The following is a 55,961-nucleotide window of genomic DNA, read 5'->3' as shown; positions in this document are numbered from 1 at the left end:
TGCGCACAAACTGCAGATCCGCGACGTGCCCGATGCCTTCGTGCTGCAAGCCGACGGCATGCTCAATGCCCTGGCCACCAAATTCCTCGGCCGCCGCTACATCGTGCTGTTTTCATCGGTCCTCGATGCGCTCGAAGACCATCCCGAAGCCATCGACTTCTACATCGGTCACGAGCTCGGCCACCTGCGCCGCAACCACCTGAACTGGTCACCGTTCCTGATGATCGTCGGCTGGATTCCCTTCCTCGGCGCCGCTTACCGTCGCGCGCAGGAGTACACCTGCGATCGTCACGGTCTGGCCTGCTGCGACAATCCGCTCGATGCCCAGCGCGCGATCGCCACGCTGGCCGCCGGCGGCAGCTATCGCCAGGTCGATGTCCGGCGTTACAGCGGCCAGATCGACTGGTCACGCGGCTTCTGGATGTCGTTCCACGAACTGGTATCGAGCTATCCGTGGCTGACCAAGCGCATGTACGCCGTGCAGGAACTGTCGGCCGGGCGCGAACCGGTCATGCCGGGCCGCAATCCCATGGCCTTCGTGCTGGCGCTGTTCGTACCGAACGCCGGCACCGGCGCCGCCGGCTCGCTGATCCTGGTTGCGATGATCGGCATCATGGCCGCCGTCGCGCTGCCGGCCTACCACCAGTACCAGCAGCGCGCGGCCGAGCGCTCGCTCGGGCTGTCGCACGAGGAGCTCGGCGTCGACGACGCGGCGGCCGAGCATCTGGTCACCACGGTGGAAAACGACGCGGCAAGCGATCTGGCCCACGCCGAAAAGCAGGCCGACGAAGCCCGTGCGGCACTCGAGGCGATCCAGAAGGAAATCGCCACCCGCCAGCCTTCGGCGAAGGAATAGCCCCGACAGGCGCCGGACAAGCAAAACGGCCACCCGAAGGTGGCCGTTCTGTCGTGGACGCAAGGCCGCTCAGGCAGCGCGCTTCTTGAACTCGTAGGTGCGGGTGTCGATTTCGATGCGGTCACCGATTTCGATGAAGGCCGCCACCGGCAGCTCGTAGCCCGAGCCCTTGAGCTTGCCCGGCTTCATCACCTTGCCCGAGGTATCGCCGCGGACGGCCGGCTCGGTGTACTCGATTTCGCGGACGATGGTCGTCGGCAGTTCGACCGAGATGGCCTTGCCTTCGTAGAAGGTCACTTCACACACGTCGTCCATGCCGTCGACGATGAAGTTGACGGCTTCGCCGACGTTCTCGGCTTCGACTTCGTACTGGTTGTATTCGGTGTCCATGAACACGTACATCGGATCGGCGAAGTAGGAGTAGGTGCACTCCTTCTTGTCGAGCACGACCACGTCGAACTTGTCGTCGGCCTTGTAAACCGCTTCCGACGGCGCGTCGGACAGCAGGTTCTTCATCTTCATTTTCACGACGGCCGAGTTGCGGCCCGACTTGTTGTATTCGGCTTTCTGAACGACGAGCGGCTGGCCGTCGACCATGATCACATTACCCGGGCGGACTTCTTGTGCGGTTTTCATGCAGGATTCCTGAACAGCAAAAATGGCGGTTGGAGTTTGAAATAACTCGCTATTTTAACTTGGCCTGCGTGAAGTTGACCAGATTGTCGGCCAAATTGCCGTTGGCGAGCAGACGCTCGGCCCAGGGACCGGCGTGCATGCGCAGTTGCGGCAGCGCAGCGGCGAAGCGTGGCCAGGCCGCGCCGGCATCCAGGCCGCGGTTCCAGGCATGGATGAAGTCGGTCGTGGCCTGCCGCACCGGCTGCGGCAAACCGGCCAGCCAGAGCGCCAGCCACGCGTCGAGCTTGATCAGGTGGGCCTCCTCATCCTGACGGTAGATGTGCCAGACCAGCGGCGTCCTCGCCCATTGCGCACGAACGAAACTGTCCTCGCCGCGCACGAAGTTGAGGTCGCAACTCCACAGCAGCCGGTCGTAATCGCTCTGGCGCACGAAAGGCAGCACGCTGACCGTCAACGCGCCGCGCGCCACGGTCTCGCCGACCGCAAGCGGTTCACCCAGCCAGGCCAGCAGTTGCGGCAGGATGCGCCCTTCCGGTACCAGACAGTGGATCGGTGCGTCGCCGCCCGCCCAGGCGTCGAGCAGGCCGGCAAGCGCGTCGTTCTCGTAGGCAAACAGCGACACCAGCAAGGCGCCGTCCCGTGGTTTTACCTTGAGCGCTCCCAGCAGATGCGCACGTGCATGCGCCCCCCAGCCGGCCCGGGCCGCCAGCGTTTCGCGCTCGGCGATCAGCCCACCGGTGTCGGCGGTGAAACCGGGAAAGAAGAAGAACTTCTGCAATCCGTGGCCCTGCGGGCTGGCCAGGCGGTGACACCCGCCGACCCAGTCCTCGGCCGACAGGTATTCCAGATTCAGCCAGACCGGCGGCGGCGCCAGCGTCCGCATCAGCGCGATCGCCGATGCCGGTACGGTACAGGCGAAAGCCTCGACGACGACTTCGCCGAGCTCGTCGACCACGGTGGCATCGTCCCAGCGCTCGACGGTCACGCCGTCCAGCCACTGGGTACGCGCGTGCGCCGACGCATCCGGACACAGCCTGGCAAGGCTCGCCGGGTCATCCAGCCACAGCACGACGTGGATGCCGTGTTCGTCGTGCAGCTGCCGCGCCAGACGCCAGCACACGCCGATGTCGCCGAAATTGTCGACCACCTTGCAGAACACGTCCCAGCGGCGGGCGGTCACGCTGCGGCCCGGTGAGGAGAGGTTGGGTACGGTCTGGCGATCCATGGCAGGCGGCCGGAAATGTGCAAATACATTGGGGTAGACGTGCAGGTCGTCGATCGGTTCTTGCCGTTCGGCGGCCGGCGCTTGAATTGGTGTTGCGGCGGATTTTACCGCATCCCCCGCCGCCCCGGCCGCAGCGGCGGCCCGTGCGGATTGCAAACTGGTCTCTTCCTGGCGCCGCTACTGATACCAATTGGATAACCGGCTATTTCTGCGTGACATTCGGGGTGTGCACGCCATTGAGGCAAAGCCGATAGACAGAAAAAATGAAGGTTCATTTCGCAAGACTGAATTGCGCAATGAAGACATTCATAGACAACAAGTAGGACGGAGAACGATGAACAAAAAACAACATGCCAGCGCCACCCGGCTCTGTGCAGCCCTGCTGATGGCCGCCGGCGTCATGATCGCCCACGCCGCCCCGGCCTGGCAGGAAGGCAGTACCTATACCGCGGGTACCACGGTCAGCTACAACGGCCACGATTATCAGGCACTGGTCACCCATACCGCCTATGCCGGCGCCGGCTGGAATCCGGCATCGACGCCGACATTGTGGAAGGACCTCGGCGTCACCGGCGGCACGCCGACGCCGACGCCCGCTCCGACACCGGCTCCGACACCTGCGCCGACACCGGCTCCGACACCGGCTCCGACGCCCGCTCCGACGCCCGCTCCGACGCCCGCTCCGACGCCCGCTCCGACGCCCGCTCCGACGCCCGCTCCGACGCCCGCTCCGACACCGGCGCCGACACCCGTTCCGACCCCGGCACCGTCGAGCTGCCCGGTCTGGGCACCGGGCCTGGCCGTCACCGCCGGCAAATCGGTGCTGTACAACGGCAACAGCTACAAGGCACTGGTAACCCATACCGCGCAAACCGGCTGGGAGCCGGCCAGCGTGCCGTCGCTGTGGCAGCCGGATACCGCGTGCGGCGGCAGCACGCCGACGCCGACCCCGGGCGGCCCCAGCCCGACCCCGGCCCCGACCGCGCCGTTCTGCGCACCGGACTGGGTCGCCACCAAGATCTATCCGAAGGGCAAGGTCGTCGGCTACAAGGGCGCCGCTTACCAGGCGCTGGTCGATACCTATGCGATTCCGCCGGACAGCACCGTCTACACCAACCAGTGGCAGATCGTCGGCGTGCCGAAGGCCGACCTGTGCCCGGTCAGCGTGCCGAACAACATCGACTACGGCACCGCCAAGCCGGTCACCGGCAACCCGAATACGGCCACCGTCAAACCGGCCGGAGCCATCGGCGCAGCCCGTATCGCCAACTCCGCCTCAACGGCCCCGGCCGGCACGCGCGGCGGCATCAATCCGGCCACCGATCCGGGCGGCAACCATCCGGGCTTCGATTCGGACACCGGTGCGCGCGTCGCCAAGCTGGCGCCGGGCAGCCTGCCACTGCAGCACAACGTCTACAGCAACCAGGCCGGCCAGGAACGTGTGGCCTACCTCGGTGACTGGGCGATCTACGGCCGCCGCTTCGACTTCTCGAAGCTGCCGGTGCAGAACCTCGACCGCCTGGTCTACGGTTTCGCCGGCATCTGCTTCCCGGCCGCCAAGAACACCCAGGACCCGGGCTTCCCGACCACCGCACCGGCGGCGGTCAACCGCACCTGCGGCCTTGGCACGACCAAGCTGCCGGACGGCGCGATGGCGATGGCCGACTACGAAGCCGCGTTCCTGCGCAACCAGCCGGGTGGCCAGGTCGCGAAGATCTCCGGCACCGAAGGCATGTACGAGATCGGCAAGGACGATGTCGGTGGCGTGTTCGGCGTGCTGTACAACCTGCGCAAGGCCAATCCGAACCTGCATCTGGACCTCTCGGTCGGCGGCTGGACGCTGTCGGAAGGCTTCGGCTGGATGGCATCCGATCCGACCCGCCGCAAGGTATTCGTCGACTCGATCGTCGCCTTCCTCGAGCGCTATGACTTCGACGGCATCGACATCGACTGGGAATACCCGGCGACCGATGGCGCCGTCGTCGGCATGTCGCGTCCGGAAGATCCGCAGAACTATCTGCAGCTCTTGAAAGACCTGCGCGCAGCGATGGACTGGCTGACGGTGAAGACCGGCAAGAAGTACCGTCTGTCTTCGGCGATCCCGGCGACCAAGGGCCCGCTGGACAAGCTGGACTGGGCCAACATCAATCTCTACCTCGACCGGCTGTACGTGATGACGTATGACCTGACCGGGGCATGGGAGCGCAACATCAGCCACCACACGCCGCTGAACGTCAATCCGAACGCCAATGGTTCGTCCACCGGCACCTCGGCCAGCTCGACCATCGAGTACCTGCACAATCAGTACAACGTGCCGTTCAACAAGATGATGATCGGCGTGGCCAACTACCACCGCTCGAAAGCCATCCTGCCGGGCGACATCACCGAGTACACCAACGGCCTGAAGGGCGATTCAAGCTTTGGTGATCCGAAGTGGACCGGTGCGGCCTTCATCACCGGCATCGCCGGCGTCGGCAGCTGGGAAGCCGGCGTGGTCGAGGGCTATGACCTGTACCAGAACTATCTGGACAAGGACATCAAGCCGCGCAACGGCTACCACCTGTACACCGACAAGCTCACCAACGCGGACTTCATGGTGAACCCGATCGGCGCCTCGGGCTGGTCGTTCATCACCACGGAAACCCCGCGCACCGCCGGCCTGAAGGCGCAATACGCGAAGGACAAGGGCCTGGGCGGGGTGTTCTTCTGGCAGATCGAGCAGGACAACGGCTACAACCTCAACGCGGTCAACCACGTGCTCGGCAACAAGCTCGTGACCGACACCGCCGACGGCAAGCCGCAGGACCAGATCGCCACATGCGGCGAGAACGTCAGCGCCGCCGAGTGCCAGGACCTGATCAAGTCCATCAAGTAAACCGCTTCAACCCGCTGCACCCCGGTTCACGCCGGGGTGCTTTTGTTCGTTCAAACACAGGAAGACCTCCATGCAATCGAAACTCCTGACCCGCCTGCTTGCAGGCGTCGTCTTCGCCGCCGGCGTCATGGCCGCCCACGCGGCACCGGCCTGGCAGGAAGGCAGCACCTACACCGCCGGCACGACCGTCAGCTACGCCGGTCACGACTACCAGGCCCTGGTGACGCATACCGCCTACACCGGCGCCGGCTGGACGCCGTCATCGACACCGACGCTGTGGAAGGACCTTGGCGTCAGCGCCACGCCGACACCGGCACCGACGTGTGCGCCGGCCTATGATTCGCTGGTTTCGTACAACCCGGCGACCCAGTGCTTTGCCAAGACCGGTACATTCACCGTCCCCGCCGGGACGGTAATGCCGTCGCCGTGCCCGGTGCCACCGCTGTTCATGACCGATTCGTACTGGAAGCAGACCGATGCCGCGAGCTGCAGCTACCAGCTGACCAGCACCTTGACCCCGACGCCGACACCGACGCCATCGGCGGTGCCGACCCCCACCCCGACGCCGGTTCCTACCCCGACCCCCACACCGGTCCCGACACCAGCCCCGGCAAGCTGCACCGCTGCCGCCTGGAACAGCGGCACCGCCTACAACGGCGGCGCGACGGTCAGCTACAACGGCCGCACCTATTCGGCCAAGTGGTGGACGCAGGGCGACATCCCGTCGAGCAACGTCGGCGACGGCAAACCGTGGAACGACCTCGGCGCCTGCGGCCCGGTCAGCCCGACCCCGACCCCGACCCCGACTCCGACACCGACGCCGACTCCGACTCTGACTCCGACACCGACACCGACGCCGACTCCGACACCGACACCGACGGCGACACCGACGCCGACACCCACGCCGATCCCGGGCACCGACGGTCTGCCGAAGCACGTGCTGGTCGGCTATCTGCACGCCAGCTTCGCCAACGGTTCTGGCTACATCCGCATGAACGATGTGTCGGACAACTGGGACGTGATCAACCTGTCGTTCGCCGAGCCGACCTCGTCGACCAGCGGCCAGGTTGCGTTCAAGCAGTGCTCGGTCGCCGAATGCCCGAACGTCGAGTCCGAAGCCGAATTCATCGCCGCGATCAAGGCCAAGCAGGCCAAGGGCAAGAAGGTGCAGATCTCGATCGGCGGCGCCAATGGCCAGGTCCGGCTGGAAACCGCAGCGGCACGCGACGCCTTTGTCGCCTCGGTCTCGGCCATCATCGACAAGTACGGTCTGGACGGTCTGGACGTCGACTTCGAAGGCCATTCGCTGCAGCTGAACGCCGGCGACAACGACGTAGCCAATCCGACCACGCCGGTCATCGTCAACCTGATCGGCGCGCTCAAGCAGCTCAAGGCCAAGTACGGTGACAAGTTCACGCTGACGATGGCGCCGGAGACCTTCTTCGTCCAGCTCGGCTATGCGTTCTACGGCGGCAACTGCTCGGGTTGCGACACCCGCGCCGGCGCCTACCTGCCGGTGATTTACGCCATGCGCAACGACCTGACGCTGCTGCACGTGCAGGACTACAACTCGGGCCCGATCACCGGCCTCGACAACCAGTACCACACGATGGGCAACGCCGATTTCCATGTGGCGATGACCGATATGCTGCTGAAGGGCTTCAAGGTCGCAGGGACGAACTTCCAGTTCCCGGCACTGCGGCCGGAGCAGCTGGCGATCGGCCTGCCGGCCAACGGCAATGCCGGCGGCGGCTTCACCAGCGTGGCCGACGTGCAGAGTGCACTGAACTGCCTGATGAAGGCGGCCGGTTGCGGCAACTACAAGCCGTCGGCGGCCTACCCGGGGTTGCGCGGGCTGATGACGTGGTCGGTCAACTGGGACAAGTTCAACAACTTTGAATTCTCGACCCAGCACCGTGCCTACTTCAACGCGTTTCCGCAGTAAGCACTGAACGCCGCTACCGCGGCGCGTTCGGGGCCGGCCTTCCGCCGGCCCTTTTCATTGGACTCAGTTGACGTAACCGGCCAGGTACCAGAATGCCTCGCGGCCGGCGACATCGGGAAAGCGCTCGTTGCGCTGGACCACGATCATCTGCGGCTTGGTCGTCAGGCACTTCCACAGCCCGCCCTGAGGGCAGATGTCGCCGGTCTTGCACACGCAGCCGAGCGGACGGATATGCGGTTTCGAATCGGTCGGGTTCATGCAGTCGGTCAGGCCTGTCGTCGTCAAAGTTGCCAATAGCAACATATTTGACGCAGGACAGACTATAGGTAGGAACCCCAACCCCGCCCGGAAACCGGCCGATAGTCAGGCATCCGGTGCAGCCTGCAGCTGTGCGTACAGCACCGGATCGCATGATGCGAGGTCGTCGTCCCCGATCATGTCCCGAAGCTCCTGCAGGTAAGGTCCGGCCAATGCGACGTCGCCGAGCGCCAGCCACGAGCGCGCCAGCGACAGAGTCGGCAACATGGCCGGTCGTGGCAGCGACAGACAGAACGGCCGGGCGCGTTCGGCCGCAACGATGCTCTCGCGATAGCGGCCGACCTCGCACAAGGCCGCCGCCAGCCCGCTGTCGGTCCAGAAGCGGATCGGCTGTTCGGGCAGCGACCGTGCAGCGATCTCGGCCGCCAGCGCCCATTGCTCGACGCTTTCCGCGTGACGGCCCTCGGCGCCGAGGCGGATGCCCCGATTTGCCAGCGCGAACGCCTCGCGCTCGTCCGGGCTCATCTGCGCCAGACGCTCGGCCTTGCGGATGGACTTGCCCACCGCAGCCCCCTGACAGGACTCAGTTCGAGAACTCCACCCGGGCAGCGTGCTGTGCCTCTTCGGTCGAATACTTGATGCGAATCTTCTTCGCAGGGACACCCTGCTTCACCAGCGCGTTCTTGACGGCATTGGCACGGGCAATCGCAGCGGCCTTGGCATTGCCGATGTCCTTGCGGTCGCAGTAGCCGGTGACGACGATGCGCTTGGCCGCAGCCGCCTGATCCTGCAACAACGGCAACTGGGCCTGAGCCTGCTCGTCGAGCTTGACACTCTGGGTATCGAACTTGATCAGCGACGGATCGACACGGACCGCTGCGGCGCCGGGAGCGGTGCCGGTCTTCGCCGCCTCGGCCGGCGCGGCTTTTGCAGCCGGCTTGCCCTGAACGCCATCGGCGTTGGACGGCGGATTCTGCGCACATGCAGACAACAGGACGGCGGCGATCACGACAGCCAGGCGGGACATAAAACCTCCAGTTCAGCAAACACGATGGAAACAACCCCGCCCAGGCGGAGTCGGCATCCGGTGAACAGAAAGGCATTGCCCTGAACAACAACAGACAAACCGGTCAATTTCTGTCACCAGATCAACAAATCTCTGTCACTGAAAGCCATGAAAAGTTCACGTCGCCGATGACACTCCTGCCAAATCCGCCCACGTCGCCGGATATCCGCAACGGGAATCCGGCGTCCTTCCCCCCGGCTCGGCTCATCGTCGTGTCGCAAGCAGTCGTATTTACACGCGGCCGGTGATACCCGTTTGTGGTAGCGGGGCGCTGCCCGGCAACGGCACGGCGTGGCGCCGACATCGTCACGACACTCGGCTGCGAAAATGAAAAAGGCGTTACGCAGTGCGTAACGCCTTTTTCATTCATGGTGGGCCCTGTGGGGCTCGAACCCACGACCAAAGGATTATGAGTCCTCTGCTCTAACCGACTGAGCTAAAGGCCCGTGAACTGCGAAAGGGGCCTATCTTATTGCTCGTTGCCCAGACTTTCAAGGAAGCTCTTCAAGCGCTCCGAACGCGTCGGGTGACGCAGCTTGCGCAGCGCCTTGGCTTCGATCTGACGGATCCGCTCACGGGTGACGTCGAACTGCTTGCCGACTTCTTCCAGCGTGTGGTCGGTGTTCATGTCGATACCGAAACGCATCCGCAGCACCTTGGCTTCGCGCGGGGTCAGCGTATCGAGGATTTCCTTGGTCGCTTCGCGCAGACCGGCGTACACCGCTGCTTCGGCCGGCGCTACGGTCACCGAGTCCTCGATGAAGTCGCCCAGATGCGAATCGTCGTCGTCACCGATCGGCGTTTCCATCGAGATCGGTTCCTTGGCGATCTTGAGGATCTTGCGGATCTTGTCCTCCGGCATCTCCATCTTTTCCGACAGCTCTTCCGGCGTCGGTTCGATGCCGGTTTCCTGCAGGATCTGCCGCTGGATCCGGTTCATCTTGTTGATCGTTTCGATCATGTGAACCGGAATCCGGATCGTCCGCGCCTGGTCGGCGATCGAACGCGTGATCGCCTGACGGATCCACCACGTCGCATAGGTCGAGAACTTGTAACCGCGACGGTATTCGAACTTGTCCACCGCCTTCATCAGGCCGATATTGCCTTCCTGGATCAGGTCGAGGAACTGCAAGCCGCGGTTGGTGTACTTCTTCGCGATCGAGATCACCAGACGCAGGTTGGCCTCGATCATTTCGCGCTTGGCGCGGCGGGCCTTGGCCTCACCCGTCGACATCTGACGGTTGATCTCCTTCAGCTCCTTGATCGGCAGCATGGCACGGGTCTGCATTTCACCGAGCTTTTCCTGCTTTTCCATGATCGCGTGCTGGTAGCGCGCCAAGATTTCGCCGTACGGCTTGTTGGCAGCCAGCTCTTCGAGCACCCACGACGGGTCGGTTTCGCGGCCCGGGAAGGTCTTGATGAAGTAGTCGCGCGGCATGCGGACGCGCTGGATGCACAGGTCCATGATCTCGCGCTCGTGGCTGCGGATCTCGTCGACCATGGTGCGGACCTGATCACACAGCGCCTCGACCTGACGGGCCGAAAAACGGATGATCTGGAACGCTTCGGCAATCTGCTGCTGCTGTTCGAGGTAGGCCTTGCCGTGCGGGCCGTCCTTGGCCAGCGCCTTGAGCATTTTCTCGTAGTGGCCGCGGATCAGGTCGAAATGTTCGCGTGCCTGCGTCTTCAGCAGCTCGAGGTTGGCCGCCGCGGCGCTGGCGCCGCCGTCATCCTCTTCCTCGTCGCCTTCTTCGTCGTCCTCGCTGTCTTCTTCGCTGACCGGCGGTTCAGGCTGCGCCTCTTCCTCGACCGCGTTCGGGTCGATGAAGCCGTCGATCACGTCGTCGATGCGGATTTCGTCGTTCAGGCCCTTTTCGACCAGTTCGAGAATCGTCTCGATCGTGGTCGGGCAGGCCGAAATCGCCGTGATCATGTGCTTGAGACCTTCCTCGATCCGCTTGGCGATTTCGATTTCGCCTTCGCGGGTCAGGAGTTCGACCGTGCCCATTTCACGCATGTACATCCGCACCGGATCGGTGGTGCGGCCGAACTCGGCATCAACCGACGACAGGGCCGCTTCGGCCTCTTCGGCTGCGTCATCATCGGCGACGGCCGCCGGCGCGTCCGACATCAGCAGGTCTTCGGCATCGGGCGCCTCGTCGTAGACCTGGATGCCCATATTGGTGATCATGCTGATCACGCCTTCGATCTGCTCGGCGTCGAGCATGTCTTCAGGCAGGTGGTCGTTGATCTCGGCGTACGTGAGGTAGCCGCGCTCCTTGCCCTGAACGATCAGCGACTTGAACTTCGCCTTGCGAACTTCGGGGTCGAGCATATCGGAAGCGTCATCGTTCGCACCGCCGGATTGCTTGCGTTCGAGGTCTTCTTTGTCAAATTCTTGATCAGCCGCCATGACTCGTTGGACTCGGAAAGATTCGGAAAAACCGAGGATTATATCAGATAAAACAGCACCGTAGCCGCACAGGGACCGGTATTGCTAGCGCGCAGCCAGCAAGGCCAGGTATTCCTGCTTCTCGAGTTCGGTCAGCCCGCCATGGGCCGCGCGATACTCGAGTTCGGACCGTCGATCCAGTGTAGCCGGCCGTGCCAGCGCCTGTGCCGCCATCGCCATTACTGCCGAAAACTCCACCGCACGCTCGTCGGGCGCCATGCGCTCGAACTCGGCGGCGCCCTGCGTCATTGCCCGCGCCAGTTCGGTGTAGCCGGATTCGTCCCGCCACAACTCGAGCAGTTGCGAGCCCCGTTCAAACTGCGGATGCGCCCGAGCCGCATCCAGTACCCCGATCGCCAGCGCCGCGCGCCCTTCCCGCGGCCAGACCTGCCATACCGGCTCGGCCGTCACGGCCAGTGCGGGTTCGGTCAGCACCAGCTGCAGCAATTGCGTCAGCGGATCGCGCTGCGACCTAGGCCGCGGCAACGGCGCCAAGGGTCGGTCACGTCGGTCGCGCCAGTCACCATTGCGCCCCTTGCCACGCCCTTTCCAGCGCTCGCCGCCCCCTTCACGCCGCCACCCTCCGTCAAAATGCGAGCGGGCCGTTTCAGGCGCATGATCCGGCTCCGGCATGACATTCGGCACCACGCCTTCACCACCCAAGATGAGGTCGAGTTCGCTCATTTCCAGTCGGCACAATTCCGCCAGTCGCTTTTTCAGCATCAGTGCATATGCGGGCGCACGCACCCTGACGAGATGCGGCTTGGCCAGATGGATCAACCGCGCCCGCCCTTCCTCGCTCTCCAACTCGACCTGCGATGACAACTCGCGCAGCAGGAACTGGGCCAGCGGTACCGCATCCTGAAGCACCCGTGCTTCGAATGCCTCCCGTCCGAATTCGCGCACGAAGGAATCCGGGTCGTGTTCGGCCGGCAGGAACAGGAAGGTCAGCTTCTTGCCGTCGGCGATCAGCTCGAGGCTGTTCTCGAGCGCACGCCACGCTGCCTTGCGCCCCGCCCGGTCGCCGTCGAAGCAGAACACCACATCATCGGCGAGCTTGAGCAGTTTCCTGACGTGCTCGGGCGTGCACGCGGTACCCAGCGTCGCGACCGCATACTCGACGCCGTGCTGCGCGAGCATCACGACGTCCATATAGCCCTCGACCACCAGCACCCGGTTGGTATCGCGGATCGCGCCGCGCGCTTGCGACAGGCCGTAAAGCTCGCGCCCCTTCTCGAATACCGGTGTTTCGGGCGAGTTGAGGTACTTGGGCTCGCCCTGCCCCATGACCCGGCCGCCGAAACCGATCACCGAACCGCGCTGGTTCTGGATCGGAAACATCACCCGGTCACGGAACCGGTCATAGCGGCGCTTGCTGTCTTCCTTGTCGATCACGAGTCCGGCTTCGGCGATCAGCTTGTTCCAGTCGTAATCGGCAAACACCTGTTTCAGCGCCTGCCAGTCGTCACCGCCGGGCGAATAGCCGAGGCCGTAACGCGCCGCGGTCTTGCCGTCGAGTCCGCGCCCCTTGAGGTAAGCGATCGCCGCCGGCGCGGTCTTGAGCTGCTGCCGGTAGAAATCGCATGCCGCCTTGAGCACGTCGAACACGCCCGGCTCGGCACGCGGCGCTTCGGCAAAACCGCCCGCTTCCTGCGGCACCGTCAGCCCCACCGACTCGGCGAGCTTCTTCACCGCATCGGGGAACGGCAGTGCCTCGTATTCCATGACGAAGCTGATCGCCGAGCCGTGCACGCCGCAACCGAAGCAGTGGTAGAACTGCTTGCTCTGGCTGACGGTGAACGACGGCGTCTTCTCTTTGTGGAACGGGCAGCAGGCGTGATAGTTCTGCCCGGCCTTTTTCAACGGCAGGTAACGCTCGACCACGTCGACGATGTCGACGCGGTTGAGCAGGTCCTGAATGAAGGACTCCGGAATACGGGCCATCGAAACGCCGGATCAGGCCAGACGCGCCTTGACCAGCTTGTTGACCTCGGCCATGTCGGCAACACCGGCCAGCCTGGCCTTGAGCTCGCCCATGATCTTGCCCATCGCCGCCGGCGTCGTGCCGTGCGCGGCAATCGCGGCGTCAACCGCAGCGGCGATCTCGTCGCTGGAGAGTTGCTGCGGCATGTAGTCCTTCAGCACCTCGACTTCGGCGCGCTCGACGTCGGCCAGATCCTCACGGGCGGCGGCAACATACTGCTCGATGCTGTCGCGGCGCTGCTTGAGCATTTTCTCGATCACCGCGGTGATTGCCGCGTCGTCGAGTTCGATGCGCTCGTCGACTTCGCGCTGCTTGATCGCCGCGAGCAGCAGGCGGATGGTACCGAGCTTGGTCGCCTGCTTTTCCTTCATCGCGGTCTTCATGTCTTGCTGGATCTGGGCTTTGAGGCTCATCGACGGATATCCTGAATATTTGCGCGAACACGCGGTAAAAACACCAAAAGGCCGCTCACTGGCGGCCTTTTGCTCGGACACACAATCCGATTAGTACAGCTTCGGCGGCAGCGTTTGGCTGCGCAGGCGCTTGTAGTGGCGCTTCACGGCAGCAGCGAGCTTGCGCTTGCGCTCAGCGGTCGGCTTTTCGTAGAACTCGCGCGAGCGCAGTTCGGTCAGCAGGCCGGTCTTTTCAACTGCGCGCTTGAAGCGGCGCATTGCTACTTCAAACGGCTCGTTCTCTTTAACACGTACGGAAGGCATCGAGCGATATCCTGTTAATCTGTGTGGGACACTTGGATGAAAGTTTCGCATTATTCCAGATTGCAAGGCCGATGTCAAAACCGCCTGCTTTGCTGTGGCGAATCAAGCCGGTAGGATACGCCCATCCATTCAAGCAAGCACCCCTACCATGCTCGTCCTCGGGATCGAATCGTCGTGCGACGAAACCGGCATTGCCCTCTATGACACCGATACCGGCCTGCTGGCGCACCGGCTGCACTCTCAGATCGCCATGCACACCGAATACGGCGGCGTCGTCCCCGAGCTGGCATCGCGCGACCACATCCGCCGCGTCCTGCCACTGACCGAGACCTGCCTCGCCGAGGCCGGCAAGGCCATTGCCGACGTCGATGCGATCGCCTACACCGAGGGCCCCGGTCTGGCCGGCGCCCTGCTGGTCGGCGCGTCGGTCGCCAATGCACTCGGTTTTGCGCTGCAAAAACCGGTGGTCGGCGTGCATCACCTCGAAGGGCACTTGCTATCGCCGCTGCTCGCCGAGCCGGCGCCACAGTTTCCGTTCATCGCCCTGCTGGTTTCCGGCGGCCACACCCAGCTGATGGCAGTACGCGGTATCGGCCAGTACGAACTCCTGGGCGAAACGGTCGACGACGCCGCCGGCGAAGCGTTCGACAAGTCGGCCAAACTGCTCGGTCTCAGCTACCCCGGCGGTCCGCAAGTCTCGAAGCTGGCCGATACCGGTGATGCCACCCGCTTCAAGCTGCCGCGACCGATGCTGCACTCGGGCGATCTGGACTTCAGCTTTTCCGGACTGAAAACCGCGGTACTGAATCTGGTCAAGAAGGAACAGCAGGAAGACGGCACGCTCGACGATGCAACACGCGCCGATGTCTGCGCAGCCTTTCAGGAGGCCATCGTCGACGTCCTGACGAGAAAATGTCTGGCCGCCCTGAAGCAGACCGGCATGAAACGGCTGGTCATTGCCGGTGGCGTTGGCGCCAACCGGCAACTGCGCGCCGGCCTCGACGACGCAGCAAAGCGCCGGCGCTTCGAGGTGTTCTACCCGCCGCTGGCACTGTGCACCGACAACGGCGCAATGATTGCCTTTGCCGGCGCCATGCGCCTCAAGTACGCCGCGGCGGACTACCAGTTCGGCGTCAAACCGCGCTGGGACCTTGCAAGCCTGCCGGCGGCCTAGCCCAGACCGCCCGGCCGATCACACAACGTCAAATCGGGAGTCGATCAGGTCGCCGAGCACCAGACGCAAGCGCTCGCCGGCACGGATCGGCCCGACCCCTTCCGGCGTTCCGGTATAAATCAGATCACCCGGATGCAGCGTGAACCGGGTCGAGATCCACGCAATCAGCGTTGCCACATCGAATGCCATGTCGCGCGTTTCGGCGTGCTGCCGACGTTCATCATCGATGTAAAAGTCGAAGCTGATTGCCTCCGGCTGCGGCACCGCAGCAGCGGAAACAAAACGGCTCAGCACCGCCGCGCCATCGAAGCCCTTGGCCAGGGTCCACGGCATTCCCGCCTTCTTGGCTTCTGCCTGAACATCACGCGCGGTCAGATCCAGACCGAGTGCATAACCGGCAACGTGCTGGAGCGCATCGGCCACCTGAATGTTCTTGCCACCGGCGCCAACCAGCACGACCAGCTCGGCTTCGTGATGCACGTCATTCGACCAGGATGGCAGATGAATCACCTGGCCCTCCTGCAACACGGCCGATGTCGGCTTCAGGAAAACCACGGGTTCGGCCAGAATCCGGCTACCCATTTCCTTCGCATGCGCAACGTAATTGCGTGCAACGCAGAAGATATTGCCGATCAGATAGGTTTGATCATCGAGATTGATCGTCGCCATTGCATTCTCCCTCAAGAAGAGGATGACGATACGCGAACGGCGGGCATGAAAAAAGCGGGCCGAAGCCCGCTTTTTTCTCAGAAAGCGAATCCCGATTACTTCGGGCCGGCTTCCTTGCGCTCTTTGGCATTGCTCTTGGTTTCAGCAGCGCCCGAAGCAGCAGCCGAAGCCTTTTTCTTCTTGGTCTTTTTGACGTGAGTGGTCGCCGGAGCCTTGCCCGACTCAACAGCTTGCTCTTGGCCAGCTTGGCCTTCAGCACCAGCGAAAGCGCCGACCGAAGCGAAAGCGAACAGAGCGGTCAGGAGGGTAGCGAGGGTCTTTTTCATAGTAATCTCCAACGAGAAAGGTGTGAGAGCGAGCGATCCACAAGCACGAAAACCATACCTGAAGACCGACTTAAACTTTGTTCAAAGCTTGTAGGGCCAAGGTTATGTCAGCGCTGGTCAAAAATAAAGTCGGAAACCACCCGTTGTATCAATTTGAACTCATTCAAACACGCGCATGTTTCGTGACAGGGATTACGCCACCCACATCGCGATCGTGAGGCCCAGCACGAGGACCAGCCACAACAGAATGGAGCGCCATATCAGACCGACGGCACTGGCAAGGTAGTCCGGACTCACGGGATCACCCAGACCGAGTTCCGGCCGGAACTTGACCGTATGGTCCATGTGCAGCGCATCGCCGAGGCGGATTCCGATCGCACCCGCACCGGAAGCCAGCAGGATGCCCTGGGCCTGATCCACCCAAGCACGCGCCTGCGAGCGCCAGCAATACACCGCATCCTCGAAATCGCCCATAACCGCAAAACCGGCAGCGGTGACGCGCACCGGCAGGTAGTCGAGCCAAGCGAGCAGCGTTTCCGCACAGCGCCCGAATGGATCGTCCCGCCCTCCCCACTTGGACGCCAACAGGCTGGCAGCCCGGTACAGCAGCGCCCCGGCGGGGCCGACCGCCCAGGCAAGCACCGCAAACCAGAACACCGGAGCGAACACGTAGCGGTACGAATCGATCAGACCCTGCTCGATCGCCAGACGCGAAATTTCGTTCGGGGTCATTTCCGACGTGTGCTGGCCGGTCCAGTCCGCCAGCATCGTTCTGGCTGTCGGCAGGTCATCGGCCTGCAAGGCCTTGGACACGGCAGTAAACGCATGACTGAACTGGCGGAAGCCCATGGTCAGGTACAGCACCAGCACGGTAAACACCAGACCGAACAAGGGATTCGCGCGTGCCAGCAGGCAGTAGGCCGTAACAACGACGGCCAGCACCGGCAGCGCGGCAAGCATCCACGCGTAAACGCCGTTGCGAACCTCGCCGGCATTCAGGCTGCGCTCAAGCCGGTTGGCAAAGCGGATAAAGGCCAGATAAAGCGGATTGCGGCTGCTGATCGGGCGCAGTTGCTCCAGCGCAAGGGCGAGAATCAGGGATAAAATGGTCATGGCTCTAGCTTAGGTCGTGACGGGCTGCAATACACCCGGCGCAAGATACCACAGGCCTTGCGCCCGCCCAAGGCAGGTACTGGGCTTGAAAAATCCGCCGCCGCCGCCATCTCGACCCAGCCCCCACCCACTTGGAGAGAAAAGCATGGAACACAAACTGCCGGAACTGCCTTACGCTCAGGACGCACTTGCACCGTACATGTCGGCTGAAACGCTGTCGTACCACTACGGCAAGCATCATCAGACCTACATCACCAACCTGAACAACCTGATCAAGGGCACCGACAACGAGAACAAGTCGCTCGAAGAGATCGTGAAAACGGCGCCGGCAGGTGGTCTGTACAACAACGCCGCCCAGATCTGGAACCACACCTTCTTCTGGTTCGGCTTCAAGCCCAACGCAGGGGGCACCGATCGCGCCCCGGCCGGCGCACTTGCCGACGCCATCAACGCCAAGTGGGGTTCGTTCGACGAATTCAAGAAAGCGTTCAACACCTCGGCCGCCGGCAACTTCGGTTCGGGCTGGACCTGGCTGGTGAAAAAGGCTGACGGCAGCGTCGACATCGTCAACACCGGCGCCGCCGGCACGCCGCTGACCACCGCCGACACCGCGCTGCTGACCTGTGACGTCTGGGAACACGCCTACTACATCGATTACCGCAACAGCCGCCCGAACTACCTCGAGGCGTTCTGGAAGCTGGTCGATTGGGATGTAATCGCACAACGTTTTGCTGCGTAAGTTTCTACCGACCAGCAGCTTACCAACGGTACTTTTCGGTACCGAGGCATGAAAGGAGGGCAGCCATCGCTGCCCTCCTTTTTTCTTGCCCGCACACGAGTTCCACCGTTCAGCTGCCGGAATCCGCCCTTCATACGCTCCATCACTGGTATTCCCGCCCCCCGGACTCCGACAGGGGGGAGTTACCGCAAAACCGGCACACCACAAAATATTACACCCAACGTAATACTGCGAATCAACCGGTATTTCTCCATTAATTTCAGTACGTTGACATCCGAAAACCGTCGGTCATAATCGCCCGGCGCTGCCAGTCAACTTTCGGCAGACGCGTCTGTCGTGCCATCGACATTGCACGGCATTACCTGCCCAAGTGGTATCAAACCACCGGGCGGAATCGACGAATCAAATAGGATGGAGAGACTCCCGAATGTCGCAACACAATCGTTTTGCCCTGGCCGTGCTGCCGGCTGCGCTGTTTGCTGCGCACGCCTACGCGGCCTACCCGGCCTGGCAGGAAGGCCAGACCTACACCGCCGGCACCTATGTGTCGTACAGCGGCAATGACTACCAGGCGCTGGTAACCCATACCGCCTACGTCGGCGCCAACTGGAATCCGGCTTCGAGCCCGACGCTGTGGAAGCTGGCCGGTGCCAGCACCGGCACGCCGACCCCGGCGCCGACGCCCGCTCCGACCCCGGCTCCCACGCCGACGCCGACCGCAACGCCGACCCCGGCACCGACGGCCACCCCGACGCCTGCACCGACCCCGAGCGGCTGCACCGCATGGTCGAACACCGCGGTCTACACCGCCGGCCAGTGCGTGAGTTACAACGGCGCGACCTACAAGGCCAAGTGGTGGACGCAGAACAACGTGCCGGGCGCCGAACAGTACGGTCCGTGGGAACTGCAAGGCACCGTGACGCCGACCCCGACTCCGACTCCGACTCCGACTCCGACTCCGACTCCGACGCCGACGCCGACGCCGACGCCGACCCCGACCCCGACCCCGACCCCGACCCCGACTCCGACTCCGACTCCGACTCCGACCCCGACCCCGACTCCGACCCCGACTCCGACCCCGACTCCGACCCCGACGGGTACGCCGACGGTTCAGGCCGGTTCGTACTTCGCACAGTGGGGCATCTACGGTCGCAACTATCAGGTCACCGACATCGGCAACAGCGGTGCCGCAGCCAAACTGACCTTCATCAACTACGCCTTCGGCAACCTGTACCAGAAGAACGGCGGTTACGAGTGCGGCATCATCAACAAGCTCGAACCGGGTGCAACCGATCCGAACGCACCGGATGCCGGCACCGGCGGCGACGCCTGGGCCGACTACCAGAAGGGCTTCGCGGGCGACGCCTGGGGCTGGCCGGCATGGGATGATCCGCGCAACGGCAAGTCGGGTCCGCTCAAGGGCAACTTCAACCAGCTCAAGCAGCTGAAGGCCAAGTACCCGAACCTGAAGGTCTTCATCTCGCTGGGCGGCTGGACGTGGTCGAAGTGGTTCTCGGCTGCAGCCAGCACCGACGCACTGCGCAAGCAGCTGGTCAGCTCGTGCATCGACGTGTACATCAAGGGCAACCTGCCGTTCGACGCCGGCTCGAACGCCGGTGGTCCGGGTGTCGGCGCAGGCGTGTTCGACGGCATCGACATCGACTGGGAATTCCCGGGCGTGCTCGGCCAGCCGTACAACACCGTCAGCGCAGCCGACAAGCAGAACTTCACCTTGCTGCTCAAGGAGTTCCGCACCCAGCTCGACGCAATCGGCGCGACCGATAACAAGCGTTACGGCCTGACCGTCGCCATCGGCGCCGGCAAGGACAAGATCGAGCAGACCGATCCGGCCGAGTACACCAAGTACCTCGACTGGGTGAACGTCATGAACTACGACTACAACGGCGGCTGGGCAGCCCAAGGCCCGACCGACTTCCAGGCGCATCTGTACAAGGACGTCAACAATCCGAACTACATCGACTCGAAGACCGGTCAGCGCAGCCTGGTGTCGTACTACAACACCGACGAAGCCATCCAGCTGCTGATCGCCAAGGGTGCTCCGCGCAGCAAGCTGCTGGTCGGCGTGCCGTACTACGGTCGTGGCTGGACCGGCGTGAAGGCCGGCCCGAACGGTGACGGTCTGTACCAGGCAGCAACCGGTGCGGCCAAGGGTACGTACGAAGCCGGCATCGAGGACTACAAGGTCCTGAAGAACGCCGCCGGTACGCTGCGTTACCACCCGGTGACCAAGCAGTCGTACAAGTACGACGGCAGCACCTGGTGGAGCTACGACACCCCGACCGACATCCAGACCAAGGTCGACTACATCAAGTCGAACCAACTGGGTGGTGCATTCAGCTGGTCGCTTGACGGCGACACCGCAGATGCCGAGCTGACCAAGGCCATGGCCAAGGTCCGCGAGTAAGCATCCGGCAGTCAACAACTCGGCAATTTTGAGCCTCTTGCCCCCGGGAAACCGGGGGCTTTTTCTTGCCGCACTGCAAGAGACAAACCGACCTGAGGTCGGTTTTTCCTGCCATGCGGAATATGCTGCAAAGCCGCATGGTCACTGGATTGGCGCAATTGTGGAAGTGCGATCCGAAAGGCTTGCCGCGCCGGACCCGGGCCGGTTAGGATGGCACGCAAGGAAGGAAGACAACTATTCACGCCCAAAAATACGACGGGGTCTCGCACCACTGTCCGCGTGAATACCGATACCAATTAGAAAAGATCGAGACGCTCCATGACGCAGTACGGCCGCACCTCCCGCCCATGGTCCCGACAGCCAGGCCAGCAGGGCTTCACCCTGCTTGAATTGCTGGTCGTCATCCTGATCATCGCCCTGCTCGCCGGCTACGTCGGCCCCAAGCTGTTCGGCAAGGTCGGTGAAGCCAAGGCCAAGACCGCGGCCGGGCAGATGAAATCGCTGTCGGATGCGCTCAACAACTACCGTCTCGACATGGGCAACTACCCGACGACCGAGCAAGGCCTGTCGGTGCTCAACGCCAAGCCGGCCGACGCCGGCAACCGCTGGCAGGGCCCTTACCTGATGAAGGACGTCCCGAACGACCCGTGGGACCGGCCTTATGTCTATCGCCGCCCCGGCGAGAACGGCAAGGACTTCGATCTGCTGACCTTCGGTGCCGACGGCAAGCCGGGCGGCAGCGGCGAAGACACCGACATCAGTTACTGATCCCCCCGGTCCGGTAGTTCAGCATGCGCTACAAGGTCAAGGCGCTGGCGGCCGGTCGCCTCTCCGAACTCGAGCTCGACGCGGCCAACGAAGCCGAGCTGCGCAGTCGGCTGGCGGCCCAGGGCGCGCAGCTTGTCAGCTTCGAGGCTCAGCAACGGCTGTCGTTCCGCAAGAGCGAGTTCGGCCTGTCACTGTTCACGCAGGAACTGATCGCACTGCTCGAAGCCGGGCTGACCCTCGTCGAAGCCGTCGAAACGCTGAAGGAAAAAAGCGCGCAGGACGGCAGCCGCGTGGTGCTGACCCGCATGGTCGAGACCCTCTACCAGGGCCTGCCGTTCTCGAAAGTGCTGTTGCAGATGCCCGAACACTTTCCGCCGCTGTATGTCGCCACCGTCGGCTCGGCCGAGAAGACCGGCCACCTTGCCGACGCGCTCAAGCGCTACCACCACTACGACACCCGGCTGGCCGGCGTGAAGAAGAAGGTCGTCGCCGCGCTGATCTATCCGCTGGTGATCCTGACGATCGGCGGCAGCATCATGCTGTTCCTGCTGTTTTACGTGATTCCGAAGTTCAGCCAGATCTATGCCTCGATGCGCAACATCCCGTTCGCCGCGCAGATCATGCTGTGGTGGGGTGACCTCGTGCACCAGCACGGCCAGTGGTTGTTCGCCGGCATCGCCGCGACCATTGCCGGCATCGTGGTGCTGCTGCGCACGCCGTCGGTCCAGGGGGCGCTGATGGAAATCGTCTGGCGGATTCCCCGGCTCGACAGCTATCGCCGGCTGTTCGCGCTGACCCGCTTCTACCGCACCGTCGGCCTGCTGCTTGCCGGCGGCCTGTCGGTTGTGGCGGCCATGGAGCTCGCAGCGCAGCTGCTGCCGACGCCGATGCGGCTGGCGCTCGGTCGCGCCATTGTCGACATTCGCGCCGGTCAGGGCCTGTCGGCCACCTTGCCGCGCTACCAGCTGACGACACCGGTGTCCGAGCGGCTGCTGCGCGTCGGCGAACAGAGCGGCGAGCTGGCGACGATGTGCGAGCGCTCGGCGCAGTTCTGCGACGAGGAACTCGATCGGGGCATCGAGATGTTCACCAAACTCTTCGAACCGATCCTGATGCTGTTCATCGGCGTGATGATCGGCACCATCGTCTTCCTGCTCTACATGCCGATTTTCGAACTTGCAGGGAGTGTGCACTGATGTCCGCGCTGACGCTCGACCTGATCCAGCACCTGCGCGCCAACCGCGGCGACACCCCGCTGCCGCTGCTGCTGCAGCAGACGCTCGGTGCCTCCGACGACGACTACCGTTTCGACGTCAGCACCTTCCTCGGCCTGCCGGCGCTGACACGGTCCGATCTCGACGCACTGTTTCCGCGCTACGACCTGCTGCCCTACGCCGATGCCGTCGCGCACCAGTGCGTGCTGGTCGAGGACACCGACGGCAGCCTGTCGCTGGTCTACGGCGACCCGTTCGATGCGGCCACGCGCAACTGGGCGCTGCAGCGTCTGTCGGTCCCGTTCCGCAATGCGCTGGGCCATTACGACGACATCGCGTCCTATCTGGAAAAGTACGAGACCAGCCACCGGGCGATGGACCAGCTCGCCGGTGGTGGCGACGGCGAAGCCAGCAACGACGGCGTGCCGGAAATCTCGCTGTCGACGATTGCCGCCGACAGCAATCCGGTGGTCAAGCTGGTCAACTCGACGCTGTACGACGCCCTCAAGTCCAAGGCGTCGGACATCCACCTCGAGAGCACCCCGGCCGGCCTGTCGATCAAGTACCGGATCGACGGCGTACTGCTGCACATCGGCGGCGCCAACGGCATCGAAACCGCCGAACAGACCGTGTCGCGGATCAAGGTGCTCGCCGACCTCGACATCGCCGAACGGCGGATCCCGCAGGACGGCCGTTTCAAGGTCATCATGAACGGCCGCGACATCGACTTCCGCGTCTCGATCATGCCGTCGATCTACGGCGAGGATGCGGTACTGCGGGTGCTCGACAAGCAGGGCGGCGGCGATTCGTTCAAGCAGCTGCGGCTCGACATCCTCGGTCACGAGGACGTGACGATGGCGGCGATCCGCTCGCTCGCCAACGAACCGTACGGCCTCTTGCTGGTGACCGGGCCGACCGGCTCGGGCAAATCGACGACGCTGTATGCGACGCTGTCGGAAATCAACACCGGCGAAGAAAAGATCATCACCATCGAGGACCCGGTCGAGTACCAGTTGCCCGGCGTGCTGCAGATCCCGGTCAACGACAAGAAGGGTTTGAGCTTCGCCCGCGGCCTGCGCTCGATCCTGCGGCACGACCCGGACAAGATCCTCGTCGGTGAAATCCGCGACGGCGAAACCGCCAACATTGCCGTGCAGGCGGCGCTGACCGGTCACCTGGTCCTGACGTCGGTGCACGCCAACAACGCGTTCTCGGTGCTCGACCGCTTCATGCACATGGGCGTCGAATCGCACAGCTTCGTCGATGCGCTGATCGGCGTCGTCGCGCAGCGGCTGATCCGCAAGATCTGCCCGCACTGCATCACCGACGACAATCCGGACGACGAGCTGCTCGAAGCCTCCGGCCTCACCCGCGACCAGGTCGCCGCCTGGCGCTTCCGCAAGGGCACCGGCTGCAAGGCCTGCCGCGATACCGGGTATCTGGGGCGCAAGGCGATTGCCGAAGTGCTGCGGCTCAACGACGACCTCAAGGTCGCCATCGTCAACCGCGCGCCGCCCGGAGAAATGAAAACGCTCGCCAGCCTGACCGGCTTCGCATCGATGCGGCAGATGGCCATGCTGGCCGTGTCGCGCGGTGAAACCACCCTGCAGGAAATCAATCGTGTCACCTTTGTCGATTGACCATCACGGCTGGCTCATGCGCAGCCAGGTCCTGCTCGCCAGCCGGCCCCGATGGCCGCGCGGCCCGGTCGTGCGCCGTGCCGAATCGATCGACGGCACCGCCGATACGGCGGTACTGCGGCTGCAACAGCTGCTGGGCGATGCGCCGGCCGGCCGCCTCGACACGCTGACGCTGCATCTGGGTGCACCGTGGGTGCGCTACAGCGTGCTGCCGTGGCAGGACAACCTCAAGCGCGAGGCCGACTGGCAGGGCTACGCCCGGGTGCTCATGGCCTCGCAGTTCAACGTCGCCACCGACACCTGGCGCGTCGCGATCGAGGACGGCCGCTACGGTGCGCCGCGCCTCGCCGCCGCCGTCGACCAGGGCCTTTACCAGACCCTGCTGGAGCTGGCCCGCACGCGCAAATGCAAGCTGCAGGCGGTGGCGCCCTTGCTGACCGACGTGGCCAACCGTTATCACGGCGAACTCAAATCCCGCGAGTTTGCCCTGCTTCTCGCCGAATCCGAACACGTCAGCTGCCTGTTCCGCAAACAGCGCAGCTGGCGCGGCGTCGTGACCCTGCCGATGCCGGCCGGCGGCCTCAACGGGGCCTCGCTGACGGCGCTGGTCCGTGACGCAGCGATGCTCGCCAGCGATTTCGTGCCGCGCGAGCTCTACCTCGCCTCGACGCAGCAACCGGCCGACCACGACGACGACGCGTTCGAACTCGAATGGCTCGGCGGTCTGCATCCGTTGCTCGACGCCGCCCGCGAATGGGCCCGGCCGGAGGTCGCCGCATGAGGACGATCCAGCTCGATTTCCATCGCAAGCCGTCCGCGACGCCGTGGCTCGGCCTCGCCCTGATCGCCGCCGGTGTCGTCGTACTGCTGTGGGTACTCTCGCGGCAGGACGTGGCCGAGGAACGCCGCAAGCTCGTCGACACCCAGGAGGCCGAACTGTCGTGGCAGATCAAGAAGCGCGAAGCCTCCCGGCTCGAAGCCCAGAAGGAAGCACCACTGAACGACAAGGTCGCCGCCATCGAACACGCGCAGTCCCTCTCGCCCGAAACCGGACTGGCTGCACTTGAAGCCGCCTGGCTCCCGACGATCGCCTACACCAAGATCGATGTCAGCACGACCGAACGCAACCTCAAGCTCGAACTCGAAGCCAAGACGCAGAAAGACCTGCTGGCGTGGATCGACGCACTGGCCCAGCAACCCGATGTCGCGCAGGTGATGCTGGCGCGGCAGTCGCTCAAGCCGACCGATCCCTTCAAGCCGACCGGCGCTGCGGTCGAAGTGCGCTGGCGCGCGGCGGAGGCACCATGAAGCCGCAGCAACTGATCTGGCATCTGCGCAAATGGCCCCGCTACGCCGGTACGCTCGGCTGGGTCGGCCTCGCGCTGATCGGCATGGCCGTCGTGCTGCTGAAACAGCAGGTCGAACCGGTCGAGCAGGACCTCGACAAGCGCGAGCTGGCCGTCGCGACGAAGCGGGAAGAACTCCGTCGCGTCGTCCGTGCCAGCGACGTGGCCAGCGAGGCCGCCTATGTCCGGCTGCGCCGCGACACGAGCTTTACGGCTTTCCTGGGCGAGCTGTCCGAACTGGCGGCCAAAAACGGGATCGGCGTGGTGCAGAGCGACTACAAGAGCGTGACCGAAGGCGATGGTCACCTGATGCGCTTCGGCCTGCAGTTTCCGGCCGGCGGCACCTATCCGTCGCTGCGTGCCTTCATGCGCGAGTTGTCGGCGATTCCGGGGGTGCGGATCGAATCGGTCAGCATGAGCCGCCAGCAGATCGGCGAGGAAATGCTCGCCATCCAGCTCCAGCTCTCCTACCTGACCGAAGTGGGACAACCGCAAGCCGTGGGAGCCCGCTGATGCTGTCTCGCCCCTTGCAAATCGTCCTGGCCGTCACGGTACTGCTGACCGGTTACACCATCTGGAAGGACGGCAGCGATACGCCCGCTGCCGGCAGCGATGTCGCGGCACGCAAACCGCGCAACATGCCGGTCCGCGAGCTCGCCTCCGAAGCGAGTTCGGTCGCCCGCGTCGCCACCGTCCGTGCCTCGGCGGCGTCGAACGCCAGCGCCGTCAACCTGTTCCCCAAGCAGACGTGGGCGCCACCGCCGCCACCGCCGCCACCGCCGGCCAAACCGACCCCGACCCCGGTGCCGGTTGCGCCGCCGCTGCCGTTCCAGGTCGTCTCGACCTGGCACGAACGCGGTACCGACTATGTCGTGCTGCAGGCCGGCAGCGACCAGTATGTCGTCTGCAACCGCTGCGATGCGCTCGGCCGCATCCAGCAGGGTGAAACCCTGCTCGGCACCTGGCGCGTCGACAAGGTCGGCCGCGACGTCGTCGCCTTTACTTTCATGCCATTGAATCAGCAGCAGGTGCTGCCGATAGGAGGAACGCCGTGAAACGCGCGTTGACCGTGACCATTCTGGCCGCAATGCTCGCCGGCTGTGCCGCCGACACTGCCCGCCAACAGGGCGAAGCGCTGATCCAGCAGGGCGATACGCAGGAAGGGCTGAAAGCACTGCAGACCGCGGTGAAGCAGTACCCCGACGACATCAAGCTGCGTACCGCCTACCGCCGCCAGCTCGACCAGCTGCTTGGCCAGTTGCTCCAGGACGCCGAAACCGCCCGTGCCCGCGGCGACATGCCCGGTGCACTCGCGCGTTACCAGCAGATGCTGTCGTGGGACCCGGGCAATGTGCGCGCGCAGGAAGGCATGCGCCAGCTCGAACGCGCCAGCCGCGCCGAATCGATGCTCAAGTTCGCCGGCGAGATCAAGGACCAGCGTCCGGACGAGGCACTGGAGATCGTCCGCCAGCTGCTGGCCGAGAATCCGCGCAATCCGCAGGCGGTCAAGCTCAAGGACGACATCGAGAACCGCAAGGCGCGTGAAGCCAACCTGCGCCCGGCACTGGCACAGGCACTCAAGAGCCCGATCTCGCTGCAGTTCCGCGATCAGCCGGTCACCAGCGTGTTCGACATCGTCGCGCGCATCGGCAAGGTCAACTTCATTTTCGACCGCGACGTGCCGCCGAACCTGCGCACGACGATCTTCGCCCGCGATACCACGGTCGAGGACGTGATCAACCTGATCCTCGCGACCAACCAGCTCGACAAGAAGGTCCTCAACGACAACACCATCCTGATTTACCCGAAGCGCCCGGACAAGGACCGCGACTACAAGGATCTGGTGATGCGGACCTTCTACCTGAGCAACGCCGACCCCAAGCAGGTGCTGGCGATGCTCAAGCAGATGATCAAGACCCGCGACGTCTACATCGACGAACGCCTGAACATGCTGGTGATGCGCGACACGCCCGAGGCGATCGCCGTCGCCGAACGGCTGATCGCGGCACAGGACCTGCCGCAATCCGAAGTCGTGTTCGACGTCGAGGTGCTCGAAGTCAACAGCACCGATACGCTCAACCTTGGCATCCGTTATCCGGACAGCGTCAGCGCAACCCTTGGCGGTTTCACCGGGGCCACCGACACCAGCAGGGGGACGTTCACGCCGGGGCTGATCGGCCTGGACCAGCTCACCAACATCAACAAGGGCAATGTCCTCGTCAACGTCGGCAACCCGACGATCACTGCCAACATCTCGCACGCCAAGGGCGCCGGCACGGTGCTCGCGAACCCGAAGATCCGCGTCAAGAACCGCGACAAGGCCAAGATCCTCATCGGCGACCGGCTGCCGGTGGTCACCACGGTCAACTCGAACGGCGTGGTCAGCGAAACCGTTAGTTACCAGGACGTCGGCCTGACGCTGAATGTCGAGCCGACGCTCGGCACCGACGGCGACGTCGGCGTCAAGGTCCAGCTCGAAGTGTCGAACGTCACCGGCACCATCAAGACCCAGACCGGGCTGATCGCTTACCAGATCGGCACGCGCCGCGCCGAAACCAATATGAGCGGCCGCGACGGCGAAACGCAGATCCTCGCCGGCCTGCTGAGCCGCAACAGCCAGAGCACCGGCAACGCGATTCCGGGCCTCGGCGAGCTGCCGGTCCTCGACCGCATTTTCGGTTCCAAGGAAGACAAGTCGACCAAGACCGAATTGGTGCTGTCGATCACGCCGCGCATCGTCCGCAACCTGCCGATCCCGGGCGGCTACATCACCCAGTTCGACAGCGGCACCGATGCGTTGATCTCGACCGACCCGCTGCGGCTGCGCAATGCCTCGAGCGTGAATTTCTCGACGCAAGGCGGCGCGGTTTCCGCACCGCCGCCGGCGCCGGTTCCGGTGCCGCCTCCCGCCCCCGCACCGGTGGCCGCGCCTGCGGCGGCGCCCGCTTCGTCGGCGAGTGCCAGCCCGACACCGCCGCCGCGCAGCGGCCTGGGACGGCGCTGAGCGATCATGGTCCGGACCCGCGGTTTCACGCTGATCGAGCTGATGGTCACGCTGACCATCCTTGCCGTGCTCGCGACGGTGGCCCTGCCGCTGTCGCAGGTCGCGGCGACGCGCAACCGCGAATCCGAACTGCGGCAGGCCCTGTGGCAGATCCGCTCCGCCATCGACGCCTACAAGCAGGCGGTCGACGACGGACGCGTCAGCAAATCGCTCGACGATACCGGCTACCCGCCGGAGCTGAACCTGCTGGCCGACGGCGTCAAGGATGCCAAGGACCCGACCGGCAAGAAGATCTATTTCCTGCGCCGCATTCCGCGCGACCCGTTCTGCGACTGCCCGAGCATGAGCAACGTGCAGACCTGGGGGCTGCGCAGCTACGCCAGTCCGCCGGACTCGCCGCAGGAAGGCCGCGACGTCTACGATGTGTACACGCGCTCCAACGGCGTCGGCCTCAATGGCACGCCCTACCGTGACTGGTGATCCCGAGATGTCCTGTTCCCGCCGCCGCCGCGGCTTTACCCTGATCGAACTGCTCGTCGTACTTGCCATCATGGCCAGCCTGCTGACGCTGGTCGTGCCGCGCTATTTCCAGCAGACCGACCGCGCCGCCGAGACCGTGCTCAAGCACAACCTCGTCGCCATGCGCGACGCGATCGACAAGTTCTATGCCGACACCGGCCGCTATCCGGCCACGCTGGACGAACTGGTCCAGCGGCACTACCTGCGCGAAATGCCGCTCGACCCGGTGTCCAACCGCCGCGACGGCTGGCGCACGATCACGCCGGAAGGCGGCAGCGGCGTGTACGACGTCAAGAGCGGCGCCGATGGCAGCGACAGCGATGGCAAACCGTTCCGCGACCTCTAGCCGCCAGGCCGGCTTCGCCTACATCTGGGTGCTGATGATGGTGCTGGTGATGGGCATCTATCTCGGCCTCGTCGGTGACGCGTGGCAAACCAAGCTGCAGCGCGAGCGGGAGCAGGAACTGCTGCGCGTCGGTGACGAAATCCGGCTGGCACTGAAAAACTACACCGCCATTCAGGGCGTCGAAGGCACGCAGTATCCGAAGCGGCTTCAGGATCTGGTGCAGGACCCGCGGGTGCCGTTTGCACGCCGTTTCCTGCGCCGTGCCTACAAGGACCCGATGACCGGCGAAGACTGGGGTTACATCGGCGCCCCGGGAGGTGGATTCATGGGGGTATACAGCAAATCGACCAAAACGCCGCTGAAACAGGCCAACTTTCCGCCCCAGTTCGGCGGTTTTGCCGACAAAAAGACCTTCGCGGAATGGCAGTTTGCCTGGTGGCCCAACAGCGGCGGCAACCGGACACGCTGATCTGTACATCCTTGCCTTGTCCACAACAACAGCGGCCGTTATGCTGAATACGGTTTAGCAAGTCATCCAAAGACCGTGTCCACCTTTGCCCGCCTGACCATCGACGATATTGCCCGCCTTGCCGGCGTGTCGCGCACCACTGCCAGCCTGGTCCTCAATGGCCGTGCCGAGGCCTACCGGATCTCCGAGGCAACCTGCCAGCGGGTCCTAGCGATTGCTGCCGAACACCAGTTCCAGCCATCGCAGTCGGCGCGCGCCCTGCGTTCGCGTGCCAGCCACACCTTGGGCCTCGTCGTACCGCAGCTGACCAACTTCGCCCACGCCAGCCTCGCCGAGGCACTCGAGCCGCTGGCGCGCGAAGCCGGTTACCAGCTGATGACCGTCAGCAGTGGCGACGATCCCGGGCAGGAAGCCGCCGGCATCGGCCAGTTGGTCGCGCGCCAGGTCGACGGCCTGATCGTCGTGCCGTGCAACCCCGAGCCGGCGGCCTACGCCGGTTGGGCCAAGCGGCTGCCGCTGGTGTTCGCCGACCGCCGCGTACCGGGCTCACCGGTCCCGTTTGTCGTCACCGCCGCCGCCGCCGCCGCCGAGGTGCTGGTTGGCGAGGTCATCGCCAAGGGCGCGCGCGAAATTCTCTATATTGGCGGCGGCGCCAGCCTGTCGACCAGTGCCGACCGGCTCGCCGGCTACCGTGCGGCCCTCGAGGACGCCGGCATCACGCCAGGGGAAGACTGGATCAGCGAGCGCGATTACCTGCGTGCCTCGGGTCAGGCGCGTCTGGCCGACTGGGTCGACCGGCACGGCCGCTATCCGCAGGCGGTATTCACCGGCGGGATCACACTGCTCGAGGGCGTCCTTGCCTTCGTCAACGCCCACGGTGGCGCCGGCCCGGACTTCCTGCTGACCTTCGACGACCATCCCCTGCTCGACTGCCTGCCGCAGGCGGTGCAATCGGTGGCGCAGGACAGCCATGCACTTGCGGCGGGCAGCCTGGCTGCGGTGCTTGCAATGCTCGCTGGCCAGCCCCCGGCCACCGAATGCTGGATCGACGCCACCCAGCGCCGCCGGCAACACTAACTTCCCCTTTCGCCGACTTGCGCCCGTCGCGCCCTGCGACGACATCCGCCATCCCAGTTGCATGAAAACACCCTGCGTGCCGGTTCATCCGGCGCGTAAGGGGATTCCTGTAGTTTTTTAAAAAACACTACAAAAAGTTGATCCATGTCTACTTTTTTTGCTTAACACGGTTTAGCATCAGCACATCGCTCGAAAACAGAGTTCGAATCCGTGGTAGCGGTCTAGCCTGTACTACGGATGCATAAGGAGTTGCTATGACCAAGGTGCTGGTAGTCGGCAGTATCAATATGGATCTCGTCGTCGGCACGACGCGCTTTCCCCGCCTGGGCGAAACGCTGTTCGGCGAACGCTTTGCGACGCATCCCGGCGGCAAGGGCGCCAACCAGGCGGTCGCTGCAGCGCGCCTTGGCGCACAGGTGACGATGATCGGCCGGGTCGGCGACGACGCGTTCGGCCAGCAAATGCTGGCGACACTGAAAACCGAAGGCGTCGACACCCGCTGGATCGGGGTTTCGGCAACTGCCGCCACCGGCATCGCTGCCATTACAGTCTGTGACGGCGACAACGCCATCCTCGTGGTCCCCGGTGCCAATGGCGAACTCTCGCCCGACCACATTGCGGCATCGGAACAGGCCTTCGCCGAGACCGACGTCGTGCTGGCCCAGCTCGAAGTGCCGATGGCCACGGTCGAGGCCGCTGCTGCGCTGGCACAAAAACACGGCAAGCCCTTCATCCTCAATCCGGCCCCGGCGGCCCGCCTGCCGATCGAGCTGGTCGGCAAGGTTGCCCTGTTCACGCCGAACGAATACGAACTCGCCGTCGCGCTCGACGGCAAACCGGAAAACTGGAAAGCCCTGCTGGCGATGCTGCCGGGCAAGGTCGTAATGACCAAGGGCCGCGACGGTGCGTACTTCACCGACGCCGCCGGCGCGCTGCAGCACCAGACCTCGTTCCCGGTCGAGGCGGTCGATTCGACCGGCGCCGGCGACACCTTCAACGGCGCCATCGCCGCGTTCTGGGACCTCGGCCTTGCCGCTGCATCGCGCTATGCCTGCGCCGCCGGCGCCCTGTCGGTCACCCGCGCCGGCGCACAGGGCGGCATGCCGACCCGCGCCGAAGTCGACACCTTCCTGGACAACGCAGCATGAAAAAGCACGGCATCCTCAACAGCGACATCGCCCGCGTGCTCGCCACGCTGGGTCACACCGACTGCATCGTCATCGGCGACTGCGGCCTGCCGATTCCCGACCATGTCGAACGGATCGATCTGGCGCTGCGCATCGGCACACCGAGCTTCTTCGACGTACTGGACGAAGTCCTCAAGGACATGCAGGTCGAACGCGCGGTGTTCGCCACCGAAGTGCTCGACCGCAACGAGGCGGTGATGACCCGGGCCACGGCGATGGCCGGCGGCGGCATCGGCATCGATTACGTCCCGCACGACGAACTCAAGCGTCTGTCGCATGACGCCAGGGTCGTCATCCGCACCGGCGAAGCCACGCCCTACGCCAACGTCGTGCTATACGCCGGCGTGATCTTCTGAGGAGGCGATCATGGTCGTGAAGATGAAGGACATCAGCAAGGCCTTCGGCCCGGTCAAGGTACTCGAAGGCGTCGAGTTCGAACTCGAACCCGGCGAGATCCACGCACTGATGGGAGAAAACGGTGCCGGCAAGTCGACGCTGATGAAGATCCTCTGCGGCGTCTACCAGGCCGACTACGGCACGATCGAAATCAGCGGCCGGCCGGTCGAGATCCGCAACACCAAGGACGCCGAGCGTCACGGCATTGCGATCATCCACCAGGAACTGAACCTGATTCCGCAGCTGTCGGTGATCGACAACCTGTTCCTCGGCCGCGAAAAGCACAAGGGCGGCGTGCTCGATTCGCGCAAGATGCGCGAGCTGGCGCTCGAATACCTGGCCCACCTCGGGGTGAAGAACATCGACCCCGACATGGAAGCCGGCAAGCTGTCGATCGGCCAGCAGCAGATGGTCGAAATCGCCAAGGCGCTGAGCCTGAACGCGCAGGTGCTGATCATGGACGAACCGACCGCGGCACTGACCGACCGCGAGATCGAGGTGCTGTTCGGACTGATGCGCGACCTGAAATCGCGCGGCGTCGGCATCGTCTACGTCTCGCACCGGATGGAAGAAATCTTCGAGATCTGTGACCGGATCTCGGTGCTGCGCGACGGCCAGTTCGTCGGCCAGCGCGTGATCAAGGACACCGGCTTCGACGAGATCGTCAAACTGATGGTCGGCCGCGAGATCGGCGACCGCTTTCCGAAGCGCAATGTCGCGATCGGCAAGCCGCGCCTCAAGGTCGGCAACCTCGACGACGGCCACGCGATTTCCGACATCAGTTTCGAGGTGCATGCCGGCGAGGTGCTCGGTGTCGCGGGGCTGATGGGCTCAGGCCGCAGCGAGATCGTCCGCGCGCTGTTCGGCGCCAGCCGCCGCAAGAGCGGCGACGTCTGGCTCGACGGCGAAGCCATCCACATCAACGACCCGATCGCCGCCATCGACCACGGCATCGGTTTTGTCACCGAAGACCGCAAGACCCAGGGCCTCGTGCTCGGGATGTCGGTGCGCGAGAACATCACTCTCACCCACCTGGCCAAGCTCGCCCGCGGTGGCGTCGTCAACGGCGGCGATGAAAACGGCGAAGTCGCCGGGCTGATCGAGCGGCTGAAGATCCGCACCCGCGACGCGGAACTCGACGTCAAGTCGCTGTCGGGCGGCAACCAGCAGAAGGTGGTGTTCGCCAAATGGCTGGGGATCGCCCCCAAGGTGCTGTTCCTCGACGAACCGACCCGTGGCGTCGACGTCGGCGGCAAGGCCGAGATTTACCAGATCATCAACGAACTCGCCGCCAGCGGTGTCGCCATCGTCATGGTGTCGTCCGAGCTGCCCGAAGTGTTGTCGATGAGCGACCGCATCCTCGTGATGCACCAGGGCCGGCAGGCCGGCATCTTCGATGCCAAAACCGCGACCCAGGAAACCATCATGCACGCGGCAACCGGAGGACAGTAACGATGAGCCCGCAAACCAAAGCTACCCTGCAAAAACTCGGCCCGCTGATCGCGCTGGTGATCATGTCGGTCGTCCTCGCCGCGATGAGTCCGGACTTCCTCACGGTCGGCAACCTGCTGAACGTGCTGCGCCAGGTCTCGATCAACGCACTGATCGCCTTCGGCATGACCTTCGTGATCCTGCTTGCCGGCATCGACCTCTCGGTCGGCTCGGTGCTCGCGCTGTCGGCGGCGCTGATGGCCGGCCTGATGGGCGGCGGCATGAACCCGGTCGCCGCGACCATGGTCGGCCTGATCGCCGGCGCCGCCATGGGCCTGCTCAACGGCCTGATCGTCACCAAGGGCAAGGTCGCACCGTTCATTGCCACGCTGGGCACGATGACGCTGTACCGCGGCTGGACCATGGTCTACACCAACGGCAGCCCGATGACCGGCTTCAACAGCGACTTCATCTACATGCTCGGCAGCGGCTATGTGTTCGGCATCGTGCCGATTCCGGTCGTGATCACGCTGGTCGTGTTCGGCGCGCTGTGGTTCGTGCTGAAGAAGACCGTGTTCGGCCGTCACGTCTACGCCGTCGGCGGCAATCCGGAAGCGTCCAAGCTCTCCGGCGTCAAGGTCGACCGCGTCCAGCTGTGGGTCTACTCGCTGTCAGGCCTGATGGCCGCGCTGGCCGGCGCCATCCTCACCTCGCGACTGAATTCGGCCCAGCCGACTGCCGGTGCCGGTTACGAGCTGGATGCGATCGCGGCGGTCGTCATTGGCGGCACCAGCCTGGCCGGCGGCCGCGGCTGGATCGTCGGCACGCTGATCGGCGCGGTGCTGCTCGGCGTGCTCAACAACGGCCTCAACCTGCTCGGCGTCTCGTCGTTCTACCAGCAGGTCATCAAGGGCATCATCATTCTGCTTGCGGTGCTGATCGACCGCGCAGGGAAGAAGTAAACGGAAGAAGTACGTGGGTCCAACACCCGCCATAACGCAGTCACATAGGAGAAGTCGCATGAAACCGTGGATCAAACCCCTGCTGATCGGCGCCATCGCCCTCGGTCTCGCCGCGTGCTCGAAGCAGGGCCCGGACAGCAACGCAGCCTCGTCGGCCGCCAGCGCCGGTGGCGAGCCGACGATCGGCCTCGCCGTCTCGACCCAGAACAACCCGTTCTTCGTCACGCTGCGCCAGGCCGCCGAGGCCGAAGCCAAGGCGCAGGGCATCAAGCTGATCGCCGTCGACGCGCAGGACGACGCCGCCAAACAGATCGCCAGCATCGAAGACCTGATCCAGAAGAAGGTCAGCGTCATCCTGATCAACCCGACCGATTCGGACGCGATCGCCAACGCCGTGCGTGAAGCCAACAATGCCAAGATTCCGGTCATCACCATCGACCGCGCGGTCAATGGCGGCGAAGTCGTTGCCCACATCGCTTCGGACAACATCGAAGGCGGCCGCATGGCGGCGAAGTTCCTGATGGACCAGATCAAGCATCAGGGCAAGGTGATCGAACTCGAAGGCATTCCGGGTTCGTCGGCCGCGCGTGAACGTGGTCAGGGCTTCGGCGAGGGCATCAAGGATGCCAAGGACGTGCAGGTCGTCGCCAAGCAGCCGGCCGACTTCGACCGCGCCAAGGGCCTGACCGTGACCGAGAACATCCTCCAAGGCAACAAGGACGTGAAGGGCCTGTTCGCGCAGAACGACGAAATGGCGCTGGGTGCACTGCAGGCCATCCAGGCCGCCGGCCTGAAGGACGTCGTCGTCGTCGGCTTCGATGCCACCACCGACGCGATCGCCGCAGTCAAAGCCGGCACCCTCGCCGCCACGGTACAGCAGAAGCCGGACCTGATGGGCAAGATGGCCGTCGACACCGCCAAGCAGCTCATCGACGGCAAGCAGGTACCGAAGTCGATTCCGGTGCCGCTGAACCTCGTCACCAAGGACAACGCGCAGTAAAACGGCGAAACGAGTACACCGCAGAGACTTTCACGGCCCCTTCCGGGGCCGTTTTTTTTTGCATCGCACCGAGGTCAGATCTGGCCGAGGAACCAGTTCACGATGTAGAAGTGGTCCTCGAACAACTCGGTTTCCATCCGGTTGAATTCGAACAGCGGCACCCATTGCGCCCGGTCGGCGTCGTCGCCACCGCGCACCTTCGGCAGGCCCTCGCCGGTCGGTGTCAGTTCGATCAGGAAGCCGTGGGTGATCGTCCGGCCGCGCAGCGAGCGTTGCGGGTGGTCGAACACCCGGCTGGCGCGGATCGAGCCGGCCAGCACCGGCACCGGCACCTTGAGCCGGGTTTCCTCCTTCAGCTCGCGGATCACCGCGTCGCGGATCGGTTCGTCCTGCTCGATGAAGCCGCCGGGCAGCGCCCACAAGCCCTTGCCGGGCATGCCGCGCCGCCGCACCAGCAGGATGTGGCCCGAGTGGATCACCACCGCGTCAACGGTCACAAAGGTCGGCGGATACGGCGCCACCGCCCACGAACGGCGGAAATCCTGCAGATAGCGGTACTCGGCAGCGAGCCGCGCATGCACTTCGCCACGGCGGAAGGCCTGCAGCCAGTCGAACACCGCCGGCGGCAGCTTGGCTACGCAACTGTCGAAGCGCGATCCGCCGGCATCGAACAGCGCGTCGCGTACGCACTGCGCATCGATGCCGGGTTCGTCGTCGACCTCGAGCCGCTGCCATTGCGGGAACAGCTCCAGATACCATGCGTTGCGGCTGCCGCGGCTGCCGACGATGCCGATGCTGAACTCCGCCGCCCGATGGCCGAGGCTGGCGGTGTCGACGGCGATGACCTTGTCGACCTGGCTCTGGATTTCGGTCACCCATTGCTGGTCGTTGTACATCCGGTCCGAGCAGCCGAGCATGAACACCCGGTGCTGCAACTCGGCCGGCAAGGCCGCGCGCAACATGGACTCGCGCTCGGCCAGCGTGAATGGATTGCGCGGGCTGACCGCCTGCCGTGCCGATCCGCAGATCACGATCAGCTTGTCGGCGTGCTCCAGTGCGGCGTGGATCAGTTTCAGGTGACCGTTGTGCACCGGCTGAAACCGGCCGATGAACACCAGATAGTCGAAACGTTTCGTCATCGGTTCTCCCGGATGAAAAAGGGCGGTCTCGACCGCCCTTTGCACTTATGCGTAATAACGCTTGGAGAACTCGAGCATGCGCTCGATCGGCAACCGCGCGGCGTCCATCGCCTCGGGGCTCAGGTAATCGATACGCGTACCGACACCGGCCTGCGCCCGCTTCACCGCCTCGATGGTGTTCATCTTCATGTACGGGCACGAATTGCACTGGCAACCGGCATAGATCGGCGCCTGGCGGATGTCCAGATCCGGCCGCGCCAGCCCCATGTTGTAGAGGATGCCGTCTTCGGTCGCGACGAAAATCACCGCATCGGCTTCCTTGTCGAACGATTTCACCCAGTTGAGCATGCCCGAGGTGGAACCGACGTAATCGGCCTGCTGCAACACCGGCAGCGGCGACTCGGGGTGGGCGATCAGGTATTTGGCACCGGCAACGCTGGCAAACGCCTCGTCGAGCGCGCTCTGGTTGAACTTGTCGTGCACTTCGCACACGGCCGACCACAGCGGCATGCCGTAGTCGTACTGGAAGTTCAGGTAGGCACCCATATTGCGGTCCGGCGAGAAGATCACCTTCTTGCCGTCGGCGTACAGGCTGGCGATGATGTCGTCGACGTTGCGGCTGGTGACGATCCAGTCGCTCAGCGCCTTGTGCTCGGCCGAGCTGTTGATGTAGCTGACGTGCACGTGATCGGGATGCGCCTCGCGCCACGCCTTCAGCGCGCCGACGTCGGTCTGGGTGACGAGGCTACAGGTCGAACCGGCGTCGGGCAGGATCACCTCGGCATCCGGGTTCAGGATCTTGGCGGTCTCTGCCATGAAGCGCACACCGGCAAACACGATGGTGTCCGCGCCGCACTCCTTGGCATAGAGGGACAGTTCCAGACTGTCGCCGACCTTGTCGGCCATCTGCTGGATTTCGGGCTGGCAGTAGTAATGCGCCAGCGTGACGACTTTCTTGCTCATGGTCTTCCCCCATGCAAAACGCGCGGGCTCGCCCCGCGACGGATCGATCAGTACAGCAACCCGCTGATGTGGAACGGATTTCCTCCGGCACGGCGTTTCCCGCCGCGCAACATCAGCACGCCCATCTTACACCTGCAGGCCCCGGCATCATCATCCGTCGCGATCTTTTTGCAAAAAGGTGTTGACACTGCCATGGCTGCAAACCATAATGCGCTCCTCGGTTGCAGAACAGCGCAGCGAAAACGGCGAAGCGGGATTAGCTCAGTTGGTAGAGCGATACCTTGCCAAGGTATAGGTCGAGAGTTCGAGCCTCTTATCCCGCTCCATTCACCGTTATTTGCTGGATTGTTGTGCCGCTGAAATGCGGGATTAGCTCAGTTGGTAGAGCGATACCTTGCCAAGGTATAGGTCGAGAGTTCGAGCCTCTTATCCCGCTCCATATTTCAGAAAAAGGGAAAGTTAGCTACTTTCCCTTTTTTGTCGCAGTTGCGGCGGGGTAGCAAAATGGTTATGCAGCGGATTGCAAATCCGTCTATGCCGGTTCGATTCCGACCCCCGCCTCCAGTACAAAAGCCCTGATTATTCAGGGCTTTTTGCTTTTCCGGTGACTGGTGAGCCTGCTGCGGCATGCTACAATCGGCGCCCTGCCCCGATGGTGAAATTGGTAGACACAAGGGACTTAAAATCCCTCGGCGTAAGCTGTGCCGGTTCGACCCCGGCTCGGGGCACCACTTATAAAACAAAGGGTTACGTGAAAACGTAGCCCTTTTGTTTTTTCGGGTGTCAACCAAGTGTCAACGCGGCAAGAGGGTTCAGCAATCGAGCCTCTTGCAGATGATCCGGCGCGAAGTGCGCGTAGCGCATGGTCATCGCCAAAGTCGAATGTCCCAAAATGCGCTGCAGCACCAAGATGTTGCCGCCATTCATCATGAAGTGGCTTGCGAACGTATGGCGCAATACGTGAGTGAGCTGTCCGTCCGGCAACTTCAGTTCTGCTTTGATCACCGCATCCCTGAAGTCGTTGTAACACCCCTTGAACAACCGATCGCTACCTGGGACAACTTGCGCAAGCAGTTCCGCTTCAAGGCCCGCGCTAATTGGTATCGAACGGTTCTTCCCACTCTTGGTCCCGCTGAGGTGTATCGCCCCGTGCCGCACCTGCGTTCGGCCCAGACCTTCAGCCTCGCTCCACCGAGCCCCGGTCGCCAAACAAACTTTGGAAACTAGCAGTGCGTCTCGATGACCTGATCGCTCAAAAGTCCCCAGCAACAACCTGATGTCGTCTCCGGTGAGAAACCCAAGTTCGACCTCAACGACGCGAAGTTGACGCACCTCACGGAGTGGATTTTCTCGATCCCACTTTTTCAGCCTTCGAAGCTCGTTGAACATGGAGCGGCAGTAGGCATGGACACGATTGACCGTGTTCGGACTAATGCCTTGTTCAAGCCGAGATTTCCGATAGGCCGAGAAGTCCTCAGCATCGAAGCGATCGGCAACGGGATTCCCAATTGCAAGAGCGAAGTTCAACAGCGTCGCCCGCTGTTTTGCACCGTTACGCAACCCCTGCCCAGCATGCTCCCACCAAGTCTCGACCAGCTCCGAGAGATGGCGGATATCTCGCCTCGCCGGCTGCCACTCAGGCTCTTGGGCGACCTGTGACTTAATCCAAGTTTCCCAGCGAAGAGCTTCGGCCTTCGTCGGCAGCGTCTTGCGGAATCGTTTTCCGCCACGTCCGGCCGGCTGAACATCAACCAGCCAGCCGTTTGCGCTTTTCTTGATGGTCATTTTGTTGGGATGAAGTTAGGTAGATCCGCGACCCACTCATCCCCTCCATCCCTCTCAGTATCACCCGACCTTTCGTGATGCTCCCAGTTAGCGCGCGGGTCATCGATAAATGCCTTGATCTCTACAACCCGCAGCTCGCGACTCTTCGTAACGTCGTCAATCACGGCCTGAGGAACACCCCCACCTGTTCGGTCCGCAGAGACTTCATCACCACCACCTTGAGCAACCGTCATCCGCTTGAGAGCAATTCGAGCTCGGAAGTACTTGGCCGACCATGGTTTAGCTACGGCGTTCACCCTAAACCGATCCGAAAACGGGATCACATGGCCCGCCAAAGGATCGGCGATTCCGGTGACAAGCCAAAACGCATACTCCGGCCATGTTTGACATACCCACTCGATCATCTCCGAGTTTGCTCTTTGCTTTCCGTACCAAAAAGACTTCCAGTTCCCCGCCTTGATCCCGCTCTTTTCTTCCAGCGTGCGAAACCGACCCCGCTCTGGGGTCTGACTTCTGAGCACCTCTTGCATGCGTGCGCTGATATCAAGCATTTCTCGCCCTCCACACCAAATGGAAACAATTTACTCCCATATGGTTCTTTTTTCTTGACACCCCAAAGAAAGACCCATACCGTTGCTTAACGGTAGTTTATTACTACCATTTAGACCTATGGAGGGTCCATGGAACAGAGCCATCTTCTTCTACAGCCACTCGGAGCTTCAGTCCTGGTAACCCGCGAACGCTGGGCAGAGCTGACAGGTTTACCGCTTGGGGTCATTGAGGCGCAGTGCGACAAGGGCTACTGGCCCACCGTACGCAAGGGCAAGTACAGCCTGATTAACGTCGCACAGATTCAGCAGGAGTCCCTGCTACAGGGGCGATAACCATATCGCGCAAAAGCAGCTTTCAGCTGCTCAGCCAAGCGTGCTGACCGCCCGCAGCGCGAGCGAGGACGTACAGCACGCTTGGCTGAGCATGGCTTCTCGATGCTCGTTTCCCACGTACCCCAAAGGTGACTGCAATGACCCCTCAAGAATCGAAAAATACTGCCCTCAAACCCAACCAAGCACTGCTCGCAGGTCGCGTGAACGCTGTCCGCAAAGCGGACGAATACGTCTACACGGAAATCACTCTGCCTGCGCCTGACGAGTACACCAGCCCGCAAAGCGTGGAGGTCCGCAGTCGGAAGCGCCTCGGCCAAGTCGGTGAAACCATCGAAACGCGCGTCCTTTGTGGCGGATATCGCGGCAAGCCCTTTCAGTTCACAGACAAGGAGACTGGCGAGCGGCACCAGCGTCGCCCTGTGCTCAACGTCTATTCGGCGCTTGAGGACTGAACATGAGCGCGATTGCCGTCCCACGGCTGATGGAAGCACTCGACGTAGCCGCTTCGGCCTACGTCGAGTTTTCCAGCGCTCAGCACGCCTCATCGCGCCTGCTCGCCGACCGCGCGTTCGTTTCGACCTTCGTGGGTTTCCTCGCTCCCGATGTGCTCGACATGGATGAGCAGGAGCAACGCGATTTCAAAATCGTTGCCAAAGTACTTGGCCTTCCCGATCCGCTCGTCCCCTTCGGGAAACGTCACTGATGATGCAACTCCGTACCTCCGTGCAATGGCGGAAGCGTTACTACCGCGAAGATCGATCCTTCGTAGATCGCTGCCTAGCAAGAGTGCCTGAGCAATTTGCGACCGCCATTCGCCGGAAGTACAACCAAGTTTTCTTTGATCCGACAACGCCGCGCGATGGCGACGCACGCCGTGCAGCCAATGCACTAGTGCGGACCTATCGAGACCGGATAAAGACAACGGCAGGCAAGCTCAATCTTGCCGCAAGTGACGATGAGCTTTGTACCCAAGCCAAGGAAACCGCCAAGCAAATACAGCATTTCCTTAGCCTGTATCCACCATCCACAACGCCATCGAAGCGTCTTACCCGACTAGAGCCTCTTCTCAATACCTTTGGCGTTTACGCAAACGACACCGAAGAACTCCCGTCCGATGCATATTGCTTGCCACGAATCGGCAAGCGCGGTGTCACCGTTGAATCCATCCTGCTGCGGTGCACCTACCCTTCTTTCTGGCGTCGCGTATTTCGCTGCAAAGCAAGGCGCAAGGTAGAGGCGGAAGCCATCCACCTCGGCCTTGTGAACATCAAACAAGGCGCCTACGCGAGCAACGAGACCGTGGCCCGCTGCCGGGCGCAGCGCCGCCGCAATCGTGAACTACTCGAAGCCCTCACTGCAATCAACGAGCTTGGTGAGTGCGTCACACTGCAAAAGGCGGCCGACGCCAGCGTATCCAACCCGCAGGTAAGCCGTGCCGAGCTAATGACACGAATCGCTGGTCAAGAACGTATTGCTCGCGACCTCGGCCACGAACCGCTATTCCTGACAGTAACGTGCCCCAGCCGCTTCCACTCGTGCCGCAAAGTAGGTGAGCGCGATGTCGTGAGCAACCCCAAGTTCTGCGGTGCTTCGCCCCGCGACGCGCAGCGCTACTTGTCCTCCGTCTACGCCCGTGTTCGGGCAGCTCTGCACCGTCGCGGCATCCAACCCTACGGATTCCGGATTGCTGAGCCGCACCACGACGGCTGCCCGCATTGGCACTTGCTGCTGTTCGTAGAGCCAGGCCATGCCGACACCTTGCTCGATATCTTTGCAGATCACTTCACTCGTGAAGACAGCGACGAGTTGCGCGCAGGTATCAGCCCCCGCTTCAAGTGCGTTCGTATCGACTGGAGCCGCGGCAGCGCTGCCGGCTACGTCGCGAAGTATGTAGCCAAGAACATCGATGGCGTCCGCAATGACGGCCAGTCCATCGGCAGCACCTTCGACGGCTTCGATGCCATCACGGCAGCAGAACGGGTACGGGCTTGGGCGAGCGTCTGGGGTATTCGCCAGTTCCAGCAGATCGGCGTTGCGCCCGTCACACTTTGGCGCGAGCTACGCCGCATTGCTGCTAACCAAGAGTTGCTGGAGTCGGAACTGATAGCGCGCGCAGCCGCAGCTGCAGATATTGGCGACTGGGCCGAGTACATCCGGGTCATAGGCGGTACAGGGTTAAAGCTGACCGACTTGCCGTTAGGCGTGCATCGCGCTACCGATCTACCCAACCGTTATGGCGAACTCACAGGCCAACGCATCACTGGCGTCGTAGACCGACTACAGGGTGACTACGTGAAGTCGCGCATTCATGAGTGGGTCATCGAGTTTTCGCCATCTCGCGAGCGCAGCGAGCCTTGGACTCGTGTCAATTACTGTACGCCGGCCCAGTGCGCCGGAACGGCGCACATGCAGCGACCGTCCTTTTTTGATTCAGCTTTTGATCTGTCGCCGCCATCTCAATCAGTCAGCACGGCCCCGCCAAACCTAAGCACTCAACACATATCGCATTCAGCTTGTCGCACACCGACTGGAGTCGCCTATGCCTAGCGGCTCCGTGCAGACCGTGCTCGTTTGTGCTCCCTCGGCATTCGCGCAAGCACCGTGCCCAGCCGGACAGGCTGTCACGGTCCAACAAGTCTATTTGCTCGATCCAAGCCAGAAAGCAGCTTTCGAAGCTGCGACGGCTGACTTCGATTACGGCTACGCAGCAGGCGTGTGGTCCCTCGCATTCTGCACGGTCGTCGGGCTCTACCTAGCCACCCATGGAATTGGTCTGGTCCTCGGCTTTATTCGCCGGGGCTGAGCAATATGTACCGGGCATTTCCCGGTTTTTAAAAAGGAGTTCTTCAATGTTCAAGAAAGTCGCCGCACTCGCCGTTTCCCTCGTCGCTACCGCACCGGTCTTCGCCGCCGGTACCGGGCCCGACCTGACCCCGCTGACCTCCAACATCGACTTCAGCACCGTGATCACGGCACTGCTCGCGATCGCCGGTTTGCTGGCAAGCGTCTACGTCGCAATCCGTGGCAGCAAGATCGTGCTCGGCATGATTCGCGGTGCCTAAGTCGCCAAGCTGAACAAACCGGAGAGGCCATGGCTTCTCCGGTTTTCGAGCAATGAAATGACAGTCAACGAACTTTGGTATTTGTTCATTTTCGCTTGGGGCATCGTGTCCGGCTGGGCAGTGGTGCAAGGCTTGAGGGGTTAATCATCATGACGACTGTATTCATGTGTCTCTTGATCGGCCTATTGGCGTACTTCACCGTCATGATCATTGGAATGCTTGAATTCCCCATTGAGTATCACGACGAAAACAAACCGTACCGGGAAAAACTGTTCAAAGCCCTATTGTTCCTTTGCTTTTACGCGACCTGCATCGTGCGTTGCATTGGATTTTTCTTGATGGCAGTGGTGGTTTTACTAATCTCACCGATCCTTGTATTGGCTGATTCGATTTGGTTGTATTGGGATGAGCATAAATAAAGTGAAGCCATGGCGACAGTGCGTGATCGTTTGGGCGTTGGTTTCAGTGCTCTTCGCTCAGCAACAAGCTTATGCAAATCCGGTGCTTGCATTGGCTCCTGTATTCGAAGGAGTGATCAACCGCGTGGTGGGCAAGGCTATCGTGATGAACCTGTCCGAGCGTGGAGTGATCTACGCCGCGAATGACGCAGCTTTCGCACGAACGATGACTTTGGTCGGCCAGGCCGCAAATGATGCAACGTGGGCGAGTGCCGCCGTGACGACCGTCGCCGCAGTCGCAGGCGCACCAGTCTGGCTCTCGACTGCACTCGGCGTGGGTGCTATTGCAGCAGTAGGAGCGATCGCTTGGGGAGCCTATCAGTTGACCCAGAACAGCGACGTTTCAACGCTACCTAACGGCTCGCCGTCACCCAAGTCGTTGACACTCACCCCCACAACCTCAACTCCGCCCCCCCAGCCGATCGGCAACGGCTCATGGTCAAGCTACACAAGCCCGCTATGTAACCCCGCGATCACGACGACTTGCGGAATGAACGCACAACTTCCGAACAGTCTGCCCTACTACACGCAGGGGTATCCGAATTCGGGAACTGTGATCGGTTGCGTTAGTGCGCTGGACTGCGTCACCCAACGGGCTGCGGCCGAAGCCCACTTTCAGAGCAGCGCCGTCATCAATCTGAATTACGCGATCGCTCCAAACCCTGTTTCTCCTTGCCTTGCCGAACCGTGTTCGTATCGCATCACCGTGACATGGGACCCGCTTCCCGGTTCAACCGTCTCGGGTGAAGTGATTGATGTCTATCCCACAACAAACTCTTCCTACGTGCCTTCGCCCACCACTAGAACGGGCACGCTGAACGACATTGCCGGTGCGATCACCCCGGACATGTTGAACCAGCCCCTGCCAGATGCATTGCTTGCTCAGATCGCCAACCGACTCTGGCAGATTGCGGCGAGCAACCCCGGCTACAACGGTTTGCCGTATTCGGCGACGAATCCCATAACAGCAAACGACATCTCCTCGATTCGGAGCCAAAACCCCGACATCACCCCGAAGTGGAACGATCTGGTGAACACGACGCCCAGCGCACCGAGCTACCCCACGGTGCCGATTTCCCCTGATCCGATCCCGGTTACCCCAACCAATCCAAGCCCTGTCCCCAATCCGAATCCGAGCCCTGTTCCGAACCCGTCGAACAACACGCAAGTGAACTTGGGCCCCGACCCAGGCATAGGTCAACCGGCGCTAGAAGCCATCCCGTCAGCGTCGGACATCCTCAAGCCATTGCTCGATCTGTTTCCCGACCTGCGGAATTTCTCGATGCCGGGCCACTCCGGAGAGTGCCCTAGACCGACCTTCGATGTGTTCGGTAAGTCGATTCAGATGAACAGCCAATGCGATCTGGCCGAACAGAATCGTGCCGTGATCTTTTCGATCATGACGGTTACCTGGCTGGTCATTGCACTGTTCATCGTACTTTCTGCTTGAGGTGGGCCATGCCGGCGTCGCTGTTTGCGATCTTTTCTTCTGTACTCAATGTTGCGCTCGGATTCCTTGTCCGATCAATCATCGTCAAGTTCGTAACGTTCTTCGCGCTGTTCTTCATCGTGCACGAGTTTGTTCTGGTGATTGCTGCTCAATTGCCAAGCGGCGGCACGGTCTCCTCCGGACTCGCGGCCTTGCCTTCATCAGTCTGGTACTTCCTTGACCTGTTCGGCTTCTCGCTCGGCTTCCCCGCAGTCGTGAGCGCGTTCGCGTTGCGGTTCATCATTCGCCGTATCCCGGTAATCGGCTGATGGCCATCAACGTGTACAGCGGCCTGCAGGGCAGCGGGAAAAGCTACGAGTGCATGCGCTCGGTCGTCCTCGAAGCGATCATGGCCGGGCGCAATGTGGTCACCAACGTCGACGGCATCAACGAAGAACTGATCTATGGCTACTTGGCCAAGACGCGTGACGCCGATGTCAGCAAGCTTGGAAAAGTCGTCCACGTCGCCAATGCACGCATCGCGCAGCCGCAGTTTTTTCCCGATGAAGAGAAGCCGCATCTTGAATCGGTTGTACAGGCAGGCGATCTGGTCGCCGTTGATGAAGCATGGCGTTTCTGGGGTACGGACTGCGGCCGGCTGACGCACGAGCACATGCAGTTTTTCCGGATGCATCGCCACTACGTGCATCCGCAGACCGGTGTGGCCTGTGACGTCGCGTTGATGACCCAAGACATCAGCGGCCTGACCCGCACGGTGAAGAACGTCGTCGAATTCTCGTTCCACATGACCAAGCTGAAATCGCTCGGCCTGACCCAAAGCTACCGGGTACAGGTCTATGACGGCTGGAAGCAGAACCGAAAAACGCAAATCGACGTCTACAACAAGCGCTATGACCCGGCGATTTTCCCGCTCTACAAAAGCTACGCCGGCGGCGGCGGCAACGAACAGGCCATCGACAAGCGCTCGAATGTTCTCGCCAACAAGAAGTTCTGGATGATCGCGGCTGGATCGCTGTGCCTGATGGCTATCGGCGCATGGAATACATGGCGCTTTTTTCACCGACAACCGGCCGCTGCCACCTCGACACAATCCACGATGGCAGCAGCATCAACACCCCAAGCGGTGCCGGCCCCCTCACCAGCATCGTCCTTGTCGCTCGATCGCCCCAACTACTCCGAAAACTGGCGCATCACCGGCCGCATTGAAATCAACAGAGTCGCTTGGGTCGTTCTTGCGAACGCGTCCGGCCGTCTCCGTCTTGAGTCCCCCTCCGTCTTTTCGAATGACCGCCTCGCGATGGTAGGAATGATCGACGGACAAAAGATCACGAGCTGGACCGCAAACCTTCCCCCTTCATCACCGATGGACCTCCGAAAATGAAGAAGTTGCTCATTGTGCTGATCACCGTGCTTTTCACCTACGTTGCACATGCCAAAGTACCCTCCTCCCAAAACAGAGAAGTTTCTACATCGGCAAAGTTCGACTTCCAATCGACGAGCATCTCGCAGGTTATTCAGTTAGTTTATGCCGAGGCGCTGAAACAACCCTACGTTATCGATCCGGCCGTACTCCAAGACGCGCGACTGGTCTCGTTCAGGTTCGACACAAGCCAAGGCGATCTATCGGCATTCTGGCGTGCATTCATGCGCGAACTTGGCTACACCAGCGAGCCTCGCTCCGGCGTCGACTTCGTAAAGCCATTGCAATCCGAGCAAAGCGATAACGCCGAGCAGGAATTTTTCGTATATCGCCCGAAGTATCGATCGGTGTCATATCTAACGGACCTGCTTGGCCCGCTATTTCAGCGAACCAACTTCAGCGTGAATCGAGCAGTCCGGTCAGCCCCTTCAGACAGGTCGGACAAGGCAGCCCCGCAAGGCACAGCCGCTGCAGCCATTGATCACGACGCCGATACCTTGGTCTATCGCGGTTCGCGTGCTGAGATCGCCAACCTGAAGAGGCTACTGATCGAAGTGGATCAACCAGCCGGCGATATTTTGGTCAAGGGTGTGGTGTACGAAGTGACCACCAATCAAAGCGACGGCAGCGCATTCCAGCTGGCGTTATCACTGCTTGGCGGCAAACTCGGCATCCAGCTCAACACAAGCGCGACGACACTGGATAGCAGCATCAGCTTCAAAAGTGCCACGATCGATGCTGTGCTGAGCGCGTTGAGCGGAGACAGCCGATTCAAGGTTGTCAGCACGCCGGAGCTGCGTGTCACCTCTGGGCGTACTGCTAAGCTCACCGTCGGGCAGGACGTGCCGATTCTCGGCAGTGTTTCATATCCACAGGGCGGAAGCACCCCTGTCCGATCCGTCGATTATCGTTCATCGGGCGTGATTTTCAGTCTGACGCCGCAGCTCAGGGATCAAAGCATCGCCCTCAGCGTCACGCAGCAAGTCTCCAACTTCGCAAAAACCGAGACTGGCGTAAATGACAGTCCAACCCTGACCAAGCGCGAGCTCTCATCGGAAATCGCTACGGTACCGGGAGAACTCGTTCTACTTGGGGGGCTGACCGATGACCAAGACAACACCAGCTCATCTGGCTTGTCGTTTCTCCCCGGCTTCTTGCACAGCAATACAACCTCGACCAAGCGTACTCAGGTCATCATGATGCTTCAGCTCACTCGGCTCTAACCCGCAGCAGCCCTGCGCTATGAGTGTTTCAGCGCAGTCCTCTGGGTGTGCTTTATGAGTGTTTCTGCGCAGCCAAGCTCCAGCGCGGTGAGCGCCTTATCACGTCCCATAACACCCTTGCCAGCCATCTCCAAGGGCCCTTCCGCTACCGGAGCGGAACAATTTTGCAGTCTTGGCTCTCGGGCGATGAGAGTTTCTGCGCAGTTCATCCCTCATGCAATGAGTGTTTCTGCGCAGCACGTAGAGGCCGCTAATCCCGTCAGGTTGACCGTGGAATAAATGGGGCAAAGCCCCGTTTATGCCGCGAAAGCAACTTGACGGCAGCAAACTCGTTACCATGGAATGTGGGCCAAGGGCGCTTTTCCCCTTGGCCCATGCAGAACCTTGGACGTGGATTCTTCACCTACCGTTCAACAAGAGAGAGACTGAGCATGCCGAACAAGCCACGTTTCCTTCCTGCGATTACGACTGTCCTCGGCATTCCTGTGCAACGTCCCTATGACTGGAGCAACCGAGGAAACATCACCCCGGAAGAGTTGATCACGTGTGTGTTCGAGTCCTCGATTTTTCAGGACCTCATTAATGTCACGCTAGCGTATGGTTGGGAGAAAGTTAGAGCGCAGGCCACCGCAACCCTAGACGCAGGGTGGCTGCCTCTCTACGCCCAGTCGCAGCTAAAGGCGAACTTAGCGTTGATCGACAAGCATTACGAGCTCGTTGCTTCGGTCCACATGCCCCACAAAACACCCCACTGAACACACGCATACCAAACGGGGACCGAGTCCACAGGCGCGAAGTTCGTCGTAACGTAAAAATTCTGCAACAAGATCGAATTTTTGGTGGAAAAGTGCATTACCACCCCATCCAACTGCAGAAAAAGTGCAAATGGATGAAGAAAGAGGCTACCATGGACTCGTAGTCATTTAGTTGCTGAAACTGGAAAAAAACATGCTCGTTGAATTTTCTGTAGAGAACTTTCGTTCTATACATATGCGCCAGACCTTCTCGATGGTCGCTGCCCCTCGTCTACGTCGTAAGGGAAACACTTTCGAGCCTGAGCTTAATGGAGAACGCTTTCCTAGGCTTTTAAAAGTGGCGGCAGTTTATGGCCCCAATGCCTCTGGTAAGTCAAGTTTAGTTTCCGCTCTAGCGCTAATTCCGAGAATTGCTTCACACCAGCCAGATACGAGCGACGCCGAACTTCCGGTATCGCCATTTAGATTTTGCCCAAACGCTAGAAAGAAACCCAGTTGCTTCGAAGTTCATTTCATCCATGAAAAGATGAGATATGAGTTCATCCTGCACTTAACCAAAGAGAGAATTACAAAAGAAAAACTGGTAATTCATCCAAAAGGAAAGGAAGTTGTTCTTTACGAGCGCACAGCATCAGAAAATAACAAAGACGAATACTTCATATCGCCAGACCTAGAGGGCGGGGAAATAGTAATCGAAGCTTGGAAGCAATTAACAAATCCAAAAACGCTGTTTATTTCTCAAGCAGTAGCAAATAGCAACACCGAGCTAAACCAGCTAAGAACCCCATTTTTGTGGCTACAAAAGGGGGTAATGCCAATTAACTCCAGACTTTCCAGACTCACCCCAGGAGTATTAACAGTTCTAAATGAAGTACCAGAAATATCAGACGAACTCGCTGAATATTTGAGCGACCTCGACATACCAATTTCAAAGATAAAACAAGAAATTAAAGAAGTAGAAGTAGATAACGCCGAATCGTATAATGATGACTTCTCTAGAAAATTAGATAACTTTGAAAAAAATCACAACAAAACAACTCTCACACACAAAACCTCATTAGGCGAAGCTGATTTTGATCTTAAAGAAGAATCTGATGGAACAAAGAGCCTTCTAGGCTTCTGGCTACCCTTAAAAATTGCAAACATGAAGCGCAACATAACCTCAGCACTGGTAATTGATGAGCTCGATAGTAGCTTACACCCATCAATTATTGCGAGCATAGTTGAGCGCCACTTAAATAGTACAGATGACTTTCAACTAATCTTCACCACACATGATACTCATCTAATGGATACTCGGTTACTTAGAAGAGATCAACTTTGGTTGACGGACAGGGATGAAACTGGCGCAACGCAGTTACGTTCAATTCATGATTTCGCAGGAAGAGAAAGCGAAGATATCGAAAAACGGTATTTTGAAGGAAAATACCGTGGAATTCCGTTTGTTAGGAAAGGATATTAGATGAGCAGAACAGCAAAAACATTTGAACGCAGAGGCTCAATCTACGAACCAACCCCTGACACTCTTATAATTTGCGAGGACAGTGGATCTAATAAAACATACATCGAAGACGCCAAAAATCACTTTAAGGCTCACCCAAAAATTGAGGTGTGTAACTGTGGAAAATCCGATACCGTTGGTATCGTTAACTATGCAAAGAAAGTTCAACACAAGTATCACGAAATTTATTGCGTAGTCGATCGAGACAGTCATTATAAGTTTGAACAAACTCTTGCTGAAACAAGAAGCTCCCCGAAGATAAAAATAATTCCGTCGTATCCTTGCTTTGAGTTCTGGCTATTAATTCACTTCAACCCAGTCAGCAAGCCATACGGGGCATCAAAAGGGAAGTCCGCAGGTGAGTGCGTTGTTCAAGACTTAAAAAATGTAAAGGAATTCGCCGCTTACACTAAATCAAAATCTAACCGTTATTTTGATTTTCTCCTTGATCGACTTCCAGCTGCTCGAGCTAATGCGGCGCGTCTTTTAGAGGAGGCTAAACAGCGAGGCGACCTCAACCCGAGCACCCAAGTTCACCTCCTAATAAAGCGAATTGAAGAGTTAGGTCAACTAGTCAAAATCACCTAAGGCCTGAAGCATTCGTTGACTTATAGGCGAAAGCGTCAACCAAGTGTCAACGCTGTAGAGGTGCAAAGCAGGATCAATACAGGGGTATGCACTCGCTTCCCCTGTTATTGCTTGCTATAGCAGGGTAAAGCAACTCGGGCGCTGGGACTTAAAATCCCTCGGCGTAAGCTGTGCCGGTTCGACCCCGGCTCGGGGCACCAAACAAAAAAAACGCGACCCTGAGTCGCGTTTTTTTGTTTGGATGCGCTCTGCTACTGCGTGACCGCCAGCACATGCTCGATCGGCGAATGATCCTCGATCTTGAGCACCTTGCCGTTGACGACCAGCGATGGCAGCCGGGTCACGCCCAGGGCTGCGGCCTCGGCGGCACGCCGGTTGTCGAGACCGAGATTGACGATGTCGATCGTGACATCGAGTGATTCGAAGGCCGCAGCAATCGACAGGCACAGATTGCATCCGTCGTGGAACAGGATCGCCGCCATGTCAGAACTCCCCCTCGCGAACGTACGGTTGGCTCCACAGGATGGCCTGCAGCAGGACCGACTTGACCCAGGCCGCGTGCATTCGTTCGACGTCGTTCGCCGACGCGCCTTTTTGGGCAAGGAAAGGCCTGAGCGTGGTGGTGATCGGGATCGTCAGCGCGGGGATGTAGCGGAAATTGACTTGTGCCGTGCTTTGGACGCCGTCGGTGCGGTTCTTCTTGAACTTGCTGTGGCGCAGGCCGATTTCGTACTGGTAGTCCAGCCAGGTCTGGTCGTAGCGGGCTTCGGCGGTATCGAGGATCCAGTGGGCAAAGCGCTTGCGCACGGCCTCGAGGTAGGCCGGGTCGGGTTCGCCGGTGCGCGTGTTGCCGAAGAACACCACCAGTTCGGGGGTCGATGCGACGAAGCCGTACCAGACATCGAGGATGGCATCGGTCTGGTCGGCGAGGATCGCGGCACTCTGCCGCAGCGCCAGCACATCGTCGTCACCGAACAGCAGCGCCTTTTGCAGCGCGGCGAGGTCGGCCAGCGAGTACGGGGCGCGGGCCAGCGTGGCATGGCCGTAGTTATACCCGGGGGTGGCCTGTCTGGCCGCTTCGGCGGCAACGACGCCGAACGACAACCGGGGCAGAATCGCTTGCAGCAGTTGCATGGTCACACTCCTTTGCGAACATCGGGAAACGCCGCGCGCCGCGCGGCAGCAGGGACAATGTGCCCGATTCGTTGCTACGATGAGCGATACATCGTCGACAAAACATGTCTTATCGTCCAAATGTCCTTTGCTACGCCGCCGCTCGATCGGCTCTCGCCACTGCTGGAACGCTTTCGCGTCCGCGCCCAGCTGTTCCATACCGGCGCGCTGTGCGGCGTCAGCCTGTTCGAACGCCAGCCGGGCCGGGCCTTCCTGCACGTGCTGCGACGCGGCGAGCTCGACGTCGAACATCATGCCGCCGACGGACTGAACCCGCGCTTGCGCATCACCGAACCCAGCCTGCTCTTCTATCCGCGTGCGATTGGGCATGCGTTCCACAATCCGCCGGTCGACGGCTCGGATTTCACCTGCGCGACACTGCGTTTCGACGGCGACGAACACAATCCGCTGGTCCGTGCGTTGCCGCCGCTGATCGTGCTGCCGCTGTCGCAGGTCCCGGGGCTGGCACAGACGCTGACGTTGCTGTTCGCCGAAACCGACCGTGGCCGCTGTGGCGCGCGCCTGCTGGCCGACCGGCTGTTCGAAGTCGTGCTGATCCAGCTGTTGCGCTGGCTGATCGATCACCCCGATGCCGCCGGCATTGCCCCCGGCCTGGTCACCGGATTGACCGATCCGCGACTGGCACGGGCGCTGGTGGCAATGCACGAGGCACCGGGCGAGGCCTGGACGCTGGCCGCCATGGCCAGCAAGGCCGGCATGTCGCGCGCGGCGTTCGCCGCCGCGTTCAAGCAGGCCACGGGCACGACACCGGCGTGCTACCTGAGCGAATGGCGGCTGAGCCTGGCGACGCGCGAGCTGCTGGCCGGCCGCGCGGTCAAGGTCGTTGCCGACGAACTCGGCTACAGCGGCGCGTCGGCCTTTTCCAAGGCATTCAAACAACAGTTCGGCGCCGCACCCAAGGACTGGCTGCGCGACGCCACCCAGCCGTCCTGAATCATTTGCAGACCGGTTCGGCCTCCACGACGTCCACGGCCTGCGATGCGACATGGCCGTTCGACCACTGCGTGACCAGCCGCGCCAGCCGCTCGATCATCTGGTCGATCTGCGCCGGCGTGCAGATCAGCGCGGGCAGCAGACGGATGATGCGCTCTCGCGTCACGTTGATCAGCAGGTCCTCGGTTCGCAGCGCACGCTCGACCATCCCGGCACACGGCTGCGCCAGCTCGATGGCAATCATCAGGCCATGACCGCGAATCGCCTCCACCCCCGGCAAGCCGCCCAACTGCCGTTGCAGACCGGCCAGCAAGCGCTCGCCCAGCTGGCGGGCACGCTGTGGCAGGTTTTCGCGCTCACTGATGCTCAGCACGCAGCAACCGACCCGGCACGCCAGCGGATTGCCGCCGAAGGTCGAGCCGTGATTGCCCGGTACGAACAGCTGCGCCGCCTCGCCGCGCGCGAGGCAGGCACCGATCGGCACGCCGTTGCCGAGCGCCTTGGCCAGGGTGATCACGTCGGGAACGATGTCGCCATGCTGGAAGCCGAACCACTTGCCGGTACGGCCCAGCCCGGTCTGGATTTCGTCCATCATCAGCAGCCAGCCGTGGCGATCGCACAGTGTGCGCAACTGCTGCAGATAGGCGGGATCGGCGACATGCACACCGCCCTCGCCCTGAACTGCCTCGAGCAGCACGGCGACGACGTCCGCCCGGGTGTCGGCACAGCGTTGCAGCGCGTCGGCATCGTTGAACGGCAGACGCAGGAAGCCGGGCAGCAGCGGTTCAAAACCGCGCTGCACCGCCGGATTGCCGCTGGCGGCCAGCGTCGCGAACGTACGGCCATGGAAACTGTTGTCCATGACGATGACCTGCGGCTGTGCAATGCCGCGACGACGCGCATGCAGCCGCGCGAGTTTCAGCGCGGTTTCGTTGGCCTCGGCACCGGAGTTGCAGAAGAACGCCCGGTCCATTCCCGCCAGCGCGCACAGGCGCGCGCCCAGCTGCTCCTGCCAGTCGATGCCGAACAGGTTGGACGTATGGATCAGCCGGCTGGCCTGGTCGGCGATCGCCGCGGCAATTTCCGGATGGGCATGGCCCAGGCTGGTGACCGCGACCCCGGCGATCGCATCGAGATACTCGCGGCCCCGGGTATCCCAGAGCCGGGCTCCGTCACCGCGTTCGAACGCAATCGGCTGGCGCGCGTACGCCTGCATCAGATAGGACGTCTGCATTGCGGCTCCCTTATTCCGGCAACGGCGCAGCCTGGAACAGCGCCTCCACACCGAGCAGACGCAGCCCGTCCGGGCCGCTTTCCAGAATACGGCGCTCGCCGAACGCTACCAGCCGCTGCGTGCGAAAGCCCTGCTCCGCCGGCAGGTGCGCGATGATCGTCGCCAAGGCGTCGAGCGCGCGCGGTGCTTCGGTTTCGAAAAAGCCTAGCAGTTCGCCATATTGCCAAATGGTGAGCCGGTATTTCTGCGGGGTGGTGTCCATGGTGTATCGGGGGCTCCATGTCGGGAGGGATAATTCAGGCTCAGCTCGCCAAAGCCGGCCTGGTGGGAAAACTGCACCGCGCTGGCGACTTCGTCGCAGGCCTGCGCGACGGCGTCGTCCAGCGCCACATCGGCCAGCAGCAGCCCGGTGAGCACTGCCGCAAACAGGTCACCGGTGCCTTTGACGCCGCTGGGTATCCGCGCATGACTCAGTTGCCGGCAACCTTCGCGGGTCACGACGGCCACGGTCAGCGGCGCGTCGGCCTGAGACGGTGCCAGCGCCGACGTCACGACGACCCAGTCGGCACGGCCGTTCAGCCAGAAGCGCGCGGCGCCGGTCACGTCGTCGAAACTGCGCAGCGGCCGGCCCGCCAGCTTCGCCAGCTCGAAGCCGTTCGGCGTCAAGCCATGCGCCTGCGGCAGCAGGTACTGGGTATAGGCAAGCACCAGCTCGGGTTCGACATACATCCCGCAGTCGTAATCGCCGAGCACCGGGTCGACGTGGAAGCGGATGTCCGGCCAGTGCTGGCGCACGTGCGCCAGCCAGTCGGCCACCAGCCGTGCCTGATCGGCGCAGCCGAGGTAGCCGACCATGATCGCGCGGGTGTGCTGCAGCACGCCGCGCAGTTCGAGCTCGCGCAGGTAGCCGGCAAACCAGGTCGACGGAATCACGCCGCCGTCGACACTCGGGTAATGCGGCGTGTTGCTCAGCAACACCGTCGGCACCGGCGCCACGTGCAGGCCCATGCGCTGCAGCGCGGGGACCGCGACCGAATTGCCGACGCTGCCGTACACCAGCTGCGACTGGATCGAGATCACATCGATCGGCAGCGGCCTGAGGGACGATCGCCGCCCCGCTCCGGGCTCGCTGGCGCTCATGCCGGCGAGGTTTGCGTGGCGGTCACCACGTCAAGCCACTGTTCGACGACCTGGCGCGCCACCCTGGCCAGAGCCGGACCGTGCTGCTGCGCCTGGCTGCGCAGGACGCGCGGGTCGATGCCGACCGAGCCGAGTTCGGCGGCGTGGCCGACCAGCCATTGCTCGATCCGGGCGGCATCGGCCTCCAGATGGAACTGCAGGCCCAATGCCTGCGGGCCGTAGGCAAAGGCCTGGTTGGCGCCGATGCTGGTGCTGGCAAGATGGGTACCGCCGTGGGGAATGTCGAACTGATCGCCGTGCCAGTGCAGCACCGGTACGCCGTTCAGTGCCGCCAGCGGCGACGCGATGCCGGCGTCGCTGAGGCTCAGCGGGCCGAAGCCGATTTCCTTGACGCCGAGTGCGTACACCTTGGCG

The 55,961-nt window shown here is 62.1% G+C and carries 55 protein-coding genes, 6 tRNA genes and 1 pseudogene (2 of these 62 only partly in view); 39 read left to right on the top strand and 23 right to left on the bottom strand.

Annotated elements, in window-relative coordinates:
* On the top strand, positions 1–856 hold the 3' portion of the coding sequence (locus tag IE097_RS14365) for a M48 family metallopeptidase (RefSeq protein ID WP_189461535.1). 233 nt of this gene lie to the left of the window's left edge; only the last 856 of its 1,089 coding nucleotides appear in the window; its start codon lies off the left edge, out of view; the stop codon is at positions 854–856.
* A gap of 69 nt (positions 857–925) precedes the next feature.
* Here the strand turns inward: IE097_RS14365 and efp are convergent, their stop codons facing one another.
* Entirely contained in the window at positions 926–1,492 is a 567-nt protein-coding gene (gene efp / locus IE097_RS14360) for an elongation factor P (protein ID WP_070528190.1), read from the bottom strand.
* A gap of 49 nt (positions 1,493–1,541) precedes the next feature.
* Entirely contained in the window at positions 1,542–2,717 is a 1,176-nt protein-coding gene (gene earP, locus IE097_RS14355) for an elongation factor P maturation arginine rhamnosyltransferase EarP (protein WP_189461534.1), read from the bottom strand.
* Positions 2,718–3,051: 334 nt separating this feature from the next.
* Between earP and IE097_RS14350 the strand changes: the two genes are divergently transcribed.
* Positions 3,052–5,592 carry a glycosyl hydrolase family 18 protein gene (locus IE097_RS14350; RefSeq protein ID WP_189461533.1) on the top strand — a complete coding sequence of 847 codons (2,541 nt, stop codon included), beginning with the start codon at positions 3,052–3,054 and terminating at the stop codon, positions 5,590–5,592.
* Between the two features lie 70 nt (positions 5,593–5,662).
* Complete coding sequence (locus IE097_RS14345; RefSeq protein WP_229797601.1) at positions 5,663–7,537, top strand: carbohydrate-binding protein; 1,875 nt, start codon at positions 5,663–5,665, stop codon at positions 7,535–7,537.
* Between the two features lie 63 nt (positions 7,538–7,600).
* Here IE097_RS14345 and IE097_RS14340 read toward each other — a convergent pair whose 3' ends face one another.
* From IE097_RS14340 to rpsU, 8 genes and pseudogenes are all read right to left on the bottom strand, one after another.
* Positions 7,601–7,795: a hypothetical protein gene (locus IE097_RS14340; RefSeq protein ID WP_189461532.1), complete on the bottom strand. Its 195-nt coding sequence runs from the start codon at positions 7,793–7,795 to the stop codon at positions 7,601–7,603.
* Between the two features lie 105 nt (positions 7,796–7,900).
* On the bottom strand, positions 7,901–8,359 hold the full coding sequence (locus IE097_RS14335; protein WP_189461531.1) for a hypothetical protein: 459 nt from the start codon (positions 8,357–8,359) through the stop codon (positions 7,901–7,903).
* Positions 8,360–8,378: 19 nt separating this feature from the next.
* Positions 8,379–8,822 (bottom strand): OmpA family protein, encoded by a 444-nt coding sequence (locus tag IE097_RS14330; protein ID WP_189461530.1) that lies wholly within the window; start codon positions 8,820–8,822, stop codon positions 8,379–8,381.
* A gap of 408 nt (positions 8,823–9,230) precedes the next feature.
* Positions 9,231–9,307, bottom strand: a tRNA-Ile gene (locus IE097_RS14325).
* 23 nt (positions 9,308–9,330) lie between these two features.
* Complete coding sequence (gene rpoD, locus IE097_RS14320; protein ID WP_189461529.1) at positions 9,331–11,274, bottom strand: RNA polymerase sigma factor RpoD; 1,944 nt, start codon at positions 11,272–11,274, stop codon at positions 9,331–9,333.
* A gap of 696 nt (positions 11,275–11,970) precedes the next feature.
* Positions 11,971–13,257 (bottom strand): annotated as a pseudogene (gene dnaG, locus IE097_RS14315) (DNA primase); the annotation flags it as partial.
* Between the two features lie 12 nt (positions 13,258–13,269).
* Entirely contained in the window at positions 13,270–13,710 is a 441-nt protein-coding gene (locus tag IE097_RS14310; RefSeq protein ID WP_189461527.1) for a GatB/YqeY domain-containing protein, read from the bottom strand.
* A 90-nt stretch (positions 13,711–13,800) separates the two neighbouring features.
* Positions 13,801–14,013, bottom strand: a complete 213-nt coding sequence (gene rpsU, locus IE097_RS14305; protein ID WP_070528210.1) for a 30S ribosomal protein S21 — start codon at positions 14,011–14,013, stop codon at positions 13,801–13,803.
* Between the two features lie 148 nt (positions 14,014–14,161).
* Between rpsU and tsaD the strand changes: the two genes are divergently transcribed.
* On the top strand, positions 14,162–15,187 hold the full coding sequence (gene tsaD / locus IE097_RS14300; protein WP_189461526.1) for a tRNA (adenosine(37)-N6)-threonylcarbamoyltransferase complex transferase subunit TsaD: 1,026 nt from the start codon (positions 14,162–14,164) through the stop codon (positions 15,185–15,187).
* Between the two features lie 18 nt (positions 15,188–15,205).
* Here tsaD and IE097_RS14295 read toward each other — a convergent pair whose 3' ends face one another.
* The 3 genes from IE097_RS14295 to IE097_RS14285 all read right to left on the bottom strand — a co-directional run bounded on the left by IE097_RS14295 (position 15,206) and on the right by IE097_RS14285 (position 17,295).
* Positions 15,206–15,856, bottom strand: a complete 651-nt coding sequence (locus IE097_RS14295) for a fumarylacetoacetate hydrolase family protein (protein WP_189461525.1) — start codon at positions 15,854–15,856, stop codon at positions 15,206–15,208.
* 95 nt (positions 15,857–15,951) lie between these two features.
* Positions 15,952–16,182, bottom strand: coding sequence for a hypothetical protein (locus IE097_RS14290; protein WP_189461524.1), 231 nt, complete (start codon positions 16,180–16,182; stop codon positions 15,952–15,954).
* A 192-nt stretch (positions 16,183–16,374) separates the two neighbouring features.
* The gene (locus tag IE097_RS14285; RefSeq protein ID WP_189461523.1) at positions 16,375–17,295 is read right to left on the bottom strand and encodes a CobD/CbiB family protein; all 921 of its coding nucleotides are present in this window, start codon (positions 17,293–17,295) and stop codon (positions 16,375–16,377) included.
* A 145-nt stretch (positions 17,296–17,440) separates the two neighbouring features.
* Here IE097_RS14285 and IE097_RS14280 point away from each other — a divergent pair, with 145 nt between their 5' ends.
* The 19 genes from IE097_RS14280 (at position 17,441) to rbsB (ending at position 35,818) form a co-directional block, all read left to right on the top strand.
* A complete protein-coding gene (locus IE097_RS14280) occupies positions 17,441–18,034 on the top strand; it encodes a superoxide dismutase (protein ID WP_189461522.1) in 594 nt (197 codons plus the stop codon).
* A gap of 427 nt (positions 18,035–18,461) precedes the next feature.
* Positions 18,462–20,459 (top strand): glycosyl hydrolase family 18 protein, encoded by a 1,998-nt coding sequence (locus IE097_RS14275; protein WP_189461521.1) that lies wholly within the window; start codon positions 18,462–18,464, stop codon positions 20,457–20,459.
* A 318-nt stretch (positions 20,460–20,777) separates the two neighbouring features.
* Complete coding sequence (gene gspG / locus IE097_RS14270) at positions 20,778–21,227, top strand: type II secretion system major pseudopilin GspG (RefSeq protein ID WP_189461520.1); 450 nt, start codon at positions 20,778–20,780, stop codon at positions 21,225–21,227.
* Positions 21,228–21,250: 23 nt separating this feature from the next.
* Positions 21,251–22,423 carry a type II secretion system F family protein gene (locus tag IE097_RS14265; protein ID WP_189461519.1) on the top strand — a complete coding sequence of 391 codons (1,173 nt, stop codon included), beginning with the start codon at positions 21,251–21,253 and terminating at the stop codon, positions 22,421–22,423.
* Positions 22,423–24,081, top strand: a complete 1,659-nt coding sequence (locus tag IE097_RS14260; RefSeq protein WP_189461518.1) for a GspE/PulE family protein — start codon at positions 22,423–22,425, stop codon at positions 24,079–24,081. The genes IE097_RS14265 and IE097_RS14260 overlap by 1 nt, the downstream gene beginning before the upstream one ends.
* A 16-nt stretch (positions 24,082–24,097) precedes the next feature.
* The gene (locus IE097_RS14255; RefSeq protein WP_189461517.1) at positions 24,098–24,862 is read left to right on the top strand and encodes a hypothetical protein; all 765 of its coding nucleotides are present in this window, start codon (positions 24,098–24,100) and stop codon (positions 24,860–24,862) included.
* Positions 24,859–25,389 (top strand): hypothetical protein, encoded by a 531-nt coding sequence (locus IE097_RS14250; RefSeq protein ID WP_189461516.1) that lies wholly within the window; start codon positions 24,859–24,861, stop codon positions 25,387–25,389. Before IE097_RS14255 ends, IE097_RS14250 begins: the two co-directional genes overlap by 4 nt.
* Positions 25,386–25,940, top strand: a complete 555-nt coding sequence (locus IE097_RS14245) for a hypothetical protein (RefSeq protein WP_189461515.1) — start codon at positions 25,386–25,388, stop codon at positions 25,938–25,940. Before IE097_RS14250 ends, IE097_RS14245 begins: the two co-directional genes overlap by 4 nt.
* Positions 25,940–26,482: a hypothetical protein gene (locus tag IE097_RS14240; protein WP_189461514.1), complete on the top strand. Its 543-nt coding sequence runs from the start codon at positions 25,940–25,942 to the stop codon at positions 26,480–26,482. The genes IE097_RS14245 and IE097_RS14240 overlap by 1 nt, the downstream gene beginning before the upstream one ends.
* Positions 26,479–28,431 carry a secretin GspD/PilQ domain-containing protein gene (locus tag IE097_RS14235; protein ID WP_189461513.1) on the top strand — a complete coding sequence of 651 codons (1,953 nt, stop codon included), beginning with the start codon at positions 26,479–26,481 and terminating at the stop codon, positions 28,429–28,431. The genes IE097_RS14240 and IE097_RS14235 overlap by 4 nt, the downstream gene beginning before the upstream one ends.
* 6 nt (positions 28,432–28,437) lie before the next feature.
* Positions 28,438–28,911, top strand: coding sequence for a type II secretion system protein (locus tag IE097_RS14230; RefSeq protein ID WP_189461512.1), 474 nt, complete (start codon positions 28,438–28,440; stop codon positions 28,909–28,911).
* A gap of 7 nt (positions 28,912–28,918) precedes the next feature.
* Positions 28,919–29,296 carry a type II secretion system protein gene (locus IE097_RS14225; RefSeq protein ID WP_189461511.1) on the top strand — a complete coding sequence of 126 codons (378 nt, stop codon included), beginning with the start codon at positions 28,919–28,921 and terminating at the stop codon, positions 29,294–29,296.
* Entirely contained in the window at positions 29,271–29,765 is a 495-nt protein-coding gene (locus IE097_RS14220) for a type II secretion system protein (RefSeq protein WP_189461510.1), read from the top strand. Before IE097_RS14225 ends, IE097_RS14220 begins: the two co-directional genes overlap by 26 nt.
* A 75-nt stretch (positions 29,766–29,840) precedes the next feature.
* A complete protein-coding gene (locus IE097_RS14215) occupies positions 29,841–30,842 on the top strand; it encodes a LacI family DNA-binding transcriptional regulator (protein WP_189461509.1) in 1,002 nt (333 codons plus the stop codon).
* A gap of 254 nt (positions 30,843–31,096) precedes the next feature.
* Complete coding sequence (gene rbsK / locus IE097_RS14210) at positions 31,097–31,990, top strand: ribokinase (protein WP_189461508.1); 894 nt, start codon at positions 31,097–31,099, stop codon at positions 31,988–31,990.
* A complete protein-coding gene (gene rbsD, locus IE097_RS14205; RefSeq protein WP_189461507.1) occupies positions 31,987–32,385 on the top strand; it encodes a D-ribose pyranase in 399 nt (132 codons plus the stop codon). The genes rbsK and rbsD overlap by 4 nt, the downstream gene beginning before the upstream one ends.
* Positions 32,386–32,395: 10 nt before the next feature.
* Positions 32,396–33,877: a sugar ABC transporter ATP-binding protein gene (locus tag IE097_RS14200; protein WP_189461506.1), complete on the top strand. Its 1,482-nt coding sequence runs from the start codon at positions 32,396–32,398 to the stop codon at positions 33,875–33,877.
* A 2-nt stretch (positions 33,878–33,879) separates the two neighbouring features.
* Positions 33,880–34,818 (top strand): ABC transporter permease subunit, encoded by a 939-nt coding sequence (locus IE097_RS14195; RefSeq protein WP_189461505.1) that lies wholly within the window; start codon positions 33,880–33,882, stop codon positions 34,816–34,818.
* A gap of 58 nt (positions 34,819–34,876) precedes the next feature.
* The gene (gene rbsB / locus IE097_RS14190) at positions 34,877–35,818 is read left to right on the top strand and encodes a ribose ABC transporter substrate-binding protein RbsB (protein WP_189461504.1); all 942 of its coding nucleotides are present in this window, start codon (positions 34,877–34,879) and stop codon (positions 35,816–35,818) included.
* 74 nt (positions 35,819–35,892) lie between these two features.
* On the opposite strand, the gene IE097_RS14185 is transcribed toward rbsB, so the two are convergent.
* The gene (locus tag IE097_RS14185; RefSeq protein ID WP_189461503.1) at positions 35,893–36,957 is read right to left on the bottom strand and encodes a bifunctional nicotinamide-nucleotide adenylyltransferase/Nudix hydroxylase; all 1,065 of its coding nucleotides are present in this window, start codon (positions 36,955–36,957) and stop codon (positions 35,893–35,895) included.
* A 45-nt stretch (positions 36,958–37,002) separates the two neighbouring features.
* Positions 37,003–37,920: a quinolinate synthase NadA gene (gene nadA, locus IE097_RS14180; RefSeq protein WP_189461502.1), complete on the bottom strand. Its 918-nt coding sequence runs from the start codon at positions 37,918–37,920 to the stop codon at positions 37,003–37,005.
* A gap of 250 nt (positions 37,921–38,170) precedes the next feature.
* On the opposite strand from nadA, the gene IE097_RS14175 reads away from it, so the two are divergent.
* From IE097_RS14175 to IE097_RS14160, 4 genes are all read left to right on the top strand, one after another.
* Positions 38,171–38,246, top strand: a tRNA-Gly gene (locus IE097_RS14175).
* Between the two features lie 37 nt (positions 38,247–38,283).
* Positions 38,284–38,359, top strand: a tRNA-Gly gene (locus IE097_RS14170).
* Between the two features lie 51 nt (positions 38,360–38,410).
* Positions 38,411–38,484: transfer RNA gene (locus tag IE097_RS14165), tRNA-Cys, on the top strand.
* Positions 38,485–38,566: 82 nt separating this feature from the next.
* Positions 38,567–38,651, top strand: a tRNA-Leu gene (locus tag IE097_RS14160).
* A gap of 52 nt (positions 38,652–38,703) precedes the next feature.
* On the opposite strand, the gene IE097_RS14155 is transcribed toward IE097_RS14160, so the two are convergent.
* Positions 38,704–39,705, bottom strand: coding sequence for a phage integrase (locus IE097_RS14155; protein WP_189461501.1), 1,002 nt, complete (start codon positions 39,703–39,705; stop codon positions 38,704–38,706).
* Positions 39,702–40,256, bottom strand: a complete 555-nt coding sequence (locus IE097_RS14150) for a hypothetical protein (protein ID WP_189461500.1) — start codon at positions 40,254–40,256, stop codon at positions 39,702–39,704. Before IE097_RS14150 ends, IE097_RS14155 begins: the two co-directional genes overlap by 4 nt.
* 470 nt (positions 40,257–40,726) lie before the next feature.
* Between IE097_RS14150 and IE097_RS14140 the strand changes: the two genes are divergently transcribed.
* From IE097_RS14140 to IE097_RS14090, 11 genes are all read left to right on the top strand, one after another.
* A complete protein-coding gene (locus IE097_RS14140) occupies positions 40,727–41,041 on the top strand; it encodes a glutathione S-transferase family protein (protein ID WP_189461498.1) in 315 nt (104 codons plus the stop codon).
* Positions 41,042–41,043: 2 nt separating this feature from the next.
* A complete protein-coding gene (locus tag IE097_RS14135) occupies positions 41,044–41,292 on the top strand; it encodes a hypothetical protein (RefSeq protein WP_189461497.1) in 249 nt (82 codons plus the stop codon).
* Positions 41,292–43,136: a replication endonuclease gene (locus tag IE097_RS14130; protein WP_189461496.1), complete on the top strand. Its 1,845-nt coding sequence runs from the start codon at positions 41,292–41,294 to the stop codon at positions 43,134–43,136. Before IE097_RS14135 ends, IE097_RS14130 begins: the two co-directional genes overlap by 1 nt.
* 302 nt (positions 43,137–43,438) lie before the next feature.
* A complete protein-coding gene (locus IE097_RS14125; RefSeq protein ID WP_189461495.1) occupies positions 43,439–43,651 on the top strand; it encodes a major capsid protein in 213 nt (70 codons plus the stop codon).
* 441 nt (positions 43,652–44,092) lie between these two features.
* Positions 44,093–45,559, top strand: a complete 1,467-nt coding sequence (locus IE097_RS14120) for a hypothetical protein (RefSeq protein ID WP_189461494.1) — start codon at positions 44,093–44,095, stop codon at positions 45,557–45,559.
* A gap of 8 nt (positions 45,560–45,567) precedes the next feature.
* Positions 45,568–45,867, top strand: coding sequence for a DUF2523 family protein (locus IE097_RS14115; RefSeq protein WP_229797599.1), 300 nt, complete (start codon positions 45,568–45,570; stop codon positions 45,865–45,867).
* The gene (locus IE097_RS14110) at positions 45,867–46,940 is read left to right on the top strand and encodes a zonular occludens toxin domain-containing protein (RefSeq protein WP_189461493.1); all 1,074 of its coding nucleotides are present in this window, start codon (positions 45,867–45,869) and stop codon (positions 46,938–46,940) included. The genes IE097_RS14115 and IE097_RS14110 overlap by 1 nt, the downstream gene beginning before the upstream one ends.
* Positions 46,937–48,202 carry a type II secretion system protein GspD gene (locus IE097_RS14105; protein ID WP_189461492.1) on the top strand — a complete coding sequence of 422 codons (1,266 nt, stop codon included), beginning with the start codon at positions 46,937–46,939 and terminating at the stop codon, positions 48,200–48,202. The genes IE097_RS14110 and IE097_RS14105 overlap by 4 nt, the downstream gene beginning before the upstream one ends.
* A 948-nt stretch (positions 48,203–49,150) precedes the next feature.
* On the top strand, positions 49,151–50,419 hold the full coding sequence (locus IE097_RS14100) for an AAA family ATPase (protein WP_189461491.1): 1,269 nt from the start codon (positions 49,151–49,153) through the stop codon (positions 50,417–50,419).
* Positions 50,420–51,046: an RloB family protein gene (locus IE097_RS14095; RefSeq protein WP_189461490.1), complete on the top strand. Its 627-nt coding sequence runs from the start codon at positions 50,420–50,422 to the stop codon at positions 51,044–51,046. It begins immediately after the preceding gene.
* Between the two features lie 124 nt (positions 51,047–51,170).
* Positions 51,171–51,246, top strand: a tRNA-OTHER gene (locus IE097_RS14090).
* A gap of 51 nt (positions 51,247–51,297) precedes the next feature.
* Here the strand turns inward: IE097_RS14090 and IE097_RS14085 are convergent.
* Together IE097_RS14085 and IE097_RS14080 are read right to left on the bottom strand one after the other, a co-directional pair.
* Positions 51,298–51,528 (bottom strand): hypothetical protein, encoded by a 231-nt coding sequence (locus tag IE097_RS14085; RefSeq protein ID WP_189461489.1) that lies wholly within the window; start codon positions 51,526–51,528, stop codon positions 51,298–51,300.
* A gap of 1 nt (position 51,529) precedes the next feature.
* Positions 51,530–52,180, bottom strand: a complete 651-nt coding sequence (locus IE097_RS14080; RefSeq protein WP_189461488.1) for a protoglobin domain-containing protein — start codon at positions 52,178–52,180, stop codon at positions 51,530–51,532.
* Between the two features lie 120 nt (positions 52,181–52,300).
* Here IE097_RS14080 and IE097_RS14075 point away from each other — a divergent pair, with 120 nt between their 5' ends.
* On the top strand, positions 52,301–53,173 hold the full coding sequence (locus IE097_RS14075) for an AraC family transcriptional regulator (protein ID WP_189461487.1): 873 nt from the start codon (positions 52,301–52,303) through the stop codon (positions 53,171–53,173).
* 1 nt (position 53,174) lies between these two features.
* Here IE097_RS14075 and IE097_RS14070 read toward each other — a convergent pair whose 3' ends face one another.
* The 4 genes in view from IE097_RS14070 to IE097_RS14055 are tightly spaced (at most 10 nt apart) and all read right to left on the bottom strand, a layout consistent with a single transcriptional unit that may run on beyond the window.
* The gene (locus tag IE097_RS14070) at positions 53,175–54,407 is read right to left on the bottom strand and encodes an aspartate aminotransferase family protein (protein WP_229797598.1); all 1,233 of its coding nucleotides are present in this window, start codon (positions 54,405–54,407) and stop codon (positions 53,175–53,177) included.
* A 10-nt stretch (positions 54,408–54,417) separates the two neighbouring features.
* Positions 54,418–54,669 carry a cytoplasmic protein gene (locus IE097_RS14065; protein WP_189461486.1) on the bottom strand — a complete coding sequence of 84 codons (252 nt, stop codon included), beginning with the start codon at positions 54,667–54,669 and terminating at the stop codon, positions 54,418–54,420.
* Positions 54,612–55,547, bottom strand: coding sequence for a pyridoxine/pyridoxal/pyridoxamine kinase (gene pdxK, locus IE097_RS14060; protein WP_189461485.1), 936 nt, complete (start codon positions 55,545–55,547; stop codon positions 54,612–54,614). The genes IE097_RS14065 and pdxK overlap by 58 nt, the downstream gene beginning before the upstream one ends.
* Positions 55,544–55,961, bottom strand: the 3' portion of a protein-coding gene (locus tag IE097_RS14055; protein ID WP_189461484.1) for a glutamine amidotransferase. It continues 299 nt past the right edge of the window; only the last 418 of its 717 coding nucleotides appear in the window; the start codon falls outside the window, past its right edge — the gene reads right to left on this strand; its stop codon occupies positions 55,544–55,546. Before IE097_RS14055 ends, pdxK begins: the two co-directional genes overlap by 4 nt.

Origin of the sequence: Jeongeupia chitinilytica (assembly GCF_014652315.1) — a bacterium.
GTDB lineage: Bacteria > Pseudomonadota > Gammaproteobacteria > Burkholderiales > Chitinibacteraceae > Jeongeupia > Jeongeupia chitinilytica.
Note: the sequence above shows the minus strand (reverse complement) of the source record. Positions and strands in the feature narration are given on the sequence as shown.

Excerpts from the sequence above, each read along its gene's own strand:
- efp (WP_070528190.1), bottom strand. The coding sequence starts at position 1,492 with ATGAAAACCGCACAAGAAGTCCGCCCGGGTAATGTGATCATGGTCGAC.
- earP (WP_189461534.1), bottom strand. The coding sequence starts at position 2,717 with ATGGATCGCCAGACCGTACCCAACCTCTCCTCACCGGGCCGCAGCGTG.
- IE097_RS14350 (WP_189461533.1), top strand. The coding sequence starts at position 3,052 with ATGAACAAAAAACAACATGCCAGCGCCACCCGGCTCTGTGCAGCCCTG.
- IE097_RS14345 (WP_229797601.1), top strand. The coding sequence starts at position 5,663 with ATGCAATCGAAACTCCTGACCCGCCTGCTTGCAGGCGTCGTCTTCGCC.
- IE097_RS14340 (WP_189461532.1), bottom strand. The coding sequence starts at position 7,795 with ATGAACCCGACCGATTCGAAACCGCATATCCGTCCGCTCGGCTGCGTG.
- IE097_RS14330 (WP_189461530.1), bottom strand. The coding sequence starts at position 8,822 with ATGTCCCGCCTGGCTGTCGTGATCGCCGCCGTCCTGTTGTCTGCATGT.
- rpoD (WP_189461529.1), bottom strand. The coding sequence starts at position 11,274 with ATGGCGGCTGATCAAGAATTTGACAAAGAAGACCTCGAACGCAAGCAA.
- IE097_RS14310 (WP_189461527.1), bottom strand. The coding sequence starts at position 13,710 with ATGAGCCTCAAAGCCCAGATCCAGCAAGACATGAAGACCGCGATGAAG.
- rpsU (WP_070528210.1), bottom strand. The coding sequence starts at position 14,013 with ATGCCTTCCGTACGTGTTAAAGAGAACGAGCCGTTTGAAGTAGCAATG.
- tsaD (WP_189461526.1), top strand. The coding sequence starts at position 14,162 with ATGCTCGTCCTCGGGATCGAATCGTCGTGCGACGAAACCGGCATTGCC.
- IE097_RS14295 (WP_189461525.1), bottom strand. The coding sequence starts at position 15,856 with ATGGCGACGATCAATCTCGATGATCAAACCTATCTGATCGGCAATATC.
- IE097_RS14290 (WP_189461524.1), bottom strand. The coding sequence starts at position 16,182 with ATGAAAAAGACCCTCGCTACCCTCCTGACCGCTCTGTTCGCTTTCGCT.
- IE097_RS14285 (WP_189461523.1), bottom strand. The coding sequence starts at position 17,295 with ATGACCATTTTATCCCTGATTCTCGCCCTTGCGCTGGAGCAACTGCGC.
- IE097_RS14280 (WP_189461522.1), top strand. The coding sequence starts at position 17,441 with ATGGAACACAAACTGCCGGAACTGCCTTACGCTCAGGACGCACTTGCA.
- IE097_RS14275 (WP_189461521.1), top strand. The coding sequence starts at position 18,462 with ATGTCGCAACACAATCGTTTTGCCCTGGCCGTGCTGCCGGCTGCGCTG.
- gspG (WP_189461520.1), top strand. The coding sequence starts at position 20,778 with ATGACGCAGTACGGCCGCACCTCCCGCCCATGGTCCCGACAGCCAGGC.
- IE097_RS14265 (WP_189461519.1), top strand. The coding sequence starts at position 21,251 with ATGCGCTACAAGGTCAAGGCGCTGGCGGCCGGTCGCCTCTCCGAACTC.
- IE097_RS14260 (WP_189461518.1), top strand. The coding sequence starts at position 22,423 with ATGTCCGCGCTGACGCTCGACCTGATCCAGCACCTGCGCGCCAACCGC.
- IE097_RS14255 (WP_189461517.1), top strand. The coding sequence starts at position 24,098 with ATGCGCAGCCAGGTCCTGCTCGCCAGCCGGCCCCGATGGCCGCGCGGC.
- IE097_RS14250 (WP_189461516.1), top strand. The coding sequence starts at position 24,859 with ATGAGGACGATCCAGCTCGATTTCCATCGCAAGCCGTCCGCGACGCCG.
- IE097_RS14245 (WP_189461515.1), top strand. The coding sequence starts at position 25,386 with ATGAAGCCGCAGCAACTGATCTGGCATCTGCGCAAATGGCCCCGCTAC.
- IE097_RS14240 (WP_189461514.1), top strand. The coding sequence starts at position 25,940 with ATGCTGTCTCGCCCCTTGCAAATCGTCCTGGCCGTCACGGTACTGCTG.
- IE097_RS14230 (WP_189461512.1), top strand. The coding sequence starts at position 28,438 with ATGGTCCGGACCCGCGGTTTCACGCTGATCGAGCTGATGGTCACGCTG.
- IE097_RS14225 (WP_189461511.1), top strand. The coding sequence starts at position 28,919 with ATGTCCTGTTCCCGCCGCCGCCGCGGCTTTACCCTGATCGAACTGCTC.
- IE097_RS14220 (WP_189461510.1), top strand. The coding sequence starts at position 29,271 with ATGGCAAACCGTTCCGCGACCTCTAGCCGCCAGGCCGGCTTCGCCTAC.
- rbsK (WP_189461508.1), top strand. The coding sequence starts at position 31,097 with ATGACCAAGGTGCTGGTAGTCGGCAGTATCAATATGGATCTCGTCGTC.
- rbsD (WP_189461507.1), top strand. The coding sequence starts at position 31,987 with ATGAAAAAGCACGGCATCCTCAACAGCGACATCGCCCGCGTGCTCGCC.
- IE097_RS14200 (WP_189461506.1), top strand. The coding sequence starts at position 32,396 with ATGGTCGTGAAGATGAAGGACATCAGCAAGGCCTTCGGCCCGGTCAAG.
- IE097_RS14195 (WP_189461505.1), top strand. The coding sequence starts at position 33,880 with ATGAGCCCGCAAACCAAAGCTACCCTGCAAAAACTCGGCCCGCTGATC.
- rbsB (WP_189461504.1), top strand. The coding sequence starts at position 34,877 with ATGAAACCGTGGATCAAACCCCTGCTGATCGGCGCCATCGCCCTCGGT.
- IE097_RS14185 (WP_189461503.1), bottom strand. The coding sequence starts at position 36,957 with ATGACGAAACGTTTCGACTATCTGGTGTTCATCGGCCGGTTTCAGCCG.
- nadA (WP_189461502.1), bottom strand. The coding sequence starts at position 37,920 with ATGAGCAAGAAAGTCGTCACGCTGGCGCATTACTACTGCCAGCCCGAA.
- IE097_RS14155 (WP_189461501.1), bottom strand. The coding sequence starts at position 39,705 with ATGACCATCAAGAAAAGCGCAAACGGCTGGCTGGTTGATGTTCAGCCG.
- IE097_RS14150 (WP_189461500.1), bottom strand. The coding sequence starts at position 40,256 with ATGCTTGATATCAGCGCACGCATGCAAGAGGTGCTCAGAAGTCAGACC.
- IE097_RS14140 (WP_189461498.1), top strand. The coding sequence starts at position 40,727 with ATGACCCCTCAAGAATCGAAAAATACTGCCCTCAAACCCAACCAAGCA.
- IE097_RS14135 (WP_189461497.1), top strand. The coding sequence starts at position 41,044 with ATGAGCGCGATTGCCGTCCCACGGCTGATGGAAGCACTCGACGTAGCC.
- IE097_RS14130 (WP_189461496.1), top strand. The coding sequence starts at position 41,292 with ATGATGCAACTCCGTACCTCCGTGCAATGGCGGAAGCGTTACTACCGC.
- IE097_RS14125 (WP_189461495.1), top strand. The coding sequence starts at position 43,439 with ATGTTCAAGAAAGTCGCCGCACTCGCCGTTTCCCTCGTCGCTACCGCA.
- IE097_RS14115 (WP_229797599.1), top strand. The coding sequence starts at position 45,568 with ATGCCGGCGTCGCTGTTTGCGATCTTTTCTTCTGTACTCAATGTTGCG.
- IE097_RS14110 (WP_189461493.1), top strand. The coding sequence starts at position 45,867 with ATGGCCATCAACGTGTACAGCGGCCTGCAGGGCAGCGGGAAAAGCTAC.
- IE097_RS14105 (WP_189461492.1), top strand. The coding sequence starts at position 46,937 with ATGAAGAAGTTGCTCATTGTGCTGATCACCGTGCTTTTCACCTACGTT.
- IE097_RS14100 (WP_189461491.1), top strand. The coding sequence starts at position 49,151 with ATGCTCGTTGAATTTTCTGTAGAGAACTTTCGTTCTATACATATGCGC.
- IE097_RS14095 (WP_189461490.1), top strand. The coding sequence starts at position 50,420 with ATGAGCAGAACAGCAAAAACATTTGAACGCAGAGGCTCAATCTACGAA.
- IE097_RS14085 (WP_189461489.1), bottom strand. The coding sequence starts at position 51,528 with ATGGCGGCGATCCTGTTCCACGACGGATGCAATCTGTGCCTGTCGATT.
- IE097_RS14080 (WP_189461488.1), bottom strand. The coding sequence starts at position 52,180 with ATGCAACTGCTGCAAGCGATTCTGCCCCGGTTGTCGTTCGGCGTCGTT.
- IE097_RS14075 (WP_189461487.1), top strand. The coding sequence starts at position 52,301 with ATGTCCTTTGCTACGCCGCCGCTCGATCGGCTCTCGCCACTGCTGGAA.
- IE097_RS14070 (WP_229797598.1), bottom strand. The coding sequence starts at position 54,407 with ATGCAGACGTCCTATCTGATGCAGGCGTACGCGCGCCAGCCGATTGCG.
- IE097_RS14065 (WP_189461486.1), bottom strand. The coding sequence starts at position 54,669 with ATGGACACCACCCCGCAGAAATACCGGCTCACCATTTGGCAATATGGC.
- pdxK (WP_189461485.1), bottom strand. The coding sequence starts at position 55,547 with ATGAGCGCCAGCGAGCCCGGAGCGGGGCGGCGATCGTCCCTCAGGCCG.